Source organism: Enterobacter cloacae complex sp. P12RS (assembly GCF_014895875.1).
In the GTDB taxonomy this organism is placed as follows: domain Bacteria; phylum Pseudomonadota; class Gammaproteobacteria; order Enterobacterales; family Enterobacteriaceae; genus Enterobacter; species Enterobacter bugandensis.
Genome location: NZ_JADBQO010000059.1, coordinates 10,880 through 68,550, shown reverse-complemented (window position 1 = coordinate 68,550; position 57,671 = coordinate 10,880). Strand labels below are relative to the sequence as shown.

The following is a 57,671-nucleotide window of genomic DNA, read 5'->3' as shown; positions in this document are numbered from 1 at the left end:
TGTGATTAAGACTGGCTGTGTTACAGTCCTGATAGGAGATTAAAATGTGTAAATGGGGAACGTTGTGATGCATTGGTTTTTCTTTATAGTCTTTATGATTTGGACGCTAGCGCTTATCTGGAATGGAAAAGATTTATTTAATAAAAAGCAGTGGCTCCTTGCGGGGTTAATGTTCGTTCTAGTGTTAGTGGCTACGGTCGTCATTGGCTTTACGTTGAAATGGCTTGCTCAGTCAATGTCATTATTTTCCGTCGCAACGGCCAAGCATTATTCGATCATCTTATCCATGTCTTTCTTGTGTGTTTGGGGATTAAAGATCACAGTAGTGCTGCTCTGCACGTTATTTTCCGGGATTATGGGGGGGCACAAAAGATACAACGCGGAAAATTATGAAAAATTATCGTCTATGACACGTGCCGTGGCGCCTGGCTTACTTATCTTTGCTAAGAGCTTAATTACCCTCGGAAGCTTCCTTATGTTTTCGGGTTTATGGCTTAAGTAAGCGCGACGAGTGAGGTTGCATTATGGTTGCTGAAAAACAATATTTTTTCCCTCTTGAGATGAAAGATCAGGAAAAAGAGATTCGGGAAAACTTCTGGAAATGTCTCTATACCTCTGCAGAAAAAGAGATGCTTCATTACTGGCTATTGTTACCCCAGAATGTTAAGCCAGCAGAGTTAAAGCCGATCACATTTCAGGAGGTTGGGCTGACGAATATCGGACGATACATCGCCGATGACACCGGCCCCTATATTGAAGTCTGGGCTGCATATGAACACTGTCAGTGGGAGATGAATGCGTCAGACTGGCTTATAAATAAGCTCGATTTAATGGGTGAGAAAGTACTGAGCCAAAGAATAATTACGCATCCTTCAGGAAGCGGGAAGTTTGCGGATATCCTGTCCATTAAAACGATGCCATCGGGTGATGAGGTCGTTTCACGGTATACGGTGCAGAAGGATTATAATCCTGTAAATGGTGGGGGAAATTACTTCCTTTTGAAAACGGCTTGTGCGTCGAAAGATTACAACACGATTGCCGATACTATTTTCCTGATTGCTATCAACTGGGATTTACTGCATCGCAGCAATTTGATGCTTTCAGAACTGTTGAAAACAGTCAGCCTTAGCAACAAAAATGACAGTGGATTTAAAATTCCGGATTCATGGCTGGTGAATACGCTGGATGATAATCGTCTGGTAATTGAACACACAATAGGTAACGTTAACCATGGAGTGATTAATTTCTGTCTTTTCCGTCAGGCTGATTATCCCGCTGCGCAGGCTATTTTCGATGAAGCAACTGCGCGCTTTAACCGCCACGATAGTGCGGTCTCTCTTACGACATCGGACATTGCCAGCATCCCAAATGATATCAATCCCTCGTTTACAGGCGATCTTTATAGCTGTACGGGAGAGGTAGTTAGTGCTGCTGAGAATATCAGGGCTTATTACGATATGCGTATCTTTAAAATGAATGATTTGTGGTGTTACGTTGAGGTGGTTGGGCCTCATCGTAATCATCAGGATTATTATTACGAAGCCAATAAACGATGCATGGAAATCATTCTTTCTACGTTTCGCATAGAAAAACGATGAGCTGACAAAGTTAATTCATGGCCATCTAAATAAAACCATAGAAATGTGGTTTTATTTTTTGTTTCACAGAAATAATATCATAACCGCCCTCGTTCTGAGGATTAGTTAACTTCAGGCACTGAGATCAGATCATCGTGGAAAAAAAATCATGCTCAGCTGAACTATCGTTCAGCTCGCGGGAGTGGATATTCTGTTCTGAAAACTGACATCCCGCTATGTTAACGGCAAGATTATCCACGTGGCGAACGGTGCCGTTGAGAGAACGGGCATGCACTATGCTGTGTAACAGGTAGAAGTGGAGCATCCGCAGGTTCAGGCCACCGCCAGGACAGTATTTGAGGTGACTCATGAGTAAAGAAAATTACACCGCGCTGGATTATATCAATGATGCTATTGACGCAATTAATCATCGATTAGATGAAAATCCTACATTTTCTTTATATGTTATGGCGAAGAATCAGTTGGACTATATTAAGTCTATTCTAACGGGGTCTGAGAAAGATAAAAGTAAATTGCACAAATTAAATCTTGGAGTGCTTGCGTCAAAAGAGTTTGATACAACCGATGCAGAACTTGCTCAGCATTTGTCCAATGTTAATTATATAGCTTCGCAAATGGGAAAAGGATTGAAGTTTATTCTCCCTCATGAGCAAGACGTTGAGTATTTGAAAAGGCAAAAACGATATCGCAAGTGGTAAACAACGTTTGATTAAAGGGTGCGGGATGATAGATCTTTACAGCGAAGACTCAGTAATTAATCATTATGCCGATCGTTATCGTAACTACATGCCAGTTAATGTTCGTAAGGTAATAAGAAGCAGCATTGATGATTCAAATTCCTCTCATGTATGGGATGAAATATTACCTTTAATCACAAATGAAGATGTTTCACGCGATAAAGCACTTGGGGCGTTAGTGGGTTTGGCTGTTGGAGATGCAGTTGGCACTACTCTTGAATTTAAACGCAGAGACAGCGAACATGTAGCGGATATGATTGGTGGGGGACCTTTTCAATTAAAACCTGGTGAATGGACAGATGATACGTCCATGGCATTATGTCTGGCAGAGACTTATCTTTCAGAAAGCAGAATGCACACCGATGTGCTTAGAAAATATCTCCTGAAATGGTATCTTGACGGAGAGAATAGTAGTAATGGTCGGTGCTTCGATATCGGGAATACGACGCGATTCGCACTTGAACAGTATATGCGTGTCGGACCTTCCTGGTATGGTAATACAGAGAAACACACTGCTGGTAATGCTGGGGTTATTCGTCAAGCACCGGTGTCTATCTTTCGTCGAAAATCGCTGCGTGCGATTTACTTCGAATCCCAGGCTCAGAGTCGAGCAACGCATGGCGCGGTAGAGTCAATTAACGCATGCCAATTTCTCGGATTGGTATTGCACTATTTAATTAACGGTTATCAAAAAGAAGAAGCTTTTTCCCCTCATGTTTTCCCACTGTGCGCGCGCGTAATGATCATAAATGCGGGTGAGTATAAGCAAAAAACTCGCGATCAGATTCGTTCAAGTGGTTATGTAATCGATACGCTTGAGGCCGCGATGTGGTCCGTATGGAATACTGATAATTTCCGGGATGCGATTCTGCTGGCTGCCAATCTTGCCGATGACGCTGACAGCGTTGCGGCAACGGCGGGACAAATAGCGGGAGCATTATATGGTTATTCCGCTATTCCGCAGGAGTGGAAAAATAAACTCGTACAACATGAACGTATCGCCAAAATGGCTGGTGAATTGTTCGATATAGCCCCTGAAGACACTTTCTTGTAACTGTTTATCTCGATGAAAATTCAGGAAAAGTGGTTTTTTTGTGGCATGAGAAGTCAATCTTACAGCTACTCATTATCAAACCAGCAGCGTTTACGCTTTGCGTATTGAAATGAGTTAACTTCTGGCACTGAGATTAGTCCATAGTGGAATAATGATTATGCTCAACCGAATTACCGTTCAGCTCCCGGTGGAGGGGCTTCTGTTCTGGAAACTGACGGGCCGCGAGGCGATGTCCGAGTCGTTCGCGCTGACGCTGACCGTGCTCGGCACGGACGCACGCATCGACCGCAGTAAGCTGCTGGGCCAGCCGGTCACGGTGACCATCCCGACGCAGAGCCTGCTGACGTCCCGCTATATTAACGGCAAGATTACCCGCGTGGCGGTGAGCGCCGTTGAGCTGACGGGCACCCGCTATGCGGTGTACCAGCTGACGGTGGAGCCGGACCTGTGGCCGATGAAGCGCGACCGTAACCTGCGTATCTTCCAGGGCCAGACGGTGCCGCAGATTGTGAAAACCCTTCTGAGCGAGCATCAGGTCAACGTTGAGGATAAGCTCACCGGCAGCTACCGGGTGTGGGACTACTGCGTGCAGTATCAGGAGTCGAGCCTGGACTTCATCAGCCGCCTGATGGAGCTGGAGGGGATTGCGTATCACTTCCGCCATGAGGCGGACAAACACACCCTGGTGCTCACCGACGCCGCCACACAGCATCAGCCGTTCAGCGGCTATGAGGTCATTCCTTACCACCAGACGCCGTCAGGCGGCAGTACGGACGAAGAGGGCATCAGCCAGTGGGCGCTGGAGGACAGCGTGACGCCGGGGATTTACAGCCTCGACGACTATGACTTCCGCAAGCCGAACGCGTGGCTGTTTCAGGCCCAGCAGAACCCGGCGTCGCCGAAGCCGGGCAGCATCGACGTGTATGACTGGCCGGGGCGCTTTGTGGACAAAGGGCACGGGGAGTTCTATGCCCGTATCCGTCAGGAGCGCTGGCAGGTGGAGCATCAGCAGATTCAGGCCACTGCCACGGCGGCGGGGATTGCGCCAGGGCACACCTTCACGTTAACCAACGCGCCGTTCTTCAGCGACAACGGGGAGTATCTAGTGACGGCGGCGGGCTACCACTTCGAGGAGAACCGCTACGCCAGCGGCGAGGGGGAGACCATACACCGTACCGATTTCACGGTCATTCCGTCGGCGGTGGTTTACCGTCCGGCGCAGAGCACGGCTTGGCCGCGCACCTACGGCCCGCAGACCGCGAAGGTGGTGGGGCCGAAGGGGGAGAGTATCTGGACGGACAAATATGGCCGGGTGAAGGTGAAGTTCCACTGGGACCGGCTGGCGAAGGGCGATGACACCAGCTCCTGCTGGGTGCGAGTGTCGAGCGCGTGGGCGGGCCAGGGCTACGGCGGGGTGCAGATCCCGCGCGTCGGCGACGAGGTGGTGGTGGACTTTATCAACGGCGACCCGGACCGTCCGATTATTACCGGCCGCGTGTATAACGACGCGAGCATGCCGCCGTGGGCGCTTCCGGCCGCGGCGACGCAAATGGGGTTTATGAGCCGCACGAAAGGGGGCTCTGTGGACAACGCCAACGCCCTGCGCTTTGAGGATAAAGCGGGCGCAGAACAGGTGTGGATCCAGGCCGAGCGCAACATGGATACCAGCGTTAAAAATGATGAAACGCACAGCGTCGGCGGGGCGCGCAGCCATTACGTGAAGAAAAATGAGCTGCATCGCGTAGAAGCGAACCAGACGCAGGCCGTGAAAGGTGGCACCGAGATCCTGACGGGGAAAGGCAAGCTGGATGCGGCGGTAGAGCAGTATGTTATTGCATCCGGGACGAAGCTGCGGCTGGTCTCAGGTGAAAGCGCCATAGAGCTTAACGCTAACGGCAAGATTAACCTGATTGGCAAAGAGTTTAACTTCTTCGTTGAGGGAGATGGGTATATCACCACGGGCGGTAAGCTGCATCTGAATACCTCGGGAACCAAGCCGGGCACAACGGCGCCGGGGTCAGGGCATAAAGGGGATATTGATGCGGCGGTGCAGGCGAAATTTACGCCGGGAAAGGAGAGTAAGGCTGGTGTGGCTGCCAGCGCACCAGCCGAAACCTCTAAAAACGCTACGCCTCCAGCATCCAATGTTCCTTCAAGCGGATATGGAAAGGATGTAGATAGTCTTGTCGATAAATCACCGACGATGAAAAATGACATAGCGACGTTAAAGAAACGAGGCTGGACATTTGAAGAAGGTGAAGCAGGCAAGGGGACGTTTGCCAATCGTCAAAAGCGCGTTATTACCGTTGATAAAAATGAGCTCGGTAACCCGAATGCAGTCGTTCAGTCTCTGTCACATGAAAGTGGTCACGCTTTATATGAACCCAACATTGATTTTTCTTCGCGCGACGCCTATCTCAACAGCACACTCAGTGATGAAGGCGCTGCAACCTTGAACAATATCCGGGTCCAACGCGAAATCATAGCCAACAAGGGTGGGGATATAGGTATTGCAGGCAATCCGGCAAATCAGACACAATATAATCGTATCTATGATTCTCTCGAACGTGGGGCTATAAAGGAAAGTGAAGCGCGTACGCAGATAGGCCGTATCTTTGGCAAAGGCGAACAAACGTCTACCACAGGGCAATATTACGAAGATTATTATGGCGGTTGGTATGATAAAAATTATCCATAGTCTAAAAACGGGTGCGGTGCTTGCGGCTTTATTAACGACGGGAATGGCAGGAGGTAACATGCAGAAACAGGATCTTTGGCAGTTCATTGAAGAAATGAGCGCATCACTCAAAACATTGTCCGTTAACAGTCTGGATAACGCTCCGTTGTCATTCAAGCTAACGAAACAAAATGAATATATCAATTTCTACAATGCCGACGATATCAAACTGGCGGATGGAACGAACATTACTGCAATTGATTTACGTTTAAGTAAAGAAAGTGACGGGATGGCACCGTTACTGAATTTTTCACCGTCCGGCCAGTGCATCACTCTCGACACTGTTAAAAAACATTATCCGCAACTGACGTTAACTGATTATCCACGAGGCCGTTCGGAGAACGAAGTGACCAGTTATACAGCGCTAAAGGATATGAATGGGCAAAAAATAAGCTTCAGTTTCACGGTAAAAAAACCTGACTGCTTGGGTGGGGTCGCTATTAGCGCTGACTAAAAATGTTTATTTCATTACTCACTGCTTTTTAAAGTAGTGAGTAGCATAATATTTATCCAGCAAATGACGATTAACGTGAAAAAACGCCTTTCTGTCTCTCTTTTTTTTACCCTCATGTCTACCTTTCTGAGCAGTTATGAAGTAATGGCTCAGACTATGCCGCGCATTCTGGCTAAAGATGATTTTTCTCTGCAGTTAAACGACCAGATTGTGGCACTGGGTGAGAGATGGACTCCTGAGGTTGCGCGTAAAATTGCAGTTTCTGTGGAAGGTAGTTTTGTCGGTGAAGTTCCTTTTGACGGAACGAACTATAAATTCTACCAGCATCAGAAGACTGGGTTAAGAATATTCAGTTCCAATCTCTGGTGGGATAAAACCGAGCGAAGTGTTGACGATTATATTGTGGCGCAGATTACGTTAACTGCTCCGGATGGCAAAACAGTTCGCGGGATCCATATTGGTTCAACAATAAATGAACTTAATAAAGCTTACGGCAGTGGTCAGGTCGAAAATGATTCCGGGGAGCAGTGGGTTTCCTATGAATTGGGTAAGAAATTGCTCTCTTTTGAGCTTAAAGACAGTAAGGTTGTAAAAATAACAATGAATTACGAAAATGGTACTTCAGAGTGAATTATGGCCAAAAAATATCTGGCAGTCGTTTTGTTCACGGCGTTATTGACAGGCCCCGTTGAAACCACAACGGCGCTTGAATTATCACAATATAATAAGCTTGATACGGTTAGCCGCATCGTTAACGACAGCGAAGTGACTGACAATCTCAGGAAAACGCTGGGAAATCATTACCAGACCTTTATTGATAACTTTGATGTCTTCGGTGAACCGCATACCACCACAGGTGGCGGATTGTTTGTTGAAGGTTGGTTAAAAGATCTCTATCAGGAGAATGCATCCGCGCTGGTCATCAATCCTGACGGCAAAATCTTTGCAGCCTGGGTGGTTCCGACGTCGGACGTTATTCATTACCAGTCATCTGACAATAGCCCGGTTATTCATGCCGATATTCAGCAGTGGGCCGCCAGATTTAATGTGAAGCATTTTGCAACGTTCGGCCAATCAAAACTCGTGTTTGACGGGGAGTGGGCTGGCGAATTCAAGAACGACTCGACGTTAACCCTGCGATTAGCTGAATCAGACAACCGGATCATCGGCTCTTATTGCTTTATCTCCCAGAGAGGAAACCGCATAGATTGCCCGGAAGATGATGAGCAAAATCTTAGCGGTACGATCGCTGGCAATCGTGCCAGCGTTGAGTTCAACTCATCGTTTGGCGGCGTAGGTGGACGGGCTGTTCTGGAAATAAAGGGTCGTGAAATGGAATGGCGTTTAGTTACTCCTCCTCAAAAAGGAAATTACTATGCCCCGCTGCGGTATACATTACGTAAAGCCGCTTCGGTTCAAAACGCGGAAACCAGAAAACTGGACACCGATAAATTCGTTATTTCGCTGATAAACAAATGCGGCCATTTTGAGAGCAAATGTGACGAGATGGTTTATCTCGGCGTGCGCAAAAGCGATAACAGTACGATCTCCTTAAGGGGTAAAACGTTACACGACTCCGCAGGTAAAATAATCGGCTCAACGTACAAGAATGGCGAGATCGCTTATACCGTGACGTATGCACCTGTGAAATTGGTTGTCAGCAAAGGCAGTCATGCTTTAGTCGAACAGTCAGGTCAGTGGCTTAAATAAAAAAGCCGGCCAAAAGGCCAGCATGGATTGGCCTCTTTTGTTTCTCTCAATATTAATCATCCCGAGTTCACTTATGAAATACACCCTCCAGGAAGGTTCGTTTTCCCTATTTCCTGCTGCCTGGCAGGATAACAGCATGAACATCATTCGCGATGACGAAAGCGGGCTGTCCGTGGTGGTCAGCCGCGGCGTGATTCCCGATGGCAGCGACTACGAACAAGAGTTTCACCGCCAGTGGGATGTGCTGCGTCCTCAGATGGGTGAGATCGCCCAGAGCGAATTCCGGAGCGTAAAAGCCGGGCCTGATGGAAAAATTAGCGGACTGGAAGTTGAGACCACGTTTGACCGTAACGGGCAGCGCCTGTGGCAAAAACAGCTGGCCGTGCAGACGCCGGGCAAACCGGTATTGATGATTTTTACCCTCTCGGCACTCAGAGCATTCACTGAAGAGGACGAGGTGCGCTGGAGCGCGCTTAAGCAGAGTCTGACGCTAAACGACAACCGGAATGTGTAAGGCATGAGCGATAACAACGCGGCCCGTAAGGGCGACGAGATTATTCACTCCAGCATTTTTGCTGACATCACCAGCATTGTGGCGGAAGGTGCCGCCTATGCGGTGATCGGTGCGGCGGTAGGCGCAGCAGCAACCGTAGCGGCGCCATTGCTGGGTGCGGGGGCAGCAGCTGCAGGCGTGGCAGCAATTGGATCCAGTTGTCTGTTAAGCGGCATCATTGGCGGCGTGCTGGCGAACGTGGCGGGTATCACAGACGATATCAGTAACGCCGCGGAAGGGTTAGGTAATGCGCTTTTCCCGCCGTCGCCTGCGGGCAAAATCACCACCGGTTCGAACAACGTTCTGACCAACGCAATCCCTGCCGCGCGCGCGGCAGGCACGCTCACGCCCGCCGATACCCCGCCCCCTGAGCCGCAGTCGCCGGGCAGCTTTGCCGATTACGCGGGCATGCTGCTTTCCGCCGCCGGACAGTTTGGCAGCGAAATGTGGCAGCCGAGTGTGGCCTCCGCCGCTGCGGGAACCTCGCCGCTGGAAGAAGACAAGGTGGCGTGTGAAAAACACTCCGGGCCGCAGTATCTGGCGGAAGGTTCCAAAAGCGTCTTCATCAACGGCCAGCCTGCGGTGCGCGCGAAAGATCGCACCACCTGCGAAGGCACCGTTTCCGACGATGTCTCTCCTAACGTGATCATCGGCGGGGACACGCTCACGGTCCGCGATATCAAAAGCGGTAAAACGCCGGGTCTGGCGCTGGGGATGATTGCGCTCTCCCTGCTGCGCGGGCGTCCGGGCAAGATCCTGAAAAACATGCCCTGCGCGCTGGCGGCGGCAGGCGGTGGGATGCTGGCGGATATGGCGGTGAATGCCGTGTTTGGCTCCTCGCACCCGGTTCACGCCGCCACCGGCGTGAAGGTGCTGAATGACGACGACGAGCTCGATTTCTCGCTGCCGGGGCGCTTCCCGCTGCGCTGGCAGCGCAGCTATAACAGCCTGACCACCCGCGAAGGGCTGTTCGGTCTGGGCTGGGCTACAACCTTTGACAGCTATCTGACGCTGGAAGATAACAATGCGACCTGGTTCGACGAAACCGGGCGCGAGCTGAGCTTTGAACTGCCGCCTGTCGACCAGGCGTTTTACAGCATCAGCGAAGGCATCATTATCCGCCGCAATGAGAGCGGCGACGTGGCGATTGCCGACGATGACGGCGCGGTGTGGCGTCTGTACAAACCGACCCGCGCGAATCCTTCTATCCTGCGTCTGGCCTCCCTCAGCGATGAATACGGCAACGCGCTGCTGACGGCGTGGGACGAGCACGGCAGGCTGATCGGTCTTCACGACGAGCCGCGGGCTATCGACGTCACCCTGCGCTATGAGGATGAACGTTTCCCGCAGCGGGTTACCGCAGCCAGCCATTTTGACGGCAACCAAACCTGGCCGCTGATGCAGTGGGGCTACGATGCGCGCGGCCAGCTGGCGAGCGCGACGGATGCCTCCGGCGTGGTGACGCGTGAATACCGTTACAACGACCACGGCCTGATGGTCTGGCACCGGATGCCCGGGGGGCTGGAGAGCGAATACCGCTGGAAACAATTCGATCACTGGCGCGTGGTGGAAAACCGCACCAGCACCGGCGATGGCTGCCGCTTTAGCTACGATTTAGACGCGGGGCTGACGACCGTCGAGCACTACGACGGCCAGACGCGACGCCACTACTGGAACGCGCAGAATCTGATTGTGCGCTACGTCGACGAGCGCGGTGAAAACTGGCGCTACGAGTGGGACGATAACGAGCTTTTGACGCGCCGTATCGATCCGCTCGGCAACGCCGTCACCTTCGTCTACGACGAGATGGGCAACCGGGTGCAGGAAATCGATGCCGACGGCAATACCCGCACCACCACCTGGCTTGAGCACCGCGCACTCCCCTCGTCAATCATTGAAGCAGACGGCAGCGCGACCCGGTTCTGGTACGACGAACACCACGGGCTGAAGCGCATGGTGGATCCGCTGGGGCAGACGACGCAGCTGCGCCGGGACGAGTTTGGCCAGGTTGTGGAAGAGATCGATGCCGCCGGCAACAGCCGCTATCAGGAGTACAACGAGGCCGGGCAGATTGTCCGTTCGACGGACTGTTCCGGGCGTATTACCCGCTATCGCTATCACCCGCTGGGCTGGCTGGTGGCAGAGATTAGCGCCGACGGTGAAGAGACGCGCTACCGCTACGACGCCGCAGGGCGCCCGGTGCAGCTCGATCGCCCGGAAGGCTGGACTGAGTCGCTTAAATGGAACGAACGTGGCCTGCCGGTGAGGCACGCGGGCGCCGACGGGAAAGAGAGCGAGTTCAGATACGATGAGGCGGGGCGCTTAACCGCCACCCGTAATACGCAGGGCGAAGAGGTCCGTCGCCGCTGGGACAGCCGCGGGCGTCTGATTGCCCTGGAAAACGAAAACGGCGAAGCGTACCAGTTCCGCTGGGGCGCTGACTCGCTGCTGCTGGAAGAGGTAGGGCTTGATGGCGTGGCCTCGCAGTATCGCTATGATGCCTGCGGACGCACGATAGCGCGCACGTATGCCGCCGGCCATCCGGAGGCCATCACCCACGCCTTCGCCTGGAGCGCGAGCGGCCAGCTGGTCGCCCGCACCACGCCAGAAGGGCAGACCCGCTACCACTACACGCCGTCCGGGCTATTAAGCCGCATTGGGCTGCATCCGGCGCTTTCAGCCGATGCCTGGAGCACCGAGGCGGAGCAGGAGCTCGCCTTTGAGTATGACGCGCTCGGCCGCGTGACGCGCGAAGCGGGCGAGCACGGGGAGCTGGCGTGGGAATATGATGCGCTGGGCAATCGCACCTCCGTCACGCTGCCCGATGGCCGCGAGCTGAAACAGTTCTACTACGGCAGCGGACATCTGCTCAGTATTGCCCTCGATAAGCTGTCGGTCTCCGACTTTACCCGCGACGAGCTTCACCGCGAGACCAGCCGCACGCAGGGGCTGCTGACCACCCGCAGCGAATACGACCGCCTTGGTCGCCTGCATCGGCGGGACGTCTTCACCGGCAACGCCCAGCGCCCGTCGCCGCGCCGCTGGTCCCGCCGCTGGGATTACGATTACCGTAATAACCTGGTTCGCGAAGAGCGGGACGATAACCCGTTCAGTTGGTACCGCTGGCAGTACGACAGCGCCGGGCGTCTGCTCGTTCAGGACGGCACGCTGCCCGGCCAGGAGCAGTGGCGCTGGGATGCGGCGGGTAACCCGCTCGAAGGCTCTGCTGAGAAGGTCACGCATAACCGCCTGACGCAACTGAACGGCATTCGCTGGCGCTATGATGTCCACGGACGCACCGTGGAGAAAGATAACGGCCAGACCCGCTGGCACTATCGCTACGACGGTGAGCACCGTCTGACGGAGGTGATCAGCCAGCCGCGGGACCGCAACAGGCCGCAGACGCAGGTCAGCTTCCGCTATGACCCGCTCGGGCGACGCATCAGCAAAACGCGACGCCAGATGCTGGGCGGCCAGCCAACCGGCAAGCCGGTCACCACCCGGTTTGTCTGGGAAGGGTTCCGCCTGCTGCAGGAAGTGCACGGGGATGTGCCGCTGACCTACGTCTACAGCGATCAGGACAGCTACGATCCGCTGGCGCGTATTGACGGCGTGGAAGCGCCGGAGATCTTCTGGTTCCACTGCCAGCCCAACGGCACGCCGGAGCGGATGACGGATAGCGAAGGGCAGGTGCGCTGGGAAGGGGTGAACAGCGCCTGGGGCAAGCTGCTGCGGGAAAGCGAGACGCAGGTATCAGGATATTCTCAGAACCTGCGGATGCAGGGGCAATACCTGGACCGTGAGACAGGGCTGCACTACAATCTGTTCCGGTATTACGACCCGGATTGCGGATGGTTTACGCAGCAGGACCCGATAGGGCTGGCGGGGGGGATAAACCTTTACCAGTATGCGCCGAATGCGCTGAAATATATTGACCCTCTTGGCTTATCATCAACCACTTTCTATCATGCTGGTGATATTCGGGGCGAGATTAATCCTTCTATGGGGAGGCATGGATTAGATTTTAATCCTTCTAATCAAGGTGGTTTTTACGTAACTACTGATAAATCACAGGCTATTAAATGGGCAGAGTTGAGAGGACATCCTACTATAACGCAATTTGATATACCGAATTCAGAACTCGATAAACTAAATATAAAAGTATTTGAGGCTGCTGATAATGAATGGGCTAAATTTGTAACTCAGGGTAGAGCCAACACACTTGCACATAGTTATGATGCTGTAAGTGGACCAATGTTAGCAAACCCAGGTGCTGTAAAAAAAGGAGGAAAGGCTAAGCCCATAGGTTCACAGCTTGCTATTTTCTCAAATAAAGCAGCAACCGTGTTTGATCGTTATAAAGTAAAAAAAAGGTGTAAAGGGCAATGAATATTATCGATGGTGTCCAATTCAATGATTCTAATGAAAGTGTTATTTTTAATTACTATAGTTGGGTTGAGTTGATTAAAGCAATTATTGTTAAATATGCGAATAAAACAGAGGGAGAGGCTGAGCGTATAGTATTAGCCTCTCCACTTGTTCGTATTACGGAAAATGATTACATGTCTGTGGCTTTGCGCAGTCATGAAAGTGAATATCATTGGGCAATGCTAATTGCTTATGGTGATCAATATTGGACAAAGGGAGTTTCACCAGATGAACCTGACGGATACTTTGAGTGGGAAAAAGAATACAAGAAAAAAAATAATCTGGCAGAGGATAACTTTATTTTTAGGGATTAAGTGAAAGAAAAAAGTTTAAGAAGTAAGATCTTGTCAGTTTTATTGTATGTTATGGCGTTATTATATTGAAGCATATAGTAATATATCATAGTGATCCCTTTCTAAGACTTAAAGCTCCGCTAAGAATTATAATGTAATCTTATACTATAAGTGGATTCGTCTCTGTAGAACAAACGGAGGATTTAATTATTACTTGCGATAAGTCTAACTGAGAGGCAAAGGATGAGCACAGTTTACGAAGTTATTTTGGCCCTATATAAAACCACTCGAAGAGATTGACGCAGCGATACCTGCTCATGTTGAGTGGTTAAAAAAGGGGGATTCAGAGGGGATTTTCCTGGCGTCCGAAAGCCGGTTCCTAAGAAACGATAGGGACATATTCGCTAAGAGTGAGAGTCTTGCCTCTCTTAAAGAGCATTTATGCGAGGATCCTTTTCAGGCTTTAAAGCTTGCGACTGCATCATTACTTTTGAACCCTGCTTGGAACAGAGCTCTTAGACAATGTGATTTGACTCCGCAATAAAAAAATCCACGCCAAAGCGTGGATTTTTTTCATTCAAAACAAATCAAACGTTAAACAGGAAGTTCATCACGTCGCCATCTTTAACGATGTAATCTTTCCCTTCCGCACGCATCTTGCCTGCTTCTTTCGCGCCTTGCTCACCCTTGTAGGTGATAAAGTCCTCAAACGCGATAGTCTGCGCACGAATGAAGCCCTTCTCGAAGTCGGTGTGGATCTTACCGGCCGCCTGAGGCGCAGTCGCACCCACAGGAATCGTCCACGCACGCACTTCTTTAACGCCAGCGGTGAAGTAGGTCTGCAGGTTCAGCAGCTCATAGCCCGCGCGGATTACGCGGTTCAGGCCCGGCTCTTCCAGACCCAGTTCGGCCATGAACTCTTCACGGTCGGCGTCGTCCAGCTCGGCGATATCGGACTCAACGGCTGCGCAAACCGCCACAACCACAGAACCTTCCGCCGCGGCGATTTCACGGACTTTGTCCAGGTACGGGTTGTTCTCGAAACCGTCTTCGTTAACGTTGGCGATGTACATGGTTGGCTTCAGGGTCAGGAAGCTCAGGTATTTGATCGCCGCTTTGTCTTCGTCAGTCAGGTTTTTCAGCGCGCGCAGCATGCCGGCGTTTTCCAGCTGTGGCAGGCATTTTTCCAGCGCAGCCAGTTCCGCTTTCGCATCCTTGTCGCCGCCTTTCGCTTTCTTCTGCACGCGGTGAATGGCGCGTTCGCAGGTGTCGAGGTCAGAGAGCGCCAGCTCGGTGTTAATGACGTCGATGTCGTCAGCCGGATCCACTTTGTTATTAACGTGGATGATGTTGTCGTTCTCGAAGCAGCGCACAACGTGGCCGATCGCTTCAGTTTCACGGATGTTGGTCAGGAACTGGTTACCCAGACCTTCGCCTTTGGAGGCACCCTTCACCAGGCCCGCGATGTCCACGAACTCCATGGTGGTGGGCAGAATGCGCTGCGGCTTCACGATTTCCGCGAGCTGGTCCAGACGCGGGTCCGGCATTGGCACAACGCCGGTGTTAGGTTCGATGGTACAGAACGGGAAGTTCGCCGCTTCGATACCCGCTTTGGTAAGCGCGTTAAACAGGGTGGATTTGCCCACGTTTGGCAGACCGACGATACCGCATTTGAATCCCATTTCTAAATCACCTTAATATCTTGATAATCAATCCGTTAACGATAACCGATTGATGAAAAGTAAATAACTACGCCTATTATACACGTAACCCGCATGACGCGCGGTAAAAAAGCCGTATCGGGCGGATTATTGCGCTTTGAAAGCGTGTAAGCGATTTGTCGCTTTGGTTAAGCCGTCTTGCAGCCAGATTTCAGTGCAGCGCGCCGCTTCGTCTACCGCCTCGTCAATCAGTTTTTGTTCGGAAACCGGGGGTTTACCGAGTACGAAACCGACAACTTTGTTTTTATCGCCCGGATGGCCGATTCCCACGCGCAAACGGTGGAAATTCGGGTTATTGCCCAACTTGCTGATGATGTCTTTAAGACCGTTGTGACCGCCGTGTCCGCCGCCCAGCTTGAATTTTGCTACGCCAGGCGGGAGATCCAGCTCATCGTGAGCCACCAGAATTTCATCCGGGTTGATGCGATAAAACGTTGCCATTGCCGCCACCGCTTTACCGCTCAGGTTCATAAAGGTGGTGGGCACCAGCAGGCGAACATCCGCGCCAGCAAGGTTGATACGTGAGGTGTAGCCGAAGAATTTAGGTTCTTCACGCAGGGGAGCACGTAACCGTTCGGCCAGCAGATCGACGTACCAGGCTCCGGCGTTGTGGCGGGTGGCCGCATACTCCGCGCCCGGGTTGGCGAGGCCGACAATCAGTTTAATCGTCACGATTCAATTCCTAATGGGTTCCAGATCTGGCGCGTAGTTTACTGTCTGGCGCGCCGCTTGACAAAATTCTGCGGTTATCCCGGCGAAATTCGAATAATTACTCATCTGAACAATTAGAATTTCAAGCTGTTCAACGCCTTATTTGTAAACTTTTGTCTGTGCGTTATCCGTAATTGTGATCATTCACGCAACTCATAAAAGGGGCGTTGTCTATACTTTACACACAAGGATTAGGGGCTTTTCCCCTGACAACCCAAAGTTCCGGAGGTGACATATGAAACGCAAAAACGCTTCGATGCTCGGTAACGTGCTAATGGGGTTGGGACTTTTCGTGATGGTAGTCGGCGTAGGTTATTCCATTTTAAACCAACTGCCGCAGCTTGATCTCCCACAATACTTCGCGCATGGCGCGGTATTGAGCATCTTCCTCGGTGCAGTATTGTGGCTCGCCGGGGCGCGCGTGAGCGGACATGAGGAAGTTTGCGATAAATACTGGTGGGTGCGCCACTACGACAAACGCTGTCGTCGTGACCAGCATAAGCACAGCTAGTGCCTGATTAAGAACATCGAAACGACTCCATCCGGAGTCGTTTTTTTTTGCATAGCATATTGACCCTCACGTAACGTAAGGCTCCAGAGTGGTGGCACTGGCAAAGTAAAAAGGAGCAGTTATGTTGATTCAGGTGGGTGAGCTGGCGAAACGAGCCGGTATCACCGTGCGGACATTGCATCACTACGAGCAAACAGGGCTGTTGCTGCCTTCTGCCAGAAGCGCGGCAGGTTACCGGCTTTACAACCTGGCGGATGTCCAGCGTCTGCACATGATCCAGGCGCTGGCAAAAGCGGGGCTGGAACTTGCCGAAATCAGGGATTTTCTGGAAAAGGAGTCGCTGTCGTTGACCGAGCTACTCGATGCGCAAATCACGCTGCTGGATAAACAGCTGCGCAGCATACACACGCTGCGCGACCGGCTGGTGGAGCTGCGTACCGGGCTTACCGACGATGCGACGCCGGATCTGGAGTCCTGGCTACAGACTCTGGAGTTAATGAATATGTACGATCGCTGGTTTAGCAAAGAAGAGTTACAGCAGTTGCCGTTTGCGGTACAGAAGGATGCGCTGGCGGCTATCTGGTCAGGGCTGGTGGCAGAGGCTAACGCGCTGCTGGAACAGGATATACCCGTTACTGACACGCGGGCGATGGATCTGGCGACCCGCTGGATGGAACGTCTTGAACAGGACACGGCGGGCAAGCCGGAGTTTCTCACCCGGCTGAACGAGATGCACAGCGTAGAGCCACAGATGCAGGCGCAGACCGGCATCACCCCGGAGATGACAGATTACATCACGCGGGCGTTTGCGGAATCTAAGCTCAGCATATGGGAGAAGTATCTCACTGCCGAAGAGATGGCCTTTACCCGGGCACATTATTTTGACCGCATGATGGAGTGGCCGCCGCTGGTGGCGAAACTGCATCAGGCGCAGCGGGACAATATCGCTCCTGACTCGAAGGAGGCGCAAAAGCTGGCTGAAAACTGGCTGGCGTTGTTCCAGTCCTACGCAGGCACCAACCCCGAGACCCAGCAAAAGTTTCGTACGGCTATGCAGCAGGAGCCGCATCTGATGAAAGGAACCTGGATGACGCCTGCCGTGCTTGCATGGCTCCAGCAGGCGATCGGGGTGATGATGCAGAGACGTTTCTCTGCATCAGGTAACTCACAGATCCGCTAACGCGGCTTCACGGTTAGGATAAAAGGCAAGGCGGCCAGGGATCGGCTGCACGCCCGCACGCGCCATGGTGCGCAGGGGCTGGAATTCCAGGTTGCTGACCCGCAGCTCGCAGCCTTCCGGCAGACGTGCAACAAAGCGCTGGAAGGCATCCAGACCACCGGCATCCAGCACCGGGACGGCATCCCACTTCAGCACCACAACCCGTTTCCCCGCGATGCGGGACTCCAGATCGCTGAACAATCCTTCCGCCGCGGCGAAGAATAGCGGGCCAATCACGCGCAGCACCAGCACATCCTCAGGCACCTCGACGTTTACCGACGAGAGGCGCGTCATCTGCGCGATGCGGCGCATAAACAGCAGGGAGGCCAGCACGATCCCGACGCTGATGGCGATAACCATGTCGAACAGCACGGTCAGCGACATGCAGATTAGCATCACGATGATGTCGTCTTTCGGCGCGCGACGCAGCAGGTTCACCACCTTGTGCGCCTCGCTCATGTTCCAGGCCACCATCAGCAGCAGGGCGGCCATGGCGGAAAGCGGCAGCCAGGAGAGCAGTGGGGCAAGGATCAGCAGCGCCAGAATCACCAGCACGGAGTGGATAACCGCCGAAACGGGGGAGGTCGCACCTGCGCGCACGTTTGCCGCAGAACGGGCGATGGCTGCCGTAGCGGTAATCCCGCCAAAGAACGGTGCGATGAGGTTGCCTAAGCCCTGACCGACCAGTTCGCTGTTGGCTTTGTGCTTGGTGCCGGTCATGCCGTCGAGCACCACAGCGCACAGCAGGGATTCAATCGCTCCCAGCATCGCCATAGAGAACGCGGCGGGCAGCAGGGCGCGAAGGGAATCCCAGCTCAGGGTGAAGCTCGAACCAGGCATGTCCCACGGCAGCACCAGCTGCGGCAGCAGCTGCGGAATGCCGTTACCCTGCGAACCGTCCGCCAGAACATAGTGGAACTGCGAGCCGATAGTCGCGACATGACCGCCGAACATATTGACGATAGCCATCACCGCGCAGCCCAGCAGCAGGGCGGGCAGATGGCCCGGCAGGCGAATACCGAGGCGAGGCCAGACGATCAGCGTCCCCAGGGTGACTATTCCGATGGCGGCGTCGCCCAGGTTGGCCGTTGGCAGCGCCATAAACAGCGCCCCCACTTTTTGTAAATAGTGCTCCGGGACGTGGGGCATCTGCAGACCGAGAAAATCTTTGATCTGCATGGTTCCGATGGTGATCCCAATCCCCGAGGTGAACCCCAGCGTCACGGAAAGGGGAATATATTCAATCAGGCGACCAAAACGGGCCAGACCGAACAGAATCAAAAAGACGCCGGACATCAGGGTGGCAACCAGCAGGCCTGCCAGACCAAACTGCTGCGAAACCGGGTAGAGGATCACCACAAAGGCGGCGGTCGGGCCGGAGACGCTGAAGCGCGAGCCGCCCGTCAGGGCAATAACAATCCCGGCAACGGCCGAGGTATACAGACCGTACTGTGGCGCAACGCCGCTGCCAATCGCCAGCGCCATCGCCAGCGGGATGGCAATAATTCCGACGGTGATCCCGGCAATCAGGTCACGGATAAAGCGTGACGAGGTGTATTTCTCTTTCCAGCAGGCGTCGATGAGGGCGCGAAAGGGCAGAACATGTGAGGAGGCTACGTTTTTCACAATTATCTATCATCCGTGTGCGCATCATCTGTCATGTGAATGGCAGGTGAAGGAGGCATTAATCATACAAATAAAACCCAGAGACAAAAAAACCCGCCGCAGCGGGTTTTTTGGCCGTGTTCGATTAGTGTTCGAACATTGCAGAGATGGATTCTTCGTTGCTGATACGACGAATCGCTTCGGCCAGCATCCCGGACAGGGTCAAGGTACGCACGTTTGGCAGTGCCTTGATCTCGTCGCTCAGTGGGATGGTATCGCATACCACAACTTCGTCAATGACGGAGTTGCGCAGGTTGTTCACTGCATTACCGGAGAAGATCGGGTGGGTCGCGTAAGCGAACACGCGCTTGGCACCGCGCTCTTTCAGCGCTTCAGCGGCTTTACACAGCGTACCGCCGGTATCGATCATGTCGTCAACCAGCACGCAGTCGCGGCCAGCCACGTCACCGATGATGTGCATCACCTGAGAAACGTTAGCGCGCGGACGACGCTTGTCGATGATCGCCATGTCGGTATCGTTCAGCAGCTTAGCGATAGCACGGGCACGTACCACGCCGCCGATGTCCGGAGAAACCACGATTGGGTTGTCCAGGTTCAGCTGCAGCATGTCTTCCAGCAGGATTGGGCTGCCGAATACGTTATCAACCGGGACGTCGAAGAAGCCCTGGATCTGCTCTGCGTGCAGGTCAACGGTCAGTACGCGGTCAACACCGACGCTGGACAGGAAGTCAGCGACAACTTTTGCGGTGATTGGCACACGCGCGGAACGGACGCGACGGTCCTGGCGGGCATAACCAAAGTAAGGGATAACAGCAGTGATACGGCCTGCGGAAGCGCGACGCAGAGCGTCGACCATAACAACCAGTTCCATCAGGTTGTCGTTTGTTGGAGCACAGGTGGACTGGATGATGAAAATATCACCACCGCGTACATTTTCGTTAATTTGTACGCTGACTTCGCCGTCGCTAAAGCGACCTACGGCGGCGTCGCCGAGGGAAGTGTACAGGCGGTTGGCAATACGTTGTGCTAGTTCCGGGGTGGCGTTACCAGCAAAAAGCTTCATATCAGGCACGAGAAGAACCTCAGGCATGCGTCCAGTGGTGGATAGCGTTCGCCGCAAACTGCGGGGCCTAAGCGAAGGCTATCCAGGCGGTGTATTAAAGAGCGCGATGCAACGTCTGGAACAGGGTGACGTTGTCACCGAAACTCAGTCTGCGCCAGAATGGCCTGCTGTAGGGGGGAGGTGTTCATCCCGCGCGCTACAAAACCATGCAGCCAATCCGGCGCTTGCTCAAGCACCTGACGGGCGGCGGATTCGGTGTCAAATTCAGCAAAGACACAGGCCCCTGTACCGGTCAGGCGCGACGGCGCGTATTCTAACAGCCAGGAAAGCACCGCATCAACCTCGCGAAAACGTTTTCTTGCGATATCCTCGCAATCGTTGCTGAATTCACAATTTAATAACGTTTCTATTGACCGTACCGGGGTATTTCTTTTCAGGTCAGGATCTTTAAAGATGACCGGGGTCGGAATGCTCACGCCGGGGTGGGCAACCAGATACCATTTTTCCGGCGGGTTGACCGGGGAAAGGATCTCGCCCACGCCCTCGGCAAAGGCCGCGTGGCCGCGAACAAACACAGGGACATCTGCGCCCAGCGTTAAGCCCAAACCAGCCAGTTCATCCGTCGACAGCCCGCAGCCCCAGAGGTGGTTCAGCGCAACCAGCACGGTGGCGGCGTTGGATGAGCCCCCGCCGAGACCGCCACCCATCGGCAGACGCTTCTCAATGCGGATATCCGCACCGCTTCCCGCCGGCAGACGGCCCGATTCCGCGGCGGCTTTCATCAGCAGGCGCGCGGCGCGGACGATCAGGTTGTCCTCATGCGCCACGCCGTCGACCGGCGTCAGCAGGCAAATCTGCCCATCCTGACGCGGCTCGATGGCAATCGTGTCGCCATAGTCAATAAACTGAAACAGCGTCTGCAGAGTGTGATAGCCGTCAGCACGCTGGCCGGTGATGTATAAAAACAGGTTCAGTTTTGCCGGAGAAGGCCAGTGGGTCATCATTTAACGATCCAGTTGTCCATTTTCAGCTTGATGCGCTGGCTGCCCTGGGTCAGCTCCATGTTTGATGGCAGCGAAGGTTTACTCTTGCTGTCATAGGCGCTGTACACCACTTTCCAGGTTTTGCCGTTCTGGGTGTAGTTGACCTGGCTCAGACGGTATTGATCGTCAAGCGTATAGTCGGTCGCTTCGCCCGGCAGGCCGAGGATCCACTGGCGCAGGCTGTTCAGCGGAATTGGCATCCCGGTCAGCTTGCCAATCATCTCTTCGGCATCGGTCGCCGTGTAGTGCTGGCCTTTGTTATCGGTGATCTGCGCTTCGCCCGGTTTGGCGATAAGCTCCAGCTCGGTGCTGCCAAGCGGGTTCAGCAGCAGCAGGCGATAGTTGTCCTGCCCCGTTTGCTGCCAGAAGAAGCGGGCATAAACCTTTTGTTCGTCAGAGAGATACGCGAAGGCGCCGCGCGTCTGGTACTGCTTCAAATTAAGGACGTCCTGCTGGTGCTGACGCCACTGCGGTGAATCAGGGCTTTTGCCCGGGCCTTTTGGTTGGGTGACAGTACAGGCGGTCAGAACCAGTGCTGCCAGCGGCAGCAGGCGAATCAGTCGGGTCATAATGAGGACAAATCCTTGAGATACGTTGCAGTTATAACTGTTAATGCTAGCGCCCCGCAGTGCTACCGTCTACGTTCAAATTATCTCAAAGCGTTGGGTAACCTATTACTCCGAAAGGAGGCGGTCTCTTTTATTGATCTCGCGCATCCTGTATGATGCGTCCTGCTAACCTTATTAACGCTGGTACTACTCCCGCTCAACATGACCCTATTAGCACTCGGCATCAACCACAAAACGGCCCCGGTTTCGCTGCGAGAACGCGTTACGTTTTCGCCGGATACGCTTGACCTGGCGCTGGACAGCCTGCTTGCACAGCCGATGGTGCAGGGTGGCGTGGTGCTTTCGACGTGCAACCGTACCGAGCTGTATTTGAGCGTGGAAGAGCAGGATAACCTGCACGACGCGCTGATCCGCTGGCTATGTGACTACCACAATCTCAACGAAGACGAGCTGCGCAACAGCCTGTACTGGCATCAGGATAACGATGCGGTCAGCCATCTGATGCGCGTCGCCAGCGGTCTGGATTCGCTGGTGCTGGGCGAGCCGCAGATCCTCGGCCAGGTAAAAAAAGCCTTCGCAGATTCCCAGAAAGGGCATCTCAAGGCCAGTGAGCTGGAGCGTATGTTCCAGAAGTCCTTCTCCGTGGCGAAGCGTGTGCGAACCGAAACCGACATTGGTGCCAGTGCGGTTTCTGTTGCTTTCGCGGCCTGTACCCTTGCACGGCAAATCTTTGAATCCCTGTCGACCGTCACCGTGATGCTGGTAGGCGCGGGCGAAACCATCGAGCTTGTGGCGCGCCATCTGCGCGAGCATAAAGTGAAAAAGATGATTATCGCGAACCGCACCCGCGAACGCGCGCAGGTGCTGGCGGACGAAGTGGGTGCCGAGGTGGTTGCGCTGAGCGATATTGATGAACGTCTGAAAGAGGCGGACATTATTATCAGCTCTACCGCCAGCCCGCTGCCGATCATCGGTAAAGGGATGGTGGAGCGTGCGCTGAAATCTCGCCGTAATCAGCCAATGCTGCTGGTGGATATCGCCGTTCCGCGCGATGTTGAGCCAGAGGTTGGCAAGCTGGCTAACGCCTATCTTTACAGCGTGGATGACCTGCAAAGCATTATTTCGCACAACCTCGCCCAGCGTAAAGCGGCGGCGGTGCAGGCGGAAACCATTGTTGAGCAGGAAACCAGCGAATTTATGGCCTGGCTGCGCGCGCAAAGCGTCAGCGAGACCATCCGCGAGTATCGCGGACAGGCGGAGCAGGTGCGTGATGACCTGACTGCCAAAGCGTTAGCGGCCCTGGAACAGGGCGGCGACGCGCAGGCGATTATGCAGGATCTGGCGTGGAAGCTGACCAACCGCCTGATCCATGCGCCAACCAAATCTCTTCAACAGGCTGCCCGTGACGGGGATGATGAACGCCTGACTATTCTGCGCAACAGCCTCGGGCTGGAATAGCGCCCTATACCCATTTTCTAAGACAAGGTGCACTTACGCCTATGAAGCCTTCTATCGTCGCTAAACTGGAAGCTCTGCACGAGCGCCATGAAGAAGTACAGGCGCTGCTCGGCGATGCCGGGACTATCGCAGACCAGGAACGTTTTCGCGCGCTTTCGCGTGAATATGCGCAGTTGAGTGATGTATCAAAATGCTTTACCGACTGGCGACAGGTTCAGGAAGATATTGAAACCGCGCAGATGATGCTCGACGATCCTGAGATGCGCGAGATGGCGCAGGAAGAGCTGCAGGATGCAAAAGCGCGTTCCGAAGAGATGGAGCAGCAGCTTCAGGTGCTGCTCCTGCCGAAAGATCCGGACGATGAACGTAACGCGTTTGTCGAAGTGCGCGCCGGGACCGGCGGTGACGAAGCGGCGCTCTTTGCCGGGGATCTGTTCCGCATGTACAGCCGCTACGCTGAATCGCGCCGCTGGCGCGTGGAGATCATGAGCGCCAACGAAGGCGAACATGGCGGCTACAAAGAGGTTATCGCCAAGATCAGCGGCGACGGCGTATACGGTCGTCTGAAGTTTGAATCCGGCGGTCACCGCGTGCAGCGCGTCCCGGCCACCGAATCTCAGGGCCGCATTCATACCTCCGCCTGTACGGTGGCGGTGATGCCGGAGCTGCCGGAAGCGGAACTGCCGGACATCAACCCGGCGGACCTGCGCATCGACACCTTCCGCTCCTCCGGGGCGGGCGGTCAGCACGTTAACACCACCGACTCCGCCATCCGCATTACCCACCTGCCGACCGGCATCGTGGTGGAGTGTCAGGACGAACGTTCGCAGCACAAAAACAAAGCCAAAGCGTTGTCCGTGCTGGGCGCGCGCATCCACGCGGCGGAAATGGCGAAGCGTCAGCAGGCGGAAGCCTCTACGCGTCGTAACCTGCTGGGCAGCGGCGATCGCAGCGACCGTAACCGCACCTACAACTTCCCTCAGGGGCGCGTGACCGACCACCGCATCAACCTGACCCTGTACCGTCTGGACGAGGTGATGGAAGGGAAGCTGGATATGCTGATTGAGCCTATCGTGCAGGAATACCAGGCCGACCAGCTGGCGGCGCTGTCCGAGCAGGAATAATGGATTTTCAGCGCTGGTTACGCGAGGCGGCCGGTGAGCTTTGCAAAAGCGAAAGCCCGAAGCGCGACGCCGAAATTTTGCTTGAGCATGTGACGGGTAAAGCCCGCACGTACCTGCTGGCATTCGGCGAAACTGAGCTGACCGCAGAGCAGGAAGCACGGCTCGCCGCGCTGCTTGCCCGCCGTAAAAACGGCGAGCCGGTGGCGCACCTTATCGGTGAGCGCGAGTTCTGGTCGCTACCGCTTTACGTCTCGGCGGCGACGCTGATCCCGCGTCCGGATACCGAGTGTCTGGTGGAGCAGGCGCTGGCACGTTTACCCGCAGCGGCCTGCCGCATTCTCGATCTCGGGACGGGAACAGGTGCTATCGCGCTGGCGCTGGCCAGCGAGCGGCCTGACTGCGATGTGATGGCAGTGGATGTGATGCCCGACGCGGTGGCGCTGGCGCTGCGTAACGTGGAACGTCTCGGGCTCAGCAACGTAACGGTGCTGCAAAGCAGCTGGTTTGCTGCGCTGGAGAACCGCTCATTTGCGATGATTGTCAGCAATCCTCCTTACATTGACGAACATGATCCGCACCTTGCGCAGGGGGATGTTCGCTTCGAACCGCTGACGGCGCTCGTGGCCGCCAACGCGGGATTAGCCGATCTTGATCATATTGTGACAACGTCACGAGAGCATTTGCTTCCCGGCGGCTGGCTGCTCGTGGAGCATGGATGGACGCAGGGAGAATCCGTGCGGGCACTGTTTACCCAGGCAGGCTACGCCGCTGTCGAAACCTGCCGCGACTACGGCGGCAACGAACGCCTGACGCTGGGGCAGTGGTCTTGAGTTCCGGGTATCTGCCATTTACTGATAAAGGCGTAAGGCTGACTGAAAGGCAGTTTGGCGTTATCATCTACATCGTTTTGAGTTTTATCGCGCCTGAGCGTCATTGTTCGCTCAGTCGTTACTGGGGTAAGTCATGAGGTCCTTAGCCGATTTCGAATTTAATAAAGTGCCGCTTTGCGATGGCATGATCCTGATTTCGGAGATGATACGCGACGATTTTACGTCGCAGTACGTCTACGATGAGCTGGAGAATCTGGTCAGCCTGGCGCGTGAAGAGATCAATCAGGCGCGCCCGCAGGACTGGCAATTAGAGAAGCTTCTGGAGCTTTTCTACGGCGAATGGGGTTTCTGCGACACGCGTGGCGTGTATCGCCTGTCTGACGCATTATGGCTGGACCATGTCTTAAAAAATCGTCAGGGCAGCGCCGTTGCGCTGGGCTCTATTTTGCTGTGGGTTGCGCACCGCCTGGATATTCCGCTGGTGCCGGTTATTTTCCCGACGCAGATGATCCTGCGTGCGGAGTGGCTGGACGGGGAGATGTGGCTCATTAATCCGTTTAACGGCGACACGCTGGACGAGCATACGCTGGACGTCTGGCTGAAAGGCAACATCAGCCCGGTGGCCGAGCTCTTTAACGAAGATCTCGACGAAGCCGACAACGCCGAAGTCATTCGCAAGCTGCTGGATACGCTGAAGTCAGCGCTGATGGAAGAGCGTCAGATGGAGCTGGCCTTGCGTGCCAGTGAAGTGCTGCTGCAGTTTAATCCGGAAGATCCGTACGAAATTCGCGACCGCGGGCTTATCTATGCCCAGCTCGACTGCGAGCACGTGGCGCTGAACGATCTGAGCTATTTCGTCGAGCAGTGTCCGGAAGATCCGATTAGCGAAATGATTCGCGCGCAGATCAACGCGATCTCGCACAAACAAATTACACTGCATTAATCTTAATTCCGATTCACACCTGAATAAGGCGATCCTATGAAACAAAAAGTGGTTAGCATTGGTGATATCAAGGTAGCAAACGACCTGCCGTTCGTGCTGTTTGGCGGTATGAACGTGCTGGAGTCCCGCGATCTCGCCATGCGTATCTGCGAGCACTACGTGACCGTGACCCAGAAGCTGGGCATTCCGTACGTGTTTAAGGCCTCTTTTGACAAAGCCAACCGCTCCTCCATCAACTCTTACCGTGGCCCTGGCCTGGAAGAGGGGATGAAAATTTTCCAGGAGCTGAAGCAGACGTTTGGCGTGAAAGTGATCACCGACGTGCATGAGTCCTGGCAGGCGCAGCCTGTGGCAGACGTGGTAGACGTAATCCAGCTTCCGGCGTTCCTGGCGCGTCAGACCGACCTGGTTGCCGCGATGGCGAAAACCGGTGCCGTGATTAACGTGAAAAAACCGCAGTTCGTGAGCCCGGGCCAGATGGGTAACATCGTTGATAAGTTTATCGAAGGCGGTAACGACAAGATTATTCTGTGCGACCGTGGCGCTAACTTCGGTTACGACAACCTGGTGGTGGACATGCTGGGCTTCAGCGTCATGAAGAACGTCTCTAACCAGTCGCCGGTGATCTTCGACGTTACCCACGCGCTGCAGTGCCGCGACCCGTTTGGTGCAGCCTCTGGTGGCCGTCGTGCTCAGGTGACCGAGCTGGCGCGCGCCGGTATGGCGACCGGCCTGGCAGGTCTGTTCATTGAAGCGCACCCGGATCCGGCTAACGCGAAATGCGATGGTCCATCCGCGCTGCCGCTGGATAAGCTGGAGCCGTTCCTGAAGCAGATCAAAGCGATTGACGATCTGGTGAAAAGCTTCGACGAGCTGGATACCAGCAACTAATAAAAAAACCCGCTTCGGCGGGTTTTTTTATGGGACATATTGCCGGGTAAGCGAAGCGCCGCTAGGCAAAAGACTACGCAAAGATCGTCATCAAATACGCTACAAACAGCGCCATATGCGCCGCGCCGTTCAGGACATTGGTGCGGCCAGTGGAGAATGAAATCTGGCACAGCAGCAGCGAGGCCACCATCACAATCATCTCCGGTGCGCCCAGCGCAAACTGCAGCTCGTTACCGGTCATAAAGGCAATCAGCGTCACCACCGGCACGGTGAGTGAAATGGTCGCCAGCACGGAGCCGAAGAACAGATTCATCGCACGCTGCACCTGATTGTTCAGCACCGCCTTCAGCGCACCTAAACCCTCAGGGGAGAGGATCAGCAGCGCCACCAGGAAACCGGTAAAGGCCACCGGCGCGTTCAGCTCGGTTAACAGCGTCTCCAGCGGGTTGGCGTTCATCTTGGTGACGGCAATCACCGCAATCAGATGCACGATCAGCCAAACCGTGTGCCACAGGCTGCTGTGGGCCGACGGCTTGCCGTGGTGCGGGTCATCGTCGTCGCTGTCATCTTCATGTTCGTAAACAAACAGGCTCTGGTGCGTTTTGGTCTGAATGAGCAGGAACACGCCGTACATGGCGGCGGAAATCAGCGCGACCAGCAGCGACTGGCCGGTGGAGAAATTTGCGCCCGGCAGCGCCATCGGGAAGACCAGCACGATGATGGCCAGCGGGAAGAGGGCAATCAGATACTGTTTAATGCCGAAAAGATTCATGTACTGGGTCGCAAATTTGCGTCCGCCCAGCAGCAGAGAGAAGCCTACCAGGCCGCCCGTCACAATCATAATGATGGAGTAAAGCGTATCGCGCATCAGGGTCGGGGCGGCATCGCCGGTTGCCATCAACGCGGAAATCAGGCTGACTTCGAGAATAACGACGGAAAGGCTGAGAATTAAAGAGCCATAAGGCTCGCCCAGGCGGTGGGCTAATACGTCCGCATGACGAACGACGCTAAACGCGCTGGTTAAAATGCCCACCAGGGCAAGAATATTGATACCAACCACCACTGGCAGTGACTGACTGCTTCCCCAGAAGAGCAGCACAGCCAGTGCCAGAACCGGGAAAATGAGAGACGTCTCCTTGTGGCGGGTCTTTACCGCCTCGTGTGTTGCTGTCATGTGCTTCTCCATCAATGCAGGTGCTTGTAATTATAGATAGATTTTAAGGGCAATAAATTAACAGAAATCTGTTAAATAACCTTTATTTTTTACTTAATTTTACCCTTTGTTATGGTTTTCTTGTTTAATGCCTATAATAAGATATTTCTTTTAAATATATGTTTAATAACAATGAATTATGAAATTCATCTGTTCATTGTTTATGACCGGCTGGCACACCGGCGTATCGTCGTCCACACTTAACTCTTTAGGCAAAAGAGAGGTTAGTGATGCCAAATAAAACGAAACGCGAATTACCCGATAACGTGAAAAACGTCCTGCCCGAACACGCGCAGGATATCTACAAAGAAGCGTTTAACAGCGCCTGGGATCAGTACAAAGATAAAGACGATCGGCGGGATGATGCCAGCCGGGAAGAGACGGCGCACAAGGTCGCCTGGGCCGCAGTAAAACATGACTATGAGAAAGGAGACGATGATAAATGGCATAAGAAGAAATAGCCGTGAAATTATTCGCTGCCTTCATTTTGACTTTTCAGGCGGTTGAACTGCCGTTGTATTGCAACTGGTCCGCTAATTGCTTATCGTAATTTGACTGCTGGCAAAATGACCAGCACAGAATGCCGGGAAGGCGAATTACAGATGTCGCAAGGAAGCATGCAGTGGCGGAGGTGTAAAGTGTTAACGCGTGATTTCTTAATGAAGGCAGATTGTAAGACGGCATTTGGTGCTATTGAGGAATCGCTTCTCTGGTCAGCTGAACAACGTGCGGCGTCGCTCGCTGCCACGCTTGCCTGCCGCCCGGATGATGGCCCGGTATGGATTTTTGGCTACGGTTCACTGATGTGGAACCCGGCTCTCGAATTTGTTGAATCGGCAACCGGCACGCTGCCCGGCTGGCATCGCGCATTTTGCCTGCGCCTGACGGCCGGACGCGGCAGCGCCTGTCAGCCAGGGCGCATGCTTGCACTAAAAGAGGGCGGACGCACCACGGGCGTCGCGTATCGCCTTCCGGATGCCACGCTCGAAGAGGAGCTGACGCTGCTCTGGAAGCGCGAGATGATCACCGGCTGCTATATGCCGAGCTGGTGCAAGCTGGAGCTCGACGACGGGCGCACCGTTAACGCGCTGGTATTTATTATGGATCCGCGCCACCCGCTGTATGAAGCGGACACCCGCACGCAGGTGATTGCCCCGTTAATTGCCGCCGCCAGCGGGCCGCTGGGCACCAACGCGCAATATCTCTTCTCCCTCGATCAGGAGCTGACCCGCCTCGGCATGCAGGACGATTGTCTGAATGAGCTGGTGGTGAAAGTGAAGGCGCTGCTGGAAGGGAACCCGCTCAACAGCACGCTGCGACCGGGTTTTGCCTGAGAATACGCCCGGCGAGCCGGGCGTTTAAATTACGCTGCCACGTAGCTGACCGAATGCTCCAGCGACTGGCTGTGGCTGTCGATCAGCACATCCCACGTGCCGGTATACGGCACGGTAAGCCAGGCCTTGTCATCCTGCACGGTCAGAATATCCGCCTGGGATTGCTTCTGTGCTTTCGCACTCATCAGATGAATACGACAGCGCTCTGAGCAACGCACCACCACCGTATCCCCGCCAAACAGTTTCAAACTTGTTTTCACCAGTGCCATTTTCTACCCCGTCGATTTTGCCCATCCCGAGCGTGATGTTGTTCACAAAATACTCATTGCATAACACCAAAGCGGGGAGCGAGGGATGCTGATTTTGATCAAAAAATGGCATAACGATTAAACAAAAATGACAATATTCCTGAAACCTTTCAGCTGACGCGCGTTTACTCTGTTTAACACGCGCCTGAAGAAAATTAAATGCGGAAATGGCCGGCGGTTTCAGCAAGGTCGCCCGCCTGGCTTTGCAATGCGCTGGCGGCCGCGGCGGACTGCACCACCAGCTCGGCATTCTGCTGCACCATTCTGTCGAGATGGGTCACCGCGTGGTTGATCTCGTGAATGCCTTTCATCTGCTCGCTGGTGGCAATCGAGATCTCGCGCATGATGCCGGAGACGCTGCCGATGCTGGAGCGGATCTCATCCATGCTTTCCCCGGCCAGATGCACGTAGCGCGAGCCGGTGGCCACGCTGTCGGTGGTGGAGTCGATAAGCGATTTGATCTCTTTCGCCGCCTGGGCGCTGCGGCTGGCGAGGTTCCGCACTTCACCGGCTACCACGGCGAACCCGCGGCCCTGCTCACCGGCACGCGCCGCCTCGACGGAGGCGTTCAGCGCCAGAATGTTGGTCTGGAAGGCGATGCCGTCGATCACGCTGGTGATATCGCCAATCTTAGCGGACGCCACTTCGATGGACTGCATGGTGCTGATGGCTTGCGAAACCACTTCACCGCCGCGCGCTGCGGCCGCAGAGGCCTTGCTGGCCTGGTCGTTGGCTTCTGCTGCCGATTCATTCGACTGGGTGACGGAGGCGGTGATCTCTTCCACGGCGCTGGCGGTTTCGCGAAGGCTGGATGCCGCCTGCTCGGTACGGCCTGAAAGATCCTGGTTACCTGCCGCAATCTCCTGCGCGGCGTTTTTCACCGAGGCGCTGGCGTCGCGGAGCTGAACCATCACCACCGAGAGCTTATCGCTGAAGGCGTTAAACGCCTGCGCAATTTGCGCCACTTCGTCATCACCGCTGTCCGGCAGGCGCTGGGACAGATCGTTAGTGCCGTTGGCAATGTTGTGCATCGCGTCACGAATGTCGGACAGGCGCTTCAGCAGGCGGGCAATCAGGACGTGAACAATGGCGCCGCTCAGGAGTGCGAGGATCACCAGCGAAATCGCCGACGCTTTCAGCAGGGAACGCATGCCGGAGGTGGCATCGCTGCTGTCGAGGGCGACGACCAGGAGCCAGTTCGTGCCCGGCACGGCTGAGGCGATAAAGGTTTTTTCCTCGTCATTCAGCGTTCCGTCGACCGGATTACCGCTCTTCAGCGCCGCAAGGTCGATGCCTTTGATCGTCTCGGCAAACGGCTTCAGCGTCAGGGCCGGCTCGTTGGCGGCAATCACCGTGCCGTCGCTGTTCAGAAGCAACCCGCTGCTGGCCGGCGTGGGGTGGATCCCGCGCACGTTCGCCACCACGCTATCCATGGCGACATCGCCCGCCACCACCGCTTTCAGAGCGCCATTCTCCTTCACCGGCACGGCAAACGTGACCACCAGCTTCCCGGTCCCGGCATCAACGTAGGGTGCCGTTACCACCGGGCCGTCCGTGCTCACCACCTGTTGATACCAGGGACGAACGGTGGGGTCATAATCCGCCGGGACGCCTGTCGGGTCTGAGAATTTCGCCGTCTTGCTGGCGTAGCCCACGTAAACGTTGGTGAAACCGCCCGCCAGGGCAAGCTGCTTAAACGCCGGAACCGGATCGTCAGCCAGCGCGATGCTCTGCGCGGAGGTAATCACCGTCATTTTGCTTTTGACCCAGTCGGCAATCGCCATGTTGTGGCTGGCGCGGGTGCTGGTCAGAATATCGTGCTGGGACTGCTGGTTATCCTGGCGCGTGACCTGGAAGTTAATTACGGTATTGAGAAGAAGGGCGACGACGAGGCAGCCTGTCGTCGCGGCGATAATGCGTGCGCGAATGGATCTGAACATAAGTGAAATACCTGCTGTGTTGTTTCCATGCCTATCGGCAACCCCGCAGGTAAACTTGATGCTGAAACCGCGTCCATAAGAAAATAATATTTTTACGGGTTTATTATTAAAAAGTTAATACTTTATCCGCGGTCAGCGTCCATTCGGCCAGTTCAACCAGCGTACCGATTTCTACGCCCTCGATCAGCGGCAGCCCGGTAATGCCGCGCCCGTCGGTGCAGGTCTTACAGAGTTTTACCGGCACGTCCTGCGCGGTCAGGATCTCCAGCATCTGCTGAATGTTGTAGCCTTCCGCCGGTTTTTGACCCTTCAGCCCGGCGGTCACGGCATCGGACATTAAAAATATCCGCAATACCAGATCGCTCTCTTTTTCGCGTAGCGCGATCGCCAGGCGCAGGCTGTTGAAAAGGGATTCGCTGCCGTAAGCCGCACCGTTGGCGACGATCACAATCTTCTGCATGTTGACTCCTGTTCTTATAAAGGCACGAATATTGCTTAATTTCCCCGGAGTTTCGCTGTCCGGGAGAGTAAGCATGACATTAATGGCTGGCATTTCGCCAGGTGCAACCGAATGGCTCCAGCGCGCAAGGCGGATGCGCCGGGAGCAGCTCAGCAGGCTGGCGCAGCTGAACGTGCTGGTGCGCGGTATTAGCCAGCTGGTGCATATGCTCCAGTGCGAGCGCGGCGCATCTAACGTCTGGCTCTGCTCACAGGGTAAGCTCTATGCGCCTGAATGCAAAGCCAGCCGGGCGCTGGTGGACGAAAACCTTGCTGCACTGAACGACATTCTTGGAAAACAGTCCGCCTTTCCGGGAAGCGCCGTTTGCGAACGTATCGGCAATGCGCTGCTCACGCTGGAGACGCTTCCTGCGCTGCGCGACGGTGTAAATCGGCAAACGCTGACGGCTCCGCAGGCAATGGAGCACTACTCCCGCATGCTGCGCCACCTGCTCAGTATCGTACCGCAGCTTAATGACAGCATTGACGACCCGCAAATCGCGGGCCGTTTCGTCGCGCTATATAGCCTGATGCAGGGGAAAGAGCTGGCGGGACAAGAGCGGGCCCTGGGGGCGATTGGCTTCACGCAGGGCTTTTTCGATGATGTGACCCGCCAGCGGCTGGTTGACCGCATTGACGGGCAGCAGGCCTGCTTTGAGATCTTTCTCTCCCACAGCCAGGCCGACGTGCAGACTTCGTTCTCCCTTAATTGTCAGCCCGATCGTGAGACGGAGCAGCTCCGGCGCGTGGCCTGTACCCGCCAGCCTGCTGCAGACAATGGACATACCGCACTCGCCTGGTTTGCGCTGCAAACGGCGCGGCTGGAGCATCTGCGCGCGCTGGAGGAGACGATCATCGCCGATCTGATGGTCGCGGTGGATGAGCGTATTCAGCGCGACGAGGCGTACCCGCTTCCCGGGGATGAACAGGACGATCCGCTGGCGCACTACCCGGATAAACCGCTGCTGACCCTGGTTCGCCAGCAGGCACGAGAGATAGAGCAGCTTTCCCGCCAGCTCGCGTCGCTGCGCGATACGCTTGAGGAGCGCAAAACCATTGATAAAGCCAAAAGCGTGCTGATGACCCACCAGAACATGAGTGAAGAACAGGCCTGGACAACGCTGCGCAAAATGGCGATGGACAAGAACCAGCGCATGGTCGATATCGCCCGCGCGCTGCTTACGGTGAAGAGCGTCTGGCAGGTAACACCAAAGGAGTAGCTGCACAATCAGCGGGCATTTTATGCCTGATTGAGGTGCGTGAACGCGGGCAAAACCCGGTTTTCGGCCCTGAAAGAGGGTCTTTAAACCTGGCACTGGCTTTGCATTATTTAATTAACCATTTTTGACGGTGCGCCAACGGCGGTGCATCCGTCTTCGGGATAAAGGCGTCCAGCGGTGCTTCGGCACGGCGGGCGCTTTTTTTTGGCTTTTTTTCGGGAGCGGTTATGGCGGATTTGTCGAGACGGCGATTTTTGCAGGCCAGCATGCTGGCGAGTGGTGCAGCGCTGTTACCGGGTGTTATGCAGGCTGCCTGGGCGGCTGGCTCAGATAAACCGGAACAGGAGACGGTGCGCGTCGGGTTTATCCCGTTGACCGACTGCGCGCCGGTGGTTATCGCAGCGTTAAAAGGCTTTGATAAAAAATACGGTATCACCATCGTTCCCACCAAAGAGGCGAGCTGGGCGGCGGTGCGCGACAAGCTGGTGGCGGGAGAACTGGACGCCGCACACATTCTTTACGGTCTGCTGTACGGGCTGGAGCTGGGCATCGCCGGCAAGCCGCAGCAGATGGCGAACCTGATGACGCTCAATCAGAACGGCCAGGCCATCACGCTTTCAAGCGATCTGGCGGAGAAGGGCGTTCGCGATCTCGACGGGCTGAAAACGCTGATCGGGCAGCAGGCGCCGGGAACCTACACCTTCGCGCACACCTTCCCGACCGGGACGCATGCCATGTGGCTTTACTACTGGCTGGCCAGCGCGGGCATTAACCCCTTTGACGACGTGCGCACGGTGGTGGTGCCGCCGCCGCAGATGGTGATGAACATGCGCATCGGCAACATGGTGGGCTTCTGCGTCGGCGAGCCGTGGAACGCGCGGGCGATTAACGACCGGATCGGCTTTACCGCCGCCACGTCGCAGTCCATCTGGGCCGATCATCCGGAAAAGATCCTCGGCACGCGCCGCGACTGGGTGGAGAAAAACCCGCACACCGCCCGGGCGCTGGTGAGCGCGGTGCTGGAGGCCGCGCGCTGGATCGAGGCGTCCCCGGAAAACAAACGCGAAACCGCGCAGATCCTCTCTCGCCGGGCGTGGCTCAACTGCAAAGAACAGTATCTCACCGGGCGCATGCTCGGCGAGTACGACAACGGCCTGGGCCAGCGCTGGCAGGACGCGCACCCGATCCGCTTCTTCAACGAGGGGGCTGTGAGCTACCCGTATCTCTCCGACGGCATGTGGTTCTTAACCCAGTTCCGCCGCTGGGGCTTGCTCAAAGCCGCGCCGGACTACGCGGGCATCGCGCAGCGCATCAACCAGACCGCGGTCTGGCAGGATGCCGCCACCGCCGTCGGCGGCATGTCCACGCCGTCATCACCGTACCGCAGCAGCACGCTGATGGACGGCACCGTCTGGAACGGCACCGATCCGGAAGGGTACGCCAGCCGTTTCGCCATTCACCGTAAAGGGGCCTGATTATGCCGCATCTGCAAAACACGAAACCACAAGAGACGCCAGAGAGCGGGGAAGTGATTGTCCTGCCTCCGGTACAGGTTCGCCGTCGCACGCCCGCGTTAGCGCGCCGGATGAACGACTTTTTCCAGCGAGTTATCCCGGCGCTGCTCGGCCTCGGGCTGCTGGTGGTGCTCTGGCAACTGGCGGCGATAAACAGCAAAGGCTTCCCGACGCCGCTCAGCACGCTTGATTCCGCCATTACCCTGTTTGCCGACCCGTTTTATCGCGACGGGCCTAACGATATGGGCATTGGCTGGAACGTGCTTGCTTCACTGCAGCGCGTCGCCATCGGCTTTGGCCTGGCAGCGCTGGCGGGTATTCCGCTGGGCTTTTTGATTGGCCGCTTCACCTTTTTCTCGCGCATGTTCAACCCGCTGATTGCGCTTCTGCGGCCGGTCAGCCCGCTGGCCTGGCTGCCCATCGGCCTGCTGCTGTTCCAGAAAGCGGAGCCCGCGTCGAGCTGGACCATTTTCATCTGCTCTATCTGGCCGATGGTGATCAACACCGCCGAAGGCGTGCGCCGCATTCCGCAGGACTACCTCAACGTCGCCCGCGTATTGCAGCTTTCCGAGTGGACGATCATGCGCCGCATACTCTTCCCGGCTGTGCTACCTGCTGTGCTAACCGGGGTGCGCCTCTCCATCGGCATCGCCTGGCTGGTGATTGTCGCCGCCGAGATGCTCACCGGGGGGCTGGGTATCGGCTTCTGGATCTGGAACGAGTGGAACAACCTCAACGTTGAAAACATTCTGATCGCCATCGTCATCATCGGCGTGGTCGGGTTGCTGCTGGAGCAGGGGTTGATGCTGATCGCCCGTCGCTTTAGCTGGCAGGAAAAATAAGGAGCGAACATGAAACCATTAATTCAGGTCCAGGCCGTGAGCCAACGTTTTTCCACCGCCAGCGGCGAGTTTCTGGCGCTGCAGAACGTCTCTTTTGATATCCACGAGGGCGAAACCGTGAGTCTTATCGGCCACTCCGGCTGCGGCAAGTCGACGCTGCTTAACCTTATCGCCGGGATCGCGCTGCCGACGGAAGGCGGGCTGATTTGCGACAACCGCGAAATCGCCGGGCCTGGGCCCGAGCGCGCGGTGGTGTTCCAGAACCATTCGCTGCTGCCGTGGCTGACCTGCTTCGACAACGTGGCGCTGGCGGTGGATCAGGTGTTCCGTCACACCATGAGCAAGGCCGAGCGCAAAGAGTGGATCGAGCACAACCTCGACCGCGTGCAGATGGGACACGCGCTGCACAAGCGTCCGGGGGAGATCTCCGGCGGCATGAAGCAGCGCGTCGGGATTGCCCGTGCGCTGGCGATGAAGCCGAAAGTGCTGCTGATGGATGAGCCGTTCGGCGCGCTGGATGCGCTGACGCGCGCCCATCTGCAGGACTCGGTGATGCAGATCCAGCAGGCGCTGAACACCACCATCGTGCTCATTACCCACGACGTGGACGAGGCGGTGCTGCTCTCCGATCGCGTGCTGATGATGACCAACGGCCCGGCGGCCACCGTCGGGGAGATCCTGCGCGTTGACCTGCCGCGCCCGCGCAACCGGGTGCAGCTGGCGGACGACAGCCGCTATCACCACATGCGCCAGCAGATCCTCCATTTCCTCTACGAAAAACAGCCGAAAGCGGCGTAACGAGGGGGCGTTGATGCGACTGGTCATTATCGGGAATGGCATGGCGGCAACCCGGCTGATTGCTTCGCTCACCGGGCGAGCTTCCGGTCGGTTCGCTATCACCGTCATCGGTGACGAGCCGGAGCATGCCTATAACCGCATCCAGCTTTCGCCGGTGCTGGGAGGGGAAAAAACGGCTGCGGGCATCTGCCTTCAGGATGACCACTGGTACCAGGAGCGCGGCGTGACGGTGCTGCGGGGCGAAAAGGCACTCGCCGTGAACGTGGACGCGCGGGAAGTGCAAACCACCGCCCGCACGCTGGGCTGGGATGCGCTGGTATTTGCCACCGGGTCAACGCCGTTTGTGCCGCCGATTCCTGGGGGCGATGCGCCGCACGTCTTCACGTTCCGTACCCTGGAGGATACCCGCGCCATTCAGGCGATCGCCGGTCCGGCGGTAGTGCTGGGGGGCGGCGTGCTCGGCGTTGAGACGGCGGCAGCGCTGGCTCGTTCAGGTGACAACGTCACGCTCGTTCATCGCGGCCCGTGGCTGATGGAGCAGCAGCTGGACCAGCAGGCGGGCGTACTGCTTGAAGAGGCGCTGGCGGCGCGGGGCGTGCGCTCTGAACTCGCCTCCGGCATCGCGGCGATTAACGGGAATAGCGTGACGCTGCTCAACGGACGCCGCGTCGCCGCCGCGCGCGTGGTGCTGGCGACCGGCGTGCACCCCAACGTCGCACTGGCGCAGGCCAGCGGTGTTCGCTGCGCGCGCGGCATCGTGCTGGATAGCCAGATGCGGACCTCCGCACCGGACGTCTACGCCATTGGCGAGTGCTGCGAAATTGACGGCCAGACCTTTGGCCTGGTCGCCCCCTGTATGACGCAGGCGGATATTCTCGCCGCGCGGCTGGCGGGTGACACAGCCGCGCCGTTTGCCCTCACCGACAACGGCGTGCGCCTCAAGGTGACCGGCGTGGAGCTGTTCAGCCTCGGGCGCGCGACGGTGCAGGAGGACGATGTGGTCTGGAGTTCCTGGGATCCGCTAACCCGTCACTATCGTCGGTTACTGATCCATCAGGGTGCGCTGGCTGGCGTGCTGCTGATGGGCGACTGCCGCAGCGCGGCAACATTTACCGATTTATTGGCAACGGCTGCGCCCGCACGCGCGGACTGGCTGTTCGATCGTTTCACTACGCAACCGCAGGTTGCAGGACAGAACGCTATGACAAAACCTACTCTGGTGGTGGTTGGGCACGGTATGGTCGGCCATCATTTTCTCGAAGACTGCGTTAACCGCAATCTGCATCAGCAGTATCAGATCGTTGTCTTTGGTGAGGAGCGCTATGCCGCCTATGACCGCGTGCATCTGTCGGAATACTTTGGCGGCCGAAGCGCGGCGTCGCTCTCGCTGGTGGAGGGGGAGTTCTTTGCCGATAACGGCATTGAGCTGCGCCTCTCGCAGCAGATCGTCGCTATCGATCGCGACGCGCGCGTGGTGCGTACCGCCTGCGGGCATGAGACCCACTGGGACAAGCTGGTGCTGGCGACCGGCTCATACCCGTTCGTACCGCCGGTACCGGGCAACGATCTGCCGGGCTGCTTTGTCTACCGCACCCTTGACGACCTGGACAACATAGCGGCCCACGCGGCGGGCTCGCGTCGTGGCGTGGTGATTGGCGGCGGTCTGCTCGGGCTGGAAGCCGCAAATGCTCTGAAACAGCTCGGGCTGGAAACGCACGTGGTGGAGTTTGCGCCCAATCTGATGGCGGTGCAGCTTGATAATGACGGCGCGGCGATGCTGCGCAGGAAAATCGAGGCGCTGGGCGTTGGCGTTCACACCAGTAAAGCCACCACGGACATTGCTGCGACGAACGACGGGCTGGTGCTGCGCTTCGCCGACGGTGAACAGCTGGAAACGGACATGGTGGTCTTCTCTGCCGGTATTCGTCCTCAGGACGCGCTGGCGCGCAGCAGCGGGCTGGCTGTCGGCGAGCGCGGCGGGATCTGCATTGATGACGCCTGCCGGACCTCCGATCCGAACGTGCTTGCCATCGGTGAATGCGCCCTGTGGGAGGGGAAAATCTTTGGCCTGGTGGCGCCGGGCTACCAGATGGCGCGCGTGGCCGCCGCCGCGCTCGCGGGCGAAGATAAGACCTTCACCGGGGCAGATATGAGCACTAAGCTCAAGCTGCTCGGCGTGGACGTGGCGTCGTTTGGCGATGCTCACGGGCGCACGCCGGGGGCGCTAAGCTACCAGTGGACGCACGGCCCGCAGCAAATCTACAAAAAAATCGTGGTCAGCCACGACGGCCAAACGCTGCTCGGCGGCGTGCTGGTGGGCGATGCCAGCGAATACGCCACGCTGGTGCAGATGATGCTTAACGGCATCAGCCTGCCGAAAGAGCCGGAAACGCTGATACTACCCACGTTGTCAGGCAGCGCGCCAAAAGCGCTGGGCGTGGCGGCGCTGCCGGAAAGCGCGCAGATCTGTTCGTGTCATAACGTCAGCAAAGGCGATATCTGCCGGGCGGTGAGCGCGGGCGCAGCGGATATCGGCGCCGTTAAGCAGTGCACCAAAGCGGCGACCGGCTGCGGGGGCTGCAGCGCGCTGGTGAAGCAGGTGATGGAGTTCCAGCTTGCCGAGCAGGGCGTGGAGGTGAAAAAGGACATCTGCGAACACTTCCCGTACTCGCGCCAGGAGATTTACCATCTGGTGCGCGTCAACCATATCCGCACCTTTGAGCAGCTGAGCAGCCGCTACGGTCAGGGGCACGGGTGCGAAATATGTAAGCCGCTGGTGGGGTCAGTGCTGGCCTCCTGCTGGAACGAATACCTGCTGAAGCCGGCGCATCTGCCATTGCAGGACACCAACGACCGCTACTTCGCCAATATTCAGAAGGACGGGACGTATTCCATCGTGCCGCGCATGCCCGCAGGAGAAGTGACCGCCGACGGGCTGATTGCCATCGGCCAGATTGCGAAACGCTACGGCCTGTACAGCAAAATCACCGGCGGGCAGCGTATCGACCTGTTTGGCGCCACCCTGGAACAGCTGCCGGAGATCTGGCAGGCGCTGGTGGAGGCCGGGTTTGAAACCGGGCACGCTTACGGGAAATCCCTGCGCACGGTGAAATCCTGCGTCGGGTCGACCTGGTGCCGCTACGGTGTGCAGGACTCCACTGGTCTCGCGGTCAGACTGGAGCACCGCTACAAGGGCCTGCGCGCCCCACACAAAATCAAAATGGCCGTTTCCGGCTGCACCCGCGAGTGCGCGGAGGCGCAGAGCAAGGACGTGGGGGTGATTGCCACGGACAAAGGCTGGAACCTCTATCTGTGCGGCAACGGCGGGATGAAGCCTCGCCATGCGGATCTCTTCGCCAGCGATCTGGATGACGAAACGCTGATCCGCACCGTCGACCGTTTCCTGATGTTCTACATCCGCACGGCGGATCGCCTGCAGCGCACCAGCACCTGGATGGACAACCTGGAGGGCGGCCTCGACTATCTGCGTGAGGTGATCCTCAACGACAGCCTGGGCATCGCCCACGAGCTGGAGCAGGAGATGGCCCGGGTAGTCGAGACGTACCAGTGCGAATGGCAAACCACGCTCAACGATCCTGACCGCCTGGCGCTGTTCCGCACCGCGGTGAACGTCGCGCCGTCGGAAGAAAGCAAGCGCTGGCAGGAAATCTGCGGCATTGACGATATCCCGGAGCAGGCGGGCATTGGCGCGCGTCTTGGCCGTAAACCGATCGCGCTGTTCCGCTTTGGTCAAACTGTTTATGCCCTGGACGACCTGGAGCCGGGCAGCCGCGCGAACGTGCTGTCACGCGGCATTCTCGGCGATGCGGCGGGCGAACCGGTCGTTATTTCTCCGCTCTACAAGCAGCGCATTCGCCTGCGCGACGGCTGTCAGGTGGAGAGTGGCGAACCCGCTGTGCGCGCCTGGCCGGTCAAAATTGAAAATGGCAAGGTGTGGGTCGGCAACGAAGAGCTGGTGATGCGCGCGGAGGCCTCATGACGGAAACCAGGACAACGTGCCCCTACTGCGGGGTCGGCTGCGGCGTGATCGCCAGCGTGGAGGATGGAGCGGTCAGCGTTCGGGGGGACGACACCCACCCTGCAAACTTTGGCCGCCTGTGCGTGAAAGGATCGGCCCTGGGGGAGACAACGGGCTTGCAGGGGCGATTGCTGTACCCCGTTGTCGATGGACTTGAGGTGGACTGGTCCCAGGCGCTGAACGCGGCGGGCGAGCGACTGCGGGAGATCATCGACACATGGGGGCCACGGGCGGTGGCGTTTTATGCCTCCGGCCAGCTGTTAACCGAGGACTACTATGCCGCCAACAAGCTGATGAAAGGGTTTATCGGCGCGGCGAACATCGATACCAACTCCCGGCTCTGCATGTCCTCGGCGGTGGTGGGCTACAGGCGCGCCTTTGGCGAAGACGTGGTGCCGTGCAGCTACGAGGATGTGGAAAACAGCGATCTGGTGGTGCTGGCTGGCTCGAACGCGGCCTGGACGCATCCGGTGCTCTATCAGCGTCTGGTGCAGGCAAAGCACATCAATCCACAGATGAAGGTGGTGGTGATTGACCCGCGTAAAACCGCTACCTGCGATATTGCCGACCTGCATCTGGCGCTTAAACCCGGCAGCGATGCCGGGCTGTTTGTGGGGTTGCTCAATCTGATCCAGGGCACCGATGAGTGGCCGATTGACCGCGTGGCGGCGTTTTGCGACCTTCCGGCAGAGGATATTGGTACCTTTTACGACTGGTTTGTTACCGTGCCTCGCGCCATTACGCTCTACACCATGGGGATTAACCAGTCCTCCAGCGGCAGCGACAAGTGCAGCGCCATCATTAACGTGCATCTTGCCAGCGGGAAGTTCAACCGTCCGGGCTGCGGCCCGTTTTCGCTGACCGGACAGCCAAACGCCATGGGCGGCCGGGAAGTGGGCGGGCTGGCGAACCAGCTGGCGGCGCATATGAGCTTCGAGCCGGACGATCTTTCGCGGGTGGCGCGTTTCTGGGGAACGGAACGGCTGGCGCAGACGCCGGGGCTGATGGCGGTGGAACTGTTTGACGCCATCGCCCGCGGCGAGGTGAAGGCGGTGTGGATCATGGGCACCAATCCTGCCGTGTCGCTGCCGGACAGCCACGCTGTGTGTCAGGCGCTGGCGGCCTGTCCGCTGGTGATTGTCTCTGAGGTGATGAAAGATACCGACACCAGCCGGTTCGCCCATATCCGTTTTCCGGCGCTGGGCTGGGGGGAGAAGGACGGCACGGTGACCAATTCCGAGCGGCGCATTTCGCGCCAGCGCGCGTTTCTGCCCGCGCCGGGTGAGGCGAAGCCGGACTGGTGGATCGTGGCTCAGATTGCAAAACGTCTGGGCTACGGCGAGGCCTTTGCCTGGCAACATCCGCAGGAGATTTTTTGCGAACATGCGGCGCTGACGGCGTTTGAAAATGACGGTGCGCGGGCGTTGAACCTTCAGGAACTGGCGGGGTTAACCCGTGAAGCGTGGGAGACGCTTGAGCCGTACCAGTGGCCGACGGGAAATTTACCGCGTCGAAACGTAGTGCCTGTCGATCCGCTGCCGCACGGCGCGACGGCTACCGCGCTATACCCGGCGATCCTCAACACTGGCCGTATCCGCGACCAGTGGCACACCATGACCCGTACGGGATACGTGCCCCGGCTGATGCAGCATATCGCGGAGCCATTTGTTGAGGTCTGCGCCGCAGACGCCATTCGGTTTTCACTGTGCGACGGCCAGCTGGCGCGGATCGGCTCGCCGCGCGGCGTGATGGTGGCCAGAGTACGAATCAACGACGGAATACGGGAAGGCGAAGCGTTTGCTCCTATGCACTGGAACGCTGAGTTTGCCCGCCAGGGAAAGGTTAACGCGCTGGTGGAAGGACGCGTCGATCCGGCTTCCGGGCAGCCGGAGAGTAAGCAAACCGCCGTCAGAATCATGCCCTGGCAGCCCGCCTGGCAGGGGGAGCTCTATGCCCGGGAATGGCCGGAAATCCCCTCTTCGGTTCACTGGTGGCGTAAAGCCTCGCGAATGACGATAGCGGGTGAAAAGCCGCTGCTGTCGTGGGTCATGGACTATGCCAGCGGCCGGGGCTGGCAGCTGCAGGTTGCGCAAACCGGGGAACGCAGCAGCGTACTGGCCTGGCATAACGGCCATCTGATGCTGGGTTTCTGGGAAGGCACCGCCTTGCCCGATCTGGCGCACCCGGTGATAGAAGCCGCTTTTCAGTCACCACCCTCGACTCCCGCAGAACGCCATGCGCTGCTGAACGGGCAGGGCGTGGGGAAGGTTACAGATCCGGGGCGCATCATCTGCAGCTGTTTCAGCGTTGGAGAAAACGCGATACGGGAGGCGATTGCCGGAGGCTGCGGTTCCGTTACCGCGCTGGGGGCGACGTTACGGTGCGGCACGAACTGCGGTTCGTGCGTGCCTGAGCTCAAAACAATGTTTCAGGAAATTCCGGAAAATTCCCCGTAAAGCTGCAAAGAGGGAGAAATCACGTTAAGGTACCTGGTGTTCTTACGTAAGCACCGGGTAATTCTTACGACATTGATGACTGTTTCTCCCCCTTTCCGAACGCTGGTTTTACTCTCCCTTGTTACTGCCGGAGCCGTTCACGGTGCGCCGAATTCCTTTATCCAGCAGGCACAAAATCCCTTTGATAATAACGGGGATAATCTCCCCGATCTCGGTATGGCAGCCCCCACCGGGGAGGGGGAAAAGCATCTCGCCGAAATGGCGAAAGCCTTTGGTGAAGCCAGTATGACCGACAACGGCCTGACTACGGGCGAGCAGGCGCGGCAGTTTGCCTTTGGTCAGGTGCGCGACGCGGTGAGCGGCGAGGTGAACCAGCAGATTGAATCCTGGCTGTCGCCCTGGGGGAACGCCAGCGTCAATTTGCTGGTGGATAACGACGGGAAATTCAACGGCAGCAGCGGGAGCTGGTTTATCCCCTGGAACGATAACAACCGTTACCTGAGCTGGAGCCAGCTCGGCCTGACGCAGCAGACGGATGGCCTGGTCAGTAACGCCGGAATCGGCCAGCGCTGGGTGGCCGGAAACTGGCTGCTGGGTTACAACACCTTTTACGACAACCTGCTGGATGAGAACCTGCAGCGTGCCGGGCTGGGTGCGGAGGTGTGGGGAGAAAATCTGCGCTTGTCGGCTAACTATTATCAGCCTTTTGCCGGCTGGCGCGACAGCTCTGACGTCCAGGAGCAGCGCATGGCGCGGGGATATGACGTGACCGCCAAAGCCTGGCTGCCGTGGTTTCATCACCTGAACACCAGCGTCAGCTTTGAGCAATATTTTGGCGACAACGTTGACCTCTTCAACAGCGGAACCGGGTATCACAACCCGGTGGCGGTCAATCTCGGGCTTAACTATACCCCCGTGCCGCTGGTGACGCTAACCGCCGGGCATAAGCAGGGCGAAAGCGGAGAGAGCCAGAATAACCTCGGGCTGAAGCTCAACTATCGCTTCGGCGTGCCGCTGGTTAAGCAGCTCTCCGCCGGAGAGGTCGCGGCCACGCGATCCCTGCGCGGAAGCCGCTATGACTCGCCGGAGCGTAACAGCCTGCCGGTGATGGAGTTCCGCCAGCGTAAAACGCTCTCCGTCTGGCTGGCAACCCCGCCGTGGGATCTCAAAGGAGGCGAAACCGTCATGCTGAAGCTGCAGGTTCGCAGCACTCACGGTATTCGTCAGATCCACTGGCAGGGTGATACCCAGGCATTGAGCCTGACGTCCCCGGGGAAAAGTGACAGCACCGACGGCTGGAGCGTGATCATGCCTGCCTGGAATGACGCTGAAGGGGCGACAAACCGCTGGCATCTCTCGGCGGTGGTGGAAGATGCGAAGGGCCAGCGCGTCTCATCCAATGAGATCACGCTCGCTGTGGTGCAGCCGCTGGTCGCATTACCTGACGACGACCCGCGCTGGAAGCTGCTGCCGGATGAGTAATGCTTAAAAAATACGTTCCTGATGGACCCACACCGCGGCTTCAACGCGGGATTTTAGCTTCATTTTCTTGAGCATATGCTTCACGTGCACTTTAACCGTGCTTTCGGTGATATCCAGGCGGCGGGCGATCATTTTGTTCGGCAGGCCCTGGGCAATCAGCTTCAGAATATCGCGCTCGCGCGGGGTTAACTGGCTGACGTCGCGGTCAGAGGTGGCGCGGTTCGCCCGCAGGCTGGCGGCCAACACCGGCGTCAGGGCCTCGCTCAGCACCATCTCGCCTGCGGCGGCCTGCTGCAGCGCCTTGAGCAGGTCTTCTGGCTCCATATCCTTCAGCAGATAGCCATCCGCGCCGCGCTTCAGCGCCGTGACCACATCCTCTTCGTGGTTGGAGACGCTAAAGACCACCACGCGACCGGAAAGGGATTTCTCGCGCAACTTGTCGAGGGTTTCCAGACCGTTCATGCCGGGCATGTTGAGATCGAGCAGGATCAGATCCGGATCGAGGGATTCGGCCAGCTCAATACCCTGTTCACCGTTGCTGGCTTCGCCCACCACGGTAATGTCGGGTGCCATGCTGACCAGCTGTTTTACGCCAGTACGCAGCATCGGATGGTCGTCGATCAACAGGATGGATGCCGGTTCCTGATTAGTCATGGGTTTCTCCTTGAGCAGTTGTAAGCGGTTTTTCGGGAATAAAGGTGACCACAACTTCCGTGCCACCCGTCTCTCTCCGTCGAACCTGGCAATCACCGCGCAGGCTTTGGGCGCGGTCTCGCATAATGATTAAACCATAGTGGTTAGTGCGTTCGGCATTTTCCGGCACGCCGCGACCGTTGTCGTGAACCGTCAGCCTGACCTGATTAGCGTGCTGGCTGACGGTAACCGTAACCGCCGTCGCTTCAGCGTGTTTGAGCACGTTGCTCAGCGCTTCGCGGGCGATCTGCAGCAGATGAATCGCCTGATGGGAAGGGACAAACCGCGGCGGCAGCTGGTAATCCAGCTTCACCGGGAAGCCAAGCCGGGCGCTAAATTCCTGGCAGCTGGATTCCAGCGCCGGGCGCAGCCCCGGCTCGGTCAGCTGCAGGCGGAAGGTGGTCAGCAGCTCGCGCAGCTGTACCCAGGAGGTGTTCAGCTCGTTGCGGATCTGGCTCAGCAGCTGTTTGTTGCTTTCCGGCATTTCCGCGTCCTGCATCTGCAGGCAGCTCACCTGCATTTTCATACAGGAGAGCGACTGGGCGATAGAGTCGTGGAGCTCGCGGGCGATGGTCGCGCGCTCTTCCATGACGATCAGCTGCTGCTGTTTTTCCTGGTGCCTGTCGAGCGCCAGCGTGGCCGTTAGTTGTTCAACAAGGGTGTCCACCAACTGCTGCTGGTCGTGGCTCAGATGACGTCCGGCTGGCAGGGTGGCCAGCAGAATACCGTACTGGGTGTGGCTGTCCGTCAGCCGCCACTTCAGGGTAGTGCCGCCAGAAGCCTGCAGCGGCAGGCCGCGCGGGCACAGGTGGCAGCCTTTATCATCGCAGGACATGTCGGACTGACAGGTAAACTCCTGATGATTATCTTCATCTTCCACATCGTAAACCCGCAGCTCCAGGTCATGCAGCAGAGTCAGATTTTGCAGGCCGTTCAGCACCGGCGAAAGGCGTTCACATAGCGGCACCTGCATGTGCAGCCGACGGTTGGCTTGCCACAGGAAGGAGAGGATCTCATTTTTCTGCTCCAGCCCGGCGGTTTTTTCCTGCACGCGCTGCTCCAGCACCGCGTAGCTTTCGGAGAGCTCCGCCGACATGGTGTTCAGCGCCTGGCCGAGCATGGCCATCTCGTTGCGGCCGCTGATGTGCGTGCGCTGGGTAAAATCTCTGTTCGTTACGGCGCGCGCCATCGCCAGCAACTGTTTCCAGGGATTCAGCAGCCGCGCCCGGAGCCAGATAATGGTGAAGATCAGCAGCAGGCCCATAAACAGCGCCATGGCACGGTGTACCATTACCACCCGGTCGATGCGTAATTCGGTGGTTTGGTCGAAAGAGGAGACCAGCGCGTCAATGCGGGAGACGAAACCCGCTACGTCCTGCGCAACGGTTTCGGTGCTGCGCGCCTGTTTCAGACCGGGTTCCAGCTGGGTGTGCCAGTAGCCCTGCAGGGCTTTAAGCTGGGACTGCTGGCCGGCGCGGATGGCGGCGTTTTCCAGTTCGGGGCTGAAGGCCGTGCGCTCCATTTCATCAATTAAGGGCCGATCGTCCTGCGTCAGGGGGACCGACGCCAGCAGACGATAACTCTGCATGCGTAGAGAACCTGCCTCGTTGATGGCATGTGCATTACCCTGTACCCCTTGTACCAGCCAGCCGGAAATCGCCATGCCGGCCACGCCAAGGGCGGTAGACAGCAAAACAATCAGGGCTAGCTGATTGACGAGAGTCAGCGGTGATAAACATCTTTTTAACATAGAGTTGCCGGGCTCCTGACGTGGCCTGCTTGCAGGAATGGCGCTATTCTGGTGCATACCCTGGAGTATACCCATACCAATAAAGGATTACCCCTAAATTGCCAACGGAGTATAGGTGAAGAAGCGGTGGTAGCAAGGAACCTTCAGTGCAGTGAAAAACCACGTCTTTTTTACCGAATTATCCTACTCACTAAGGATAACCCCTTTTTTTGCGCCGCAAATCCCCGCACTTTTCCTTTGATTTATATCAACTTACCGCCGCCCTAAAACCCTAATGTTTGCAGCATCATTCGAGAATCAGAGGTGTCTATGAGTCACTCATCCGCTCCCGAAAGGGAAAATGGTGCCGTTATTACAGACTGGCGTCCAGAGGATCCGGCGTTCTGGCAACAGCGCGGCCATCGTGTAGCAAGCCGGAATCTGTGGATTTCCGTTCCGTGTCTGCTTTTAGCGTTTTGCGTATGGATGTTGTTTAGCGCGGTCGCGGTAAACCTGCCGAAAGTAGGGTTTACGTTCACGACCGATCAGCTGTTTATGCTTACCGCATTGCCGTCGCTGTCTGGCGCGCTGCTGCGTGTCCCTTACGCGTTTATGGTCCCGGTATTCGGAGGCCGTCGCTGGACGGCGTTCAGTACGGGCATCATGATCGTCCCTTGCGTGTGGCTAGGCTTCGCGGTGCAGGATACCTCCACGCCGTTCAGCGTGTTCGTGATTATCTCCCTGCTGTGCGGTTTCGCCGGCGCTAACTTCGCCTCCAGCATGGCGAACATCAGCTTCTTCTTCCCGAAAGCGAAGCAGGGCGGCGCGCTGGGTATTAACGGCGGTCTGGGCAACATGGGCGTAAGCGTGATGCAGTTGATTGCGCCGCTGGCGATCTCTGTTTCTATTTTTGCCGCCTTCGGTGGCGGCGGCGTTGAGCAGGCGGATGGTTCTTCCCTCTACCTGCAGAACGCGGCCTGGATTTGGGTTCCGTTCCTGGTGGTGTTCACCCTCGCTGCGTGGTTCTTTATGAACGATCTGAGCGCGTCGAAAGCATCCCTGAGCGAGCAGCTTCCGGTGCTGAAGCGTGGACACCTGTGGGTGATGGCGCTGCTGTATCTGGCTACCTTCGGTTCGTTTATCGGCTTCTCAGCGGGCTTTGCCATGCTGTCGAAAACCCAATTCCCGGACGTGCAGATCCTGCAATTCGCCTTCTTCGGTCCGTTCATTGGCGCACTGGCGCGTTCACTGGGCGGCATGATCTCCGACCGTCTGGGCGGGACTCGCGTTACGCTGGTGAACTTTATTGTGATGGCAGTCTTCTGCGCGCTGCTGTTCCTGACGCTGCCTTCTGACGGGCAGGGCGGTAACTTCTTTGCCTTCTTCGGCGTGTTTATGGTGCTGTTCCTGACGGCCGGGTTGGGGAGTGCTTCCACCTTCCAGATGATTTCCGTGATCTTTCGCAAGCTGACGATGGATCGCGTGAAAGCGCAGGGCGGAAGCGAAGAGCAGGCCATGCGTGAAGCGGCGACGGATACGGCTGCGGCCCTGGGCTTTATCTCGGCTATTGGCGCAATTGGCGGCTTCTTTATTCCGAAAGCATTCGGCATCTCGCTTGACCTGACCGGCTCTCCGGCTGGCGCCATGAAAGTCTTCCTCGTCTTCTATATCGCCTGCGTCGTGATTACGTGGCTGGTATATGGCCGTAATACCAAGAAAAATAAGTAAGTGTGATTATCCGTTAACGCGGCCTTCGGGCCGCGTTTTTTTTCGAATGAATAATAGTTACAACATACTGAAAGCTTTTACCGCAGTCATTTGCGGGTAACACTGTGATCGCCATCGCTTTGCAGGTATGTCTACCCCTTAATACCTGAGATGTTAAATTTTGCCGGGGTTATTGTACGATGAATAATAAATATCTTTATAAATCATTTAGTTATTCGTTCTAAAAATATACCGCTTTGGTGGTATTTGGTCTAACCCCTCCTTTTACAGTCCCTCTTCGTCTTGATCGTTATCAATTCTCCCCCTCTTTCAGGGCGTTACCTTCGCTGCAAATCAGCAATGTCGATTTAGAGAGCCACAGGCTCCATACAGGAGATACCCGATGAGCAAATTTTTGGACCGGTTTCGCTACTTCAAACAGAAGGGTGAAACTTTTGCCGATGGGCACGGCCAGGTTCTGGATACCAACCGGGACTGGGAAGACGGTTACCGCCAGCGCTGGCAGCATGACAAAGTCGTCCGTTCTACCCACGGCGTAAACTGCACTGGCTCATGTAGCTGGAAGATTTTCGTTAAAAACGGTCTGGTGACCTGGGAAATGCAGCAGACTGACTATCCGCGCACCCGTCCGGATATGCCGAACCATGAACCGCGCGGCTGCCCGCGCGGGGCTAGCTACTCCTGGTATCTCTACAGCGCCAACCGTCTGAAATACCCGCTGATGCGCAAACGCCTGATGAAAATGTGGCGTGAAGCGAAAGTGCAGCACAGCGACCCGGTTGATGCGTGGGCCTCTATCATTGAAGATGCCGACAAAGCGAAAAGCTTCAAGCAGGCGCGCGGTCGCGGTGGTTTCGTTCGTTCTTCCTGGAAAGAGGTGAACGAGCTGATTGCCGCCTCTAACGTCTATACCGTAAAAACCTACGGTCCTGACCGCGTGGCGGGCTTCTCGCCAATCCCGGCGATGTCAATGGTCTCTTACGCTTCCGGCGCGCGCTACCTGTCGCTTATCGGCGGGACCTGCCTGAGCTTCTACGACTGGTACTGTGACCTGCCGCCAGCGTCACCGCAGACCTGGGGTGAGCAGACCGACGTGCCGGAATCCGCCGACTGGTACAACTCCAGCTACATCATCGCCTGGGGCTCTAACGTTCCGCAGACCCGTACCCCGGACGCGCACTTCTTTACCGAAGTCCGCTACAAAGGGACCAAAACCGTCGCGGTCACCCCGGACTACGCGGAAATCGCCAAGCTGTGCGACCTGTGGCTGGCACCGAAACAGGGTACCGATGCCGCGATGGCGATGGCGATGGGCCACGTCATGCTGCGCGAATTCCACCTCGACAAACCGAGCCAGTATTTCACTGACTACGTGCGTCGCTACACCGACATGCCGATGCTGGTGATGCTGGAAGAGCGTGAGGGCTACTATGCCGCGGGCCGCACGCTGCGCGCCGCCGATCTGGTGGACGCGCTGGGCCAGGAAAACAACCCTGAGTGGAAAACCGTTGCCTATAACAGCAACGGCGAGCTGGTGGCGCCAAACGGCTCTATCGGCTTCCGCTGGGGCGAGAAGGGCAAGTGGAACCTTGAGCAGCGCAACAGCACCACCGGTGAAGAGACGGAGCTGCGCCTCAGCATGCTGGGCAGCCAGGACGAGATCGCCGAGGTTGGCTTCCCGTACTTTGGCGGTGAAGGTTCCGAGCACTTCAACAAGGTTGAACTGAAAAACGTGCTGATGCACAAGCTGCCGGTTAAGCGCCTGCAGCTGGCCGACGGTTCTACCGCGTTGGTCACCACCGTCTATGACCTGACCATGGCGAACTACGGCCTGGAGCGCGGTCTGAACGACGAAAACTGCGCAACCAGCTATGACGACGTGAAGGCCTATACCCCAGCTTGGGCGGAGCAGATCACCGGCGTACCGCGCGCGCAGATCGTTCGTATCGCCCGCGAGTTTGCGGAAAACGCCGACAAGACCCACGGTCGTTCGATGATCATTGTGGGTGCCGGTCTGAACCACTGGTATCACCTCGATATGAACTATCGCGGCCTGATCAACATGCTGATCTTCTGCGGCTGCGTCGGGCAGAGCGGCGGCGGCTGGGCGCACTACGTGGGCCAGGAAAAACTGCGTCCGCAGACCGGCTGGCAGCCGCTGGCGTTTGCCCTTGACTGGCAGCGTCCGGCACGTCACATGAACAGCACCTCCTACTTCTATAACCACTCCAGCCAGTGGCGCTACGAGACGGTTACCGCGCAGGAACTGCTGTCGCCGATGGCGGATAAAACCCGCTACAGCGGCCACCTGATTGATTTCAACGTGCGCGCTGAACGCATGGGCTGGCTGCCGTCTGCGCCGCAGCTGGGCACTAACCCGCTGCGCATTGCACAAGAGGCGAAGCAGGCGGGAATGTCGCCGGTGGATTACACCGTCAAATCCCTGAAGGAAGGCTCCATCCGCTTCGCGGCAGAACAGCCTGAGAACGGCAAAAACCATCCGCGCAACCTGTTCATCTGGCGCTCCAACCTGCTGGGCTCGTCCGGTAAAGGCCACGAGTACATGCTGAAATACCTGCTGGGCACCGAGAACGGTATTCAGGGCAAAGACCTCGGCAAGCAGGGCGGCGTGAAGCCAGAAGAAGTGGAATGGAAAGACAACGGTCTGGACGGCAAGCTGGATCTGGTGGTGACGCTGGACTTCCGTCTGTCCAGCACCTGCCTGTACTCCGACATCGTGCTGCCAACCGCCACCTGGTACGAAAAAGACGACATGAATACCTCGGACATGCATCCGTTTATTCATCCGCTGTCTGCCGCCGTTGACCCAGCGTGGGAATCGAAAAGCGACTGGGATATCTACAAAGACATCGCGAAGAAATTCTCCGAAGTCTGCGTAGGTCACCTGGGCAAAGAGACCGACGTGGTGACGCTGCCAATCCAGCACGACTCCGCTGCCGAACTGGCGCAACCGCTTGACGTGAAGGACTGGAAAAAAGGCGAATGCGACCTGATCCCGGGCGTGACCGCGCCGCACATCATTCCGGTTGAACGTGATTACCCGGCAACTTACGAGCGCTTTACCTCTATTGGCCCGTTGATGGAGAAAATCGGTAACGGCGGCAAAGGCATCGCCTGGAACACCCAGAGCGAAATGGACCTGCTGCGCAAGCTCAATTACACCAAAGCAGACGGCCCGGCCAAAGGCCAGCCAATGCTCAACACGGCAATTGATGCGGCGGAGATGATCCTGACCCTGGCACCGGAAACCAACGGCCACGTGGCGGTGAAAGCGTGGGCGGCCCTGAGTGAATTTACCGGTCGCGACCACACGCATCTGGCGAAGAATAAAGAGGAAGAGAAAATCCGCTTCCGCGATATTCAGGCCCAGCCGCGAAAAATTATCTCCAGCCCGACCTGGTCTGGTCTGGAAGATGAGCATGTGTCCTATAACGCTGGTTATACCAACGTTCACGAGCTGATCCCATGGCGCACGCTTTCTGGTCGTCAGTCACTGTATCAGGACCACCAGTGGATGCGCGACTTCGGTGAAAGCCTGCTGGTGTACCGTCCGCCAATCGACACCCGCTCCGTGAAAGCGGTGATGGGCGCGAAATCGAACGGTAACCCTGAGAAGGCGCTGAACTTCCTGACGCCGCACCAGAAGTGGGGTATCCACTCCACCTACAGCGACAACCTGCTGATGCTGACCCTGTCGCGCGGTGGTCCGATTGTCTGGATGAGCGAAGCGGACGCCAAAGATCTGGGTATCGAAGATAACGACTGGATTGAAGTGTTCAACAGCAACGGCGCCCTGACGGCGCGTGCGGTGGTGAGCCAGCGCGTGCCGGCCGGGATGACCATGATGTACCACGCGCAGGAACGTATCGTGAACCTGCCGGGTTCAGAGATCACCGAGCAGCGCGGCGGTATTCACAACTCCGTGACCCGTATTACGCCGAAGCCGACCCACATGATCGGTGGCTATGCGCAGCTGGCCTACGGCTTTAACTACTACGGCACCGTAGGATCGAACCGCGATGAGTTCGTGGTGGTACGTAAGATGAAGAATATTAACTGGTTAGACGGCGAAGGTAATGACCAGGTACAGGAGAGCGTAAAATGAAAATTCGTTCACAAGTCGGCATGGTGCTGAATCTGGATAAGTGCATCGGCTGCCACACCTGTTCAGTGACCTGTAAAAACGTCTGGACCAGCCGCGAAGGTATGGAGTACGCCTGGTTCAACAACGTGGAAAGTAAGCCGGGCACCGGCTTCCCGACCGACTGGGAAAACCAGGAGAAGTGGAAGGGCGGCTGGATCCGCAAAATCAACGGCAAGCTGCAGCCGCGCATGGGTAACCGCGCAATGCTGCTGGGTAAAATCTTCGCTAACCCGCACCTGCCGGGGATTGAGGATTATTACGAGCCGTTTGATTACGACTACCAGAACCTGCACAACGCGCCGGAAAGCAAACACCAGCCGATCGCCCGTCCTCGCTCGCTGATCACTGGTCAGCGCATGGACAAAATTACCAGCGGTCCAAACTGGGAAGAAATTCTGGGCGGCGAGTTCGAAAAACGCGCGAAGGACCAGAACTTCGAGAACATGCAGAAGGCGATGTACGGCCAGTTCGAAAACACCTTCATGATGTATCTGCCGCGCCTGTGCGAACACTGCCTGAACCCGGCGTGCGTCGCGACCTGCCCGAGCGGTGCCATCTACAAGCGTGAAGAAGACGGCATCGTACTGATCGACCAGGACAAGTGCCGCGGCTGGCGCATGTGCATCACTGGCTGCCCGTACAAAAAAATCTACTTCAACTGGAAGAGCGGTAAGTCTGAGAAGTGCATCTTCTGCTACCCGCGTATCGAAGCCGGTATGCCGACCGTCTGCTCCGAGAGCTGCGTAGGTCGTATTCGTTACCTCGGCGTGCTGTTGTACGACGCGGACGCGATTGAGAATGCCGCAAGCACCGAGAATGAGAAAGATCTCTATCAGCGTCAACTGGACGTCTTCCTCGATCCGAACGATCCGAAGGTAATTGAGCAGGCCCTGAAGGACGGCATTCCGCAGAGCGTGATTGACGCCGCACAGCAGTCGCCGGTGTACAAAATGGCGATGGACTGGAAGCTGGCTCTGCCGCTGCACCCGGAATACCGCACCCTGCCGATGGTCTGGTACGTGCCGCCGCTGTCTCCGATTCAGTCTGCGGCGGACGCGGGCGAGCTGGGCAGCAACGGTATTCTGCCGGACGTGGAAAGCCTGCGTATCCCGGTTCAGTATCTGGCCAACCTGCTGACCGCAGGGGATACCCAGCCAGTACTGCTGGCGCTGAAACGTATGCTGGCAATGCGTCACTTCAAACGTGCGGAAACCGTTGACGGTGTTAACGATACCCGCGCGCTGGAAGAGGTCGGCCTGACCGAAGCGCAGGCGCAGGAGATGTACCGCTACCTGGCAATCGCTAACTACGAAGATCGTTTCGTGGTGCCAAGCAGCCACCGCGAGCTGGCGCGCGAGGCTTTCCCGGAGAAAAGCGGGTGTGGCTTTACCTTTGGCGACGGTTGCCACGGGTCAGACAGTAAATTCAACCTGTTCAACAGCCGCCGCATCGACGCGATGGATGTGACCAGCAAAACGGAGCCGCACCAATGATTGAACTCGTCATTGTTTCGCGTCTGCTCGAGTACCCGGATGCTGCGCTTGCGCAGCATCAACAGGAACTCTTTGATGCACTCGCGTCATCTGAAAACCTGGATAAAGAGGATGCCCAGAAGCTGGGCGTTTTCCTCCGCGATCTGCTGGCACGCGATCTGCTCGACGCGCAGGCGGACTACAGCCAGCTGTTTGACCGCGGGCGCGCGACGTCGCTGCTGCTGTTTGAACACGTTCACGGGGAATCCCGCGACCGCGGTCAGGCGATGGTGGACCTGATGGCCCAGTACGAGCAGCACGGCCTGCAGCTCGACAGCCGCGAGCTGCCGGACCACCTGCCGCTGTACCTGGAGTATCTGGCGCAACTGCCGAAAGAAGAGGCGCTGGGTGGTCTGCAGGATATCGCCCCGATTCTTGCGCTGCTCGGCGCGCGTCTACAGCAGCGTGAGAGCCGCTATGCCGTACTGTTCGATCTGCTGGTGAAGCTGGCGAACGCCTCTGTAGACAGTGAAAAAGTGGCGGAGAAAATCGCGGATGAAGCCCGGGACGATACCCCGCAAGCGCTGGATGCGGTCTGGGAAGAAGAGCAGGTGAAATTCTTTGCTGACCAGAACTGCGGCGAGTCTGAAATCTCCGCTCACCAGCGTCGTTTTGCCGGCGCGGTTGCCCCGCAATATTTGAATATCTCTAACGGAGGACGGCACTAATGCACTTCCTGAATATGTTCTTCTTTGACATTTACCCGTATATCGCGGGCACCGTATTCCTGGTGGGAAGCTGGCTGCGCTATGACTACGGCCAGTACACCTGGCGTGCTGCCTCCAGCCAGATGCTGGACCGCAAAGGGATGCACGTCGCGTCTAACCTGTTCCACATCGGTATTTTGGGGATTTTTGCCGGTCACTTCCTTGGGATGCTGACGCCGCACTGGATGTACGAAGCATGGCTGCCGATTGAAGTGAAGCAGAAGATGGCGATGATCGCCGGTGGTGCCTGCGGTGTGATGACCCTGGTGGGTGGCCTGCTGCTGCTAAAACGGCGTCTGTTCAGCCCGCGCGTGCGTGCAACCACCACTGCAGCGGACATCCTGATCCTCTCCCTGCTGATGGTGCAGTGCGCGCTGGGTCTGCTGACTATTCCATTCTCTGCGCAGCATATGGACGGCAGTGAAATGATGAAGCTGGTGGGGTGGGCGCAGTCCGTCGTGACCTTCCACGGCGGAGCGTCTGAGCACCTGGACGGCGTGGCGTTTATCTTCCGCGTTCACCTTGTGCTGGGGATGACGCTGTTTGTGCTGTTCCCGTTCTCCCGTCTAGTGCACATCTGGAGCGCGCCGGTTGAGTACCTGACGCGCAAATACCAGATTGTGCGTGCCCGTCGCTAATTCAGCGTCTTGATACCAACCCCGCATTCGCGGGGTTTTTTTTCGCCCCAGCCCAGGTTGTTGCCCGCTGCAGCAAACAGGATCAGCGCGCCGCCCGCCAGCTGCGTCAGGTTCAGCGAGTGTCCGAATACCAGGTTATCGACAACGATCGCCACCACCGGATAGATAAACGACAGGGAGCCGGTAATGGGGGTAGGTAGCTTCTGAATCGCGCTGTAGAGCAACTGGTACATAATGCCGGTATGGACGATGCCGAGCGTCAGCAGGATCGGCCAGGGAAAATCACCGGAAAATGACGGCCGGCTGGCAAACGGCAGAAGCATCACGACGCCCGTCAGCACCTGAATAAAGGCAATATGCTGCGGTGCGATAGTTTTCAGTTTGCGCGCAATGATTGCCGTCAGCGCGTAGAAGAAGGCCGCGGCCATTGCCAGACCGATACCCGCCAGCCATTCAGTGTCGTGGGTGCCGGTCAGCTCGCTGGAGAGCAGTATCACCACGCCGCCGAAGGCGAGGAACAGCCAGCCCCATTTCACCACGCTGACGCGCTCGCCTAAAAACATCCCCATCAGGACCAGCATAAACGGCTGAGTGTTATAGACCACGGTCGAAAGACCAATAGAGATCCGCTCATAGGCTGCGAAGAGCAGCAGCCAGTTCACCACTAATGCCACACCGCCGAGAATCGCCAGCAGCAGCGTGGTGCGGGTGAGGGGGCTAAAGGGCTTTTGACTTACCCGGATAATAATGAAAAGCGCTATTGCCCCAATAAGGCAGCGCCAGAACACCACTTCCGTCACCGGCAGACCGCTGAGCAAAACAAACGCGCCGATAGAGCCGGAAATTAACATCGCCAGACTCATCTGCCAGACGCCTTTATGTAAATCACGCATCATTCACCTCCTGATTAATAACGCTATTGTCGAAAATCGCTGTTGGGTTTTACAGGGGTGAGATAAGGTTGAAGGTGTTAACTGCATTTTTAAATTAGGTGAAACGAGTGGAATACCTTATTGATGATATCGATCGGCAAATTTTAGCCTGCCTGGTTGAGGATGCGCGCATGTCGTTGAAGGTGCTCAGCGGCCGCATCGGCCTGACCTCACCCAGCACGGCAGAGCGTCTGAAGCGGCTGGAAGAGCGCGGTGTGATTCAGGGGTATGGCGCACGGGTGAATCTGGCGGCGCTGGGGTATACGCTGCAGGCGCTGGTACGCGTGCGGCCTTTGCCGGGGCTGTTGCATAAGGTGGATAAATACATACAGGCGATGCCGGAGTGTATTGAGAGCGACAAGGTGACCGGGGAAGACTGCTTTGTGATTAGGCTGGTGGTGCGATCGATAGAACAACTGGATGCGCTGCTGGACGGGCTGGCGGAGCATGCCCAATGTAATACGTCGATTGTGAAAAGTTCGCCGGTGAAGCGTCGTTTGCCGCCAATGTAGTCGTCTGTCGCCGGGTGGCGGATGCGCCTTACCAGGCCTACAGAGGCGGATTCGGTTGAGTGTTTGGTTTTAATATGACTTGGGATTTTGCTGGAAGTGATGGTGGTGGGGGAAGGAT

The 57,671-nt window shown here is 56.8% G+C and carries 47 protein-coding genes and 2 pseudogenes (1 of these 49 cut by a window edge); 36 read left to right on the top strand and 13 right to left on the bottom strand.

Translation table 11 applies throughout. The features are described from left to right. From IM284_RS22190 to IM284_RS23795, 13 genes and pseudogenes are all read left to right on the top strand, one after another. A protein-coding gene (locus IM284_RS22190; protein ID WP_024909805.1) for a PAAR domain-containing protein crosses the window boundary here: on the top strand, positions 1–43 show its final stretch. It extends 1,013 nt beyond the left edge of the window; 43 of the gene's 1,056 nt are visible here — the last part of the coding sequence; the start codon falls outside the window, past its left edge; the stop codon is at positions 41–43. A 24-nt stretch (positions 44–67) separates the two neighbouring features. Then, positions 68–502: a hypothetical protein gene (locus IM284_RS22185; RefSeq protein ID WP_028013479.1), complete on the top strand. Its 435-nt coding sequence runs from the start codon at positions 68–70 to the stop codon at positions 500–502. Between the two features lie 22 nt (positions 503–524). After that, a complete protein-coding gene (locus tag IM284_RS22180; RefSeq protein ID WP_047366826.1) occupies positions 525–1,598 on the top strand; it encodes a hypothetical protein in 1,074 nt (357 codons plus the stop codon). Positions 1,599–1,945: 347 nt separating this feature from the next. Next, positions 1,946–2,296 (top strand): immunity protein Tsi6 family protein, encoded by a 351-nt coding sequence (locus IM284_RS22175; protein ID WP_045261346.1) that lies wholly within the window; start codon positions 1,946–1,948, stop codon positions 2,294–2,296. A 25-nt stretch (positions 2,297–2,321) separates the two neighbouring features. Next, the gene (gene tri1, locus IM284_RS22170; protein WP_193055930.1) at positions 2,322–3,389 is read left to right on the top strand and encodes an ADP-ribosylarginine hydrolase Tri1; all 1,068 of its coding nucleotides are present in this window, start codon (positions 2,322–2,324) and stop codon (positions 3,387–3,389) included. A gap of 157 nt (positions 3,390–3,546) precedes the next feature. Continuing rightward, positions 3,547–6,087, top strand: a complete 2,541-nt coding sequence (locus IM284_RS22165; protein WP_193055929.1) for a type VI secretion system Vgr family protein — start codon at positions 3,547–3,549, stop codon at positions 6,085–6,087. Continuing rightward, on the top strand, positions 6,068–6,580 hold the full coding sequence (locus IM284_RS22160; protein ID WP_047366809.1) for a hypothetical protein: 513 nt from the start codon (positions 6,068–6,070) through the stop codon (positions 6,578–6,580). Before IM284_RS22165 ends, IM284_RS22160 begins: the two co-directional genes overlap by 20 nt. A 75-nt stretch (positions 6,581–6,655) precedes the next feature. Next, positions 6,656–7,210: a hypothetical protein gene (locus tag IM284_RS22155; RefSeq protein WP_240476404.1), complete on the top strand. Its 555-nt coding sequence runs from the start codon at positions 6,656–6,658 to the stop codon at positions 7,208–7,210. Between the two features lie 3 nt (positions 7,211–7,213). Next, positions 7,214–8,290, top strand: a complete 1,077-nt coding sequence (locus IM284_RS22150) for a hypothetical protein (RefSeq protein ID WP_193055928.1) — start codon at positions 7,214–7,216, stop codon at positions 8,288–8,290. Between the two features lie 73 nt (positions 8,291–8,363). Then, positions 8,364–8,804 carry a DcrB-related protein gene (locus tag IM284_RS22145; protein WP_047366812.1) on the top strand — a complete coding sequence of 147 codons (441 nt, stop codon included), beginning with the start codon at positions 8,364–8,366 and terminating at the stop codon, positions 8,802–8,804. A gap of 3 nt (positions 8,805–8,807) precedes the next feature. Then, positions 8,808–13,232 (top strand): RHS repeat-associated core domain-containing protein, encoded by a 4,425-nt coding sequence (locus tag IM284_RS22140; protein ID WP_193055927.1) that lies wholly within the window; start codon positions 8,808–8,810, stop codon positions 13,230–13,232. Beyond that, the gene (locus IM284_RS22135) at positions 13,229–13,585 is read left to right on the top strand and encodes a hypothetical protein (protein ID WP_047368724.1); all 357 of its coding nucleotides are present in this window, start codon (positions 13,229–13,231) and stop codon (positions 13,583–13,585) included. The genes IM284_RS22140 and IM284_RS22135 overlap by 4 nt, the downstream gene beginning before the upstream one ends. 222 nt (positions 13,586–13,807) lie before the next feature. Then, positions 13,808–14,097 (top strand): annotated as a pseudogene (locus tag IM284_RS23795) (YciI family protein). Between the two features lie 54 nt (positions 14,098–14,151). Here IM284_RS23795 and ychF read toward each other — a convergent pair. Then, positions 14,152–15,246 (bottom strand): redox-regulated ATPase YchF, encoded by a 1,095-nt coding sequence (gene ychF, locus IM284_RS22130; RefSeq protein WP_003856650.1) that lies wholly within the window; start codon positions 15,244–15,246, stop codon positions 14,152–14,154. A 126-nt stretch (positions 15,247–15,372) separates the two neighbouring features. Then, positions 15,373–15,957 (bottom strand): aminoacyl-tRNA hydrolase, encoded by a 585-nt coding sequence (gene pth / locus IM284_RS22125; protein ID WP_008499504.1) that lies wholly within the window; start codon positions 15,955–15,957, stop codon positions 15,373–15,375. Between the two features lie 274 nt (positions 15,958–16,231). Between pth and ychH the strand changes: the two genes are divergently transcribed. Then, positions 16,232–16,507: a stress-induced protein YchH gene (gene ychH, locus IM284_RS22120; protein ID WP_028013466.1), complete on the top strand. Its 276-nt coding sequence runs from the start codon at positions 16,232–16,234 to the stop codon at positions 16,505–16,507. Positions 16,508–16,628: 121 nt separating this feature from the next. Continuing rightward, complete coding sequence (locus tag IM284_RS22115) at positions 16,629–17,687, top strand: MerR family transcriptional regulator (protein WP_047368723.1); 1,059 nt, start codon at positions 16,629–16,631, stop codon at positions 17,685–17,687. Here IM284_RS22115 and dauA read toward each other — a convergent pair. From dauA to lolB, 4 genes are all read right to left on the bottom strand, one after another. Beyond that, positions 17,673–19,352, bottom strand: a complete 1,680-nt coding sequence (gene dauA, locus IM284_RS22110; RefSeq protein WP_047368722.1) for a C4-dicarboxylic acid transporter DauA — start codon at positions 19,350–19,352, stop codon at positions 17,673–17,675. The genes IM284_RS22115 and dauA overlap by 15 nt on opposite strands. Positions 19,353–19,476: 124 nt before the next feature. Next, positions 19,477–20,424, bottom strand: a complete 948-nt coding sequence (gene prs, locus IM284_RS22105; protein ID WP_003856663.1) for a ribose-phosphate diphosphokinase — start codon at positions 20,422–20,424, stop codon at positions 19,477–19,479. A 125-nt stretch (positions 20,425–20,549) separates the two neighbouring features. After that, complete coding sequence (gene ispE, locus IM284_RS22100) at positions 20,550–21,419, bottom strand: 4-(cytidine 5'-diphospho)-2-C-methyl-D-erythritol kinase (protein WP_028013463.1); 870 nt, start codon at positions 21,417–21,419, stop codon at positions 20,550–20,552. Then, positions 21,416–22,027 (bottom strand): lipoprotein insertase outer membrane protein LolB, encoded by a 612-nt coding sequence (gene lolB / locus IM284_RS22095; RefSeq protein ID WP_028013462.1) that lies wholly within the window; start codon positions 22,025–22,027, stop codon positions 21,416–21,418. The genes ispE and lolB overlap by 4 nt, the downstream gene beginning before the upstream one ends. A 201-nt stretch (positions 22,028–22,228) precedes the next feature. On the opposite strand from lolB, the gene hemA reads away from it, so the two are divergent. The 6 genes and pseudogenes from hemA (at position 22,229) to kdsA (ending at position 27,273) form a co-directional block, all read left to right on the top strand. Beyond that, positions 22,229–23,485 carry a glutamyl-tRNA reductase gene (gene hemA, locus IM284_RS22090; protein ID WP_021240361.1) on the top strand — a complete coding sequence of 419 codons (1,257 nt, stop codon included), beginning with the start codon at positions 22,229–22,231 and terminating at the stop codon, positions 23,483–23,485. 41 nt (positions 23,486–23,526) lie between these two features. Next, positions 23,527–24,609 carry a peptide chain release factor 1 gene (gene prfA, locus IM284_RS22085; protein ID WP_021240360.1) on the top strand — a complete coding sequence of 361 codons (1,083 nt, stop codon included), beginning with the start codon at positions 23,527–23,529 and terminating at the stop codon, positions 24,607–24,609. After that, entirely contained in the window at positions 24,609–25,439 is an 831-nt protein-coding gene (prmC, locus tag IM284_RS22080; protein ID WP_047368721.1) for a peptide chain release factor N(5)-glutamine methyltransferase, read from the top strand. The genes prfA and prmC overlap by 1 nt, the downstream gene beginning before the upstream one ends. A gap of 8 nt (positions 25,440–25,447) precedes the next feature. Next, positions 25,448–25,531: pseudogene (locus IM284_RS23475) on the top strand (siroheme synthase); the annotation flags it as partial. 41 nt (positions 25,532–25,572) lie between these two features. Beyond that, on the top strand, positions 25,573–26,382 hold the full coding sequence (gene sirB1, locus IM284_RS22075; RefSeq protein WP_047368720.1) for an invasion regulator SirB1: 810 nt from the start codon (positions 25,573–25,575) through the stop codon (positions 26,380–26,382). Positions 26,383–26,418: 36 nt separating this feature from the next. Further along, positions 26,419–27,273 (top strand): 3-deoxy-8-phosphooctulonate synthase, encoded by an 855-nt coding sequence (gene kdsA / locus IM284_RS22070; RefSeq protein ID WP_028013459.1) that lies wholly within the window; start codon positions 26,419–26,421, stop codon positions 27,271–27,273. Between the two features lie 73 nt (positions 27,274–27,346). Here the strand turns inward: kdsA and chaA are convergent, their stop codons facing one another. After that, positions 27,347–28,447 carry a sodium-potassium/proton antiporter ChaA gene (chaA, locus tag IM284_RS22065; RefSeq protein ID WP_047368718.1) on the bottom strand — a complete coding sequence of 367 codons (1,101 nt, stop codon included), beginning with the start codon at positions 28,445–28,447 and terminating at the stop codon, positions 27,347–27,349. Positions 28,448–28,716: 269 nt separating this feature from the next. Between chaA and chaB the strand changes: the two genes are divergently transcribed. Beyond that, on the top strand, positions 28,717–28,947 hold the full coding sequence (chaB, locus tag IM284_RS22060; protein WP_193055926.1) for a putative cation transport regulator ChaB: 231 nt from the start codon (positions 28,717–28,719) through the stop codon (positions 28,945–28,947). 177 nt (positions 28,948–29,124) lie between these two features. Continuing rightward, positions 29,125–29,820: a gamma-glutamylcyclotransferase gene (locus tag IM284_RS22055; protein WP_028013457.1), complete on the top strand. Its 696-nt coding sequence runs from the start codon at positions 29,125–29,127 to the stop codon at positions 29,818–29,820. A 29-nt stretch (positions 29,821–29,849) separates the two neighbouring features. Here the strand turns inward: IM284_RS22055 and IM284_RS22050 are convergent, their stop codons facing one another. The 3 genes from IM284_RS22050 to IM284_RS22040 all read right to left on the bottom strand — a co-directional run bounded on the left by IM284_RS22050 (position 29,850) and on the right by IM284_RS22040 (position 32,528). Beyond that, the gene (locus tag IM284_RS22050) at positions 29,850–30,089 is read right to left on the bottom strand and encodes a DUF1883 domain-containing protein (protein WP_013096243.1); all 240 of its coding nucleotides are present in this window, start codon (positions 30,087–30,089) and stop codon (positions 29,850–29,852) included. Positions 30,090–30,283: 194 nt separating this feature from the next. Continuing rightward, on the bottom strand, positions 30,284–32,068 hold the full coding sequence (locus IM284_RS22045; protein WP_047368717.1) for a methyl-accepting chemotaxis protein: 1,785 nt from the start codon (positions 32,066–32,068) through the stop codon (positions 30,284–30,286). Positions 32,069–32,174: 106 nt separating this feature from the next. Further along, positions 32,175–32,528 (bottom strand): DsrE/DsrF/TusD sulfur relay family protein, encoded by a 354-nt coding sequence (locus tag IM284_RS22040; protein ID WP_028013455.1) that lies wholly within the window; start codon positions 32,526–32,528, stop codon positions 32,175–32,177. Positions 32,529–32,601: 73 nt separating this feature from the next. On the opposite strand from IM284_RS22040, the gene nasR reads away from it, so the two are divergent. The 7 genes from nasR (at position 32,602) to IM284_RS22005 (ending at position 44,917) form a co-directional block, all read left to right on the top strand. After that, the gene (nasR, locus tag IM284_RS22035; RefSeq protein ID WP_045261104.1) at positions 32,602–33,786 is read left to right on the top strand and encodes a nitrate regulatory protein NasR; all 1,185 of its coding nucleotides are present in this window, start codon (positions 32,602–32,604) and stop codon (positions 33,784–33,786) included. A gap of 227 nt (positions 33,787–34,013) precedes the next feature. Beyond that, positions 34,014–35,261, top strand: a complete 1,248-nt coding sequence (locus IM284_RS22030) for a CmpA/NrtA family ABC transporter substrate-binding protein (protein WP_047364933.1) — start codon at positions 34,014–34,016, stop codon at positions 35,259–35,261. Positions 35,262–35,263: 2 nt separating this feature from the next. Further along, entirely contained in the window at positions 35,264–36,142 is an 879-nt protein-coding gene (ntrB, locus tag IM284_RS22025) for a nitrate ABC transporter permease (RefSeq protein ID WP_047364934.1), read from the top strand. 9 nt (positions 36,143–36,151) lie between these two features. Further along, a complete protein-coding gene (locus IM284_RS22020) occupies positions 36,152–36,940 on the top strand; it encodes an ABC transporter ATP-binding protein (protein ID WP_045630583.1) in 789 nt (262 codons plus the stop codon). A 13-nt stretch (positions 36,941–36,953) separates the two neighbouring features. Then, positions 36,954–40,940 (top strand): nitrite reductase large subunit NirB, encoded by a 3,987-nt coding sequence (nirB, locus tag IM284_RS22015; protein WP_082131818.1) that lies wholly within the window; start codon positions 36,954–36,956, stop codon positions 40,938–40,940. After that, entirely contained in the window at positions 40,937–43,435 is a 2,499-nt protein-coding gene (locus tag IM284_RS22010; protein WP_047368716.1) for a nitrate reductase, read from the top strand. The genes nirB and IM284_RS22010 overlap by 4 nt, the downstream gene beginning before the upstream one ends. 75 nt (positions 43,436–43,510) lie before the next feature. Further along, a complete protein-coding gene (locus IM284_RS22005; RefSeq protein WP_047368715.1) occupies positions 43,511–44,917 on the top strand; it encodes a YchO/YchP family invasin in 1,407 nt (468 codons plus the stop codon). Between the two features lie 3 nt (positions 44,918–44,920). On the opposite strand, the gene narL is transcribed toward IM284_RS22005, so the two are convergent. Continuing rightward, complete coding sequence (gene narL / locus IM284_RS22000) at positions 44,921–45,571, bottom strand: two-component system response regulator NarL (RefSeq protein WP_003856701.1); 651 nt, start codon at positions 45,569–45,571, stop codon at positions 44,921–44,923. Then, a complete protein-coding gene (gene narX, locus IM284_RS21995) occupies positions 45,564–47,360 on the bottom strand; it encodes a nitrate/nitrite two-component system sensor histidine kinase NarX (RefSeq protein WP_032644884.1) in 1,797 nt (598 codons plus the stop codon). The genes narL and narX overlap by 8 nt, the downstream gene beginning before the upstream one ends. A 309-nt stretch (positions 47,361–47,669) precedes the next feature. On the opposite strand from narX, the gene IM284_RS21990 reads away from it, so the two are divergent. The 5 genes from IM284_RS21990 (at position 47,670) to narI (ending at position 56,109) form a co-directional block, all read left to right on the top strand. Continuing rightward, complete coding sequence (locus tag IM284_RS21990) at positions 47,670–49,067, top strand: NarK family nitrate/nitrite MFS transporter (RefSeq protein ID WP_047364940.1); 1,398 nt, start codon at positions 47,670–47,672, stop codon at positions 49,065–49,067. A gap of 382 nt (positions 49,068–49,449) precedes the next feature. Next, entirely contained in the window at positions 49,450–53,193 is a 3,744-nt protein-coding gene (locus tag IM284_RS21985) for a nitrate reductase subunit alpha (RefSeq protein WP_047368713.1), read from the top strand. Beyond that, positions 53,190–54,725, top strand: coding sequence for a nitrate reductase subunit beta (gene narH, locus IM284_RS21980; protein ID WP_028013444.1), 1,536 nt, complete (start codon positions 53,190–53,192; stop codon positions 54,723–54,725). The genes IM284_RS21985 and narH overlap by 4 nt, the downstream gene beginning before the upstream one ends. Beyond that, positions 54,722–55,432 carry a nitrate reductase molybdenum cofactor assembly chaperone gene (gene narJ, locus IM284_RS21975; protein ID WP_045261096.1) on the top strand — a complete coding sequence of 237 codons (711 nt, stop codon included), beginning with the start codon at positions 54,722–54,724 and terminating at the stop codon, positions 55,430–55,432. Before narH ends, narJ begins: the two co-directional genes overlap by 4 nt. Then, positions 55,432–56,109 (top strand): respiratory nitrate reductase subunit gamma, encoded by a 678-nt coding sequence (gene narI / locus IM284_RS21970; protein ID WP_021240339.1) that lies wholly within the window; start codon positions 55,432–55,434, stop codon positions 56,107–56,109. The genes narJ and narI overlap by 1 nt, the downstream gene beginning before the upstream one ends. On the opposite strand, the gene IM284_RS21965 is transcribed toward narI, so the two are convergent. After that, a complete protein-coding gene (locus tag IM284_RS21965) occupies positions 56,106–57,002 on the bottom strand; it encodes a DMT family transporter (RefSeq protein ID WP_047368712.1) in 897 nt (298 codons plus the stop codon). The two genes, narI and IM284_RS21965, sit on opposite strands and share 4 nt — an antisense overlap. A 107-nt stretch (positions 57,003–57,109) precedes the next feature. Between IM284_RS21965 and IM284_RS21960 the strand changes: the two genes are divergently transcribed. Continuing rightward, positions 57,110–57,553, top strand: a complete 444-nt coding sequence (locus IM284_RS21960) for an Lrp/AsnC family transcriptional regulator (RefSeq protein ID WP_041909598.1) — start codon at positions 57,110–57,112, stop codon at positions 57,551–57,553. Positions 57,554–57,671: the final 118 nt, after the last annotated feature.

Excerpts from the sequence above, each read along its gene's own strand:
- IM284_RS22020 (WP_045630583.1), top strand. The coding sequence starts at position 36,152 with ATGAAACCATTAATTCAGGTCCAGGCCGTGAGCCAACGTTTTTCCACC.
- lolB (WP_028013462.1), bottom strand. The coding sequence starts at position 22,027 with ATGACCCGACTGATTCGCCTGCTGCCGCTGGCAGCACTGGTTCTGACC.
- IM284_RS22040 (WP_028013455.1), bottom strand. The coding sequence starts at position 32,528 with ATGCAGAAGATTGTGATCGTCGCCAACGGTGCGGCTTACGGCAGCGAA.
- narI (WP_021240339.1), top strand. The coding sequence starts at position 55,432 with ATGCACTTCCTGAATATGTTCTTCTTTGACATTTACCCGTATATCGCG.
- chaA (WP_047368718.1), bottom strand. The coding sequence starts at position 28,447 with ATGACAGCAACACACGAGGCGGTAAAGACCCGCCACAAGGAGACGTCT.
- IM284_RS22175 (WP_045261346.1), top strand. The coding sequence starts at position 1,946 with ATGAGTAAAGAAAATTACACCGCGCTGGATTATATCAATGATGCTATT.
- ispE (WP_028013463.1), bottom strand. The coding sequence starts at position 21,419 with ATGATGACCCACTGGCCTTCTCCGGCAAAACTGAACCTGTTTTTATAC.
- IM284_RS22185 (WP_028013479.1), top strand. The coding sequence starts at position 68 with ATGCATTGGTTTTTCTTTATAGTCTTTATGATTTGGACGCTAGCGCTT.
- ychH (WP_028013466.1), top strand. The coding sequence starts at position 16,232 with ATGAAACGCAAAAACGCTTCGATGCTCGGTAACGTGCTAATGGGGTTG.
- hemA (WP_021240361.1), top strand. The coding sequence starts at position 22,229 with ATGACCCTATTAGCACTCGGCATCAACCACAAAACGGCCCCGGTTTCG.
- IM284_RS22115 (WP_047368723.1), top strand. The coding sequence starts at position 16,629 with ATGTTGATTCAGGTGGGTGAGCTGGCGAAACGAGCCGGTATCACCGTG.
- IM284_RS22140 (WP_193055927.1), top strand. The coding sequence starts at position 8,808 with ATGAGCGATAACAACGCGGCCCGTAAGGGCGACGAGATTATTCACTCC.
- IM284_RS22045 (WP_047368717.1), bottom strand. The coding sequence starts at position 32,068 with ATGTTCAGATCCATTCGCGCACGCATTATCGCCGCGACGACAGGCTGC.
- IM284_RS22145 (WP_047366812.1), top strand. The coding sequence starts at position 8,364 with ATGAAATACACCCTCCAGGAAGGTTCGTTTTCCCTATTTCCTGCTGCC.
- narL (WP_003856701.1), bottom strand. The coding sequence starts at position 45,571 with ATGACTAATCAGGAACCGGCATCCATCCTGTTGATCGACGACCATCCG.
- prfA (WP_021240360.1), top strand. The coding sequence starts at position 23,527 with ATGAAGCCTTCTATCGTCGCTAAACTGGAAGCTCTGCACGAGCGCCAT.
- IM284_RS22135 (WP_047368724.1), top strand. The coding sequence starts at position 13,229 with ATGAATATTATCGATGGTGTCCAATTCAATGATTCTAATGAAAGTGTT.
- IM284_RS22050 (WP_013096243.1), bottom strand. The coding sequence starts at position 30,089 with ATGGCACTGGTGAAAACAAGTTTGAAACTGTTTGGCGGGGATACGGTG.
- kdsA (WP_028013459.1), top strand. The coding sequence starts at position 26,419 with ATGAAACAAAAAGTGGTTAGCATTGGTGATATCAAGGTAGCAAACGAC.
- prmC (WP_047368721.1), top strand. The coding sequence starts at position 24,609 with ATGGATTTTCAGCGCTGGTTACGCGAGGCGGCCGGTGAGCTTTGCAAA.
- IM284_RS22180 (WP_047366826.1), top strand. The coding sequence starts at position 525 with ATGGTTGCTGAAAAACAATATTTTTTCCCTCTTGAGATGAAAGATCAG.
- narH (WP_028013444.1), top strand. The coding sequence starts at position 53,190 with ATGAAAATTCGTTCACAAGTCGGCATGGTGCTGAATCTGGATAAGTGC.
- narJ (WP_045261096.1), top strand. The coding sequence starts at position 54,722 with ATGATTGAACTCGTCATTGTTTCGCGTCTGCTCGAGTACCCGGATGCT.
- chaB (WP_193055926.1), top strand. The coding sequence starts at position 28,717 with ATGCCAAATAAAACGAAACGCGAATTACCCGATAACGTGAAAAACGTC.
- IM284_RS22150 (WP_193055928.1), top strand. The coding sequence starts at position 7,214 with ATGGCCAAAAAATATCTGGCAGTCGTTTTGTTCACGGCGTTATTGACA.
- ychF (WP_003856650.1), bottom strand. The coding sequence starts at position 15,246 with ATGGGATTCAAATGCGGTATCGTCGGTCTGCCAAACGTGGGCAAATCC.
- sirB1 (WP_047368720.1), top strand. The coding sequence starts at position 25,573 with ATGAGGTCCTTAGCCGATTTCGAATTTAATAAAGTGCCGCTTTGCGAT.
- nirB (WP_082131818.1), top strand. The coding sequence starts at position 36,954 with ATGCGACTGGTCATTATCGGGAATGGCATGGCGGCAACCCGGCTGATT.
- IM284_RS21990 (WP_047364940.1), top strand. The coding sequence starts at position 47,670 with ATGAGTCACTCATCCGCTCCCGAAAGGGAAAATGGTGCCGTTATTACA.
- IM284_RS22010 (WP_047368716.1), top strand. The coding sequence starts at position 40,937 with ATGACGGAAACCAGGACAACGTGCCCCTACTGCGGGGTCGGCTGCGGC.
- IM284_RS22160 (WP_047366809.1), top strand. The coding sequence starts at position 6,068 with ATGATAAAAATTATCCATAGTCTAAAAACGGGTGCGGTGCTTGCGGCT.
- nasR (WP_045261104.1), top strand. The coding sequence starts at position 32,602 with ATGACATTAATGGCTGGCATTTCGCCAGGTGCAACCGAATGGCTCCAG.
- ntrB (WP_047364934.1), top strand. The coding sequence starts at position 35,264 with ATGCCGCATCTGCAAAACACGAAACCACAAGAGACGCCAGAGAGCGGG.
- IM284_RS22005 (WP_047368715.1), top strand. The coding sequence starts at position 43,511 with ATGACTGTTTCTCCCCCTTTCCGAACGCTGGTTTTACTCTCCCTTGTT.
- IM284_RS22165 (WP_193055929.1), top strand. The coding sequence starts at position 3,547 with ATGCTCAACCGAATTACCGTTCAGCTCCCGGTGGAGGGGCTTCTGTTC.
- tri1 (WP_193055930.1), top strand. The coding sequence starts at position 2,322 with ATGATAGATCTTTACAGCGAAGACTCAGTAATTAATCATTATGCCGAT.
- IM284_RS21985 (WP_047368713.1), top strand. The coding sequence starts at position 49,450 with ATGAGCAAATTTTTGGACCGGTTTCGCTACTTCAAACAGAAGGGTGAA.
- IM284_RS21965 (WP_047368712.1), bottom strand. The coding sequence starts at position 57,002 with ATGCGTGATTTACATAAAGGCGTCTGGCAGATGAGTCTGGCGATGTTA.
- narX (WP_032644884.1), bottom strand. The coding sequence starts at position 47,360 with ATGTTAAAAAGATGTTTATCACCGCTGACTCTCGTCAATCAGCTAGCC.
- IM284_RS22030 (WP_047364933.1), top strand. The coding sequence starts at position 34,014 with ATGGCGGATTTGTCGAGACGGCGATTTTTGCAGGCCAGCATGCTGGCG.